Raw genomic sequence first — 57,671 nt, 5'->3', positions numbered from 1 at the left:
ATAATGCGATTATTTTTTTCATTTCAGTCCTTTATATTTACCTAGCCACTTCCTGACCAAGCGTTGCCTTTGTGGTGATTCTCCGCTGAACACTGGCTGATGTCCACTTATGTCTGTTATCTGCCACTGATATCTATTGGCTACCGCTTAAAGCTGATAAGCCGCCACTTGCCAGAAGCAAGACACTTCTCAACACGAATAACCAACCGCTCTACAAACGTAGCAAACCACTCAATCATTCATAGCACCGTTAAATTGACTATTCGACCACTCACTCCCGTAGCGGAAGTTTCTTTTCATCGACTCCTTTAATATACACCCTGACTTAATTAATACATTCAGGGATAACAAATTATGATGTGGTTTCTTACCTGTGTTGCAGCACTCATTGGTGGCTACTTTATTTACGGTACCTTTATCGAGAAGATTTTCGGTATCAATGAAAAGCGCCAAACACCCGCTCATACCAAGCAAGATGGCGTGGACTACGTTCCAATGTCAACACCAAAGGTTTACCTAGTTCAGCTGCTTAACATTGCAGGTGTAGGTCCAATCTTCGGCCCTATCATGGGTGCCCTTTACGGCCCAGCAGCAATGCTTTGGATCGTGCTAGGTTGTATCTTCGCAGGTGCAGTACACGACTACTTCTCAGGTATGTTATCTATCCGTAATGGCGGCGCTTCAGTTCCAACCATCACTGGACGTTACCTAGGCAATGGCGCAAAACACTTTATGAACATCTTTGCCATTGTTCTACTGCTTCTTGTTGGTGTGGTATTCGTATCTGCTCCTGCAGGCATGATCACTAACCTAGTGAACGACCAAACTGATTTCGCGATGTCTGCAACAACGATGGTTGTTATCATCTTTGCTTACTACATCATCGCAACGATTGTCCCTGTCGATAAAATCATTGGTCGCTTCTATCCACTGTTCGGTGCGCTGCTTATCTTTATGTCTGTTGGCTTAATCACGGCGATTGGTCTATCTGACGAACACCAAATCATGGGTGGCTTTGAGATGAGCGACATGTTCACCAACATGAACCCGAATGACCTACCACTTTGGCCTGCTCTATTCATCACCATCGCATGTGGCGCTATCTCTGGCTTCCACGCAACTCAGTCTCCTTTGATGGCGCGTTGTATGGAAAATGAGAAGAACGGTCGCTTTGTATTCTACGGCGCAATGATTGGTGAAGGCATTATCGCTCTAATCTGGTGTGCCCTTGCTCTGTCTTTCTTTGGTTCAGTTGAGTCTTTGTCTGACGCGATTGCAAACGGCGGCCCTGGTAACGTGGTATACAGCGCTTCATTTGGCCTACTGGGTGTATTTGGCGGTATCCTTGCTTTCCTTGGCGTGGTTATCCTACCAATCACTTCTGGTGACACTGCATTCCGTTCAAGCCGTCTTATCCTTGCTGAATACTTCAACATGGAACAGAAAACACTGCGTAACCGCCTACTGATGGCTTTACCACTGTTCGTTATCGGCGGCATCCTGACTCAAGTTGATTTCGGTATCATCTGGCGTTACTTCGGTTTTGCTAACCAATCAACAGCAGTAATGATGCTGTGGACAGCTTCAGCTTACCTACTTCGTCACAACAAACTGCACTGGGTAACAACAGTTCCAGCTATCTTCATGACGTCTGTGTGTATCACATTCATCTTAAACAATAGCCAACTGGGTTTTGGGCTACCTATGCAAATATCAACAATCGTAGGCGTGGTGTCATCTCTACTGATTACGGCTTACGTGATCAAGATTTCAAAAGGCAAAGGCGATATCAACCTAGCTGATGAAGAACAAGAGAAAGAAGCAAAAGGCGTAACCAAAACTGCCTAGTTCTTTCAGACTCTTGATAAAAGAGACACGTCTTCATAGAGAGACAAAAGAACAGCCAAACACACTTCACTTGCTCCGGTAATCACCCAGTGATTCGTGGAAATTAAGACTAAAGCCCGTCCTCTGTGATGGGCTTTACTGTATCTCAGCATTGAGAAGCAATCGTCACTGGATATAACCAACGAAAACACAAGCAAAGCTACCGTTACCACGCAATGAGCTTTACACTTAACAAGCGTCTCAATAGGTGAAAATATGGAACTCATTCTCTCTCTGCTGCAACAAACCTGTGTCTACTTAGTGATTGCTTACATGTTAAGTAAAACTCCATTGATTCTCCCTTTGTTGAGCATCTCTTCACGCTTAAGTCATAAAGTCAGCTGTTATGTTCTGTTTTCTCTGTTCTGTATTATGGGCACCTATTTTGGACTGCAGATTAATGACGCGATAGCCAACACTCGTGCGATGGGCGCAGTAATGGGCGGTCTGTTTGGTGGCCCTGTCGTTGGCTTTGCGGTCGGCTTTACTGGCGGTATTCATCGTTACTCATTAGGTGGATTCACAGATCTAGCTTGTGCTATTTCCACCACAGCAGAAGGTTTGATTGGTGGCCTATTGCACGTTTACTTAGTCAGAAAGAATAAAGCCAGCCAGCTGTTTAATCCGCTGGTAGTGTTCTCTGTCACCCTGTTTGCAGAGATCATTCAGATGTTAATTCTACTGGCAGTCGCGAAGCCATTTGAGCAATCTTATGCTTTAGTTTCCGATATTGCCGCGCCAATGATCATCGCCAACTCGGTCGGTGCTGCACTGTTCATGAGCATAATCCAAGACAGGAAAACCATCTTCGAGAAATATTCAGCTACTTTCTCGCGCCGCGCATTAACCATCGCCGAGCGTTCTGTGGGTATTCTGCATGGTGGCTTCAATTCCGATAACGCACAAAAAATCGTGCGTATCGTTTACGAAGAAACCAACGTCGGTGCGGTGGCGATTACCGACCGAGAAAAAATTCTCGCTTTCGTCGGCATTGGCGATGAACACCACATCCCTAACACTCCAATTTCATCGCAGAGCACCCTCACCTCGATGGAACAAAACGACATCATCTACCTTGATGGTAAAGAGAACCCATACCAATGTTCTCTATCTCAAGATTGTAAGTTGGGCTCTGCGCTAATCATTCCACTGCGTGCGGGTAACGAAGTCGTCGGTACCATTAAACTGTATGAGCCAAAGCTGAAGCTGTTTTCGACCATTAACATGTCGATGGCAGAGGGTATCGCTCAACTACTGTCGAGTCAGATCCTATTCAGCAACTATCAGCAGCAGCAAACGTTACTGACACAAGCGGAAATCAAACTGCTGCACGCTCAAGTGAATCCACACTTCTTGTTCAATGCGCTTAATACTATCAGCGCCGTTACACGTCGTGACCCAGATAAAGCACGAGAGCTTATTCAGCACCTATCTCACTTCTTTAGAAGCAACCTTAAGCAGAACATCAACACTGTGAAACTCAAAGACGAACTGGCACACGTCAATGCTTACCTGACCATAGAGAAGGCACGCTTTACCGACCGCTTAGAAGTGGAATTGGATATCGACCCGCTACTGTATGACTCTCAACTGCCGAGCTTTACCCTACAGCCACTGGTTGAAAATGCCATAAAGCATGGCATTTCAAACATGCTAGAAGGCGGCAAAGTGAAGATTTATAGTGAGGCTTTCAAGGGTGGATTTAAGCTGACCGTGGAAGACAATGCAGGCAACTATCAGAAGCCGTCTCAAGACCATGTGGGTTTAGGAATGGAAATTGTTGATAAACGACTCGCGAATTTCTTTGGACAAGACTCAGCACTAAAAATAGAATCTCAACCACAGCAATTTACTCGAATGAGCTTTATCATACCTATACTAAAATAACGGTGCTTTCGTAAATGATAGCCTCTTGGTAACCGTATTATTTAGAAGCCAAACGTGAATCAAACAGGGATAGAATCAAGATGAAGATTGTAGGATGTTAAAAGCATTAGTTGTCGATGATGAGCTTTTTGCTCGTGAAGAACTGATTGAACTACTGACTGAAACTGGAGAAGTGGAAGTCATCGGTCAAGCAAGCAACGCGATCGAAGGCCTGAAGCAGATCAACCAGCTCAAGCCTGATGTAGTGTATTTAGATATTCAAATGCCGCAAGTTACCGGGATTGAACTCCTGAGCATGCTTGATCCAGACACTATGCCTTACGTAGTATTCGTAACAGCCTATGATCAATATGCTATTCAAGCATTCGAAGATAACGCCTTTGATTACCTACTCAAGCCGGTTGAACCTTGTCGATTAAACAAGAGCGTTTGTCGCCTGAATAAGATCATCAAACAGAACCACAAAGCGCCAGAACAAGACATATCAGTCATCGCCCCCTCTCATTTAGAGCAGATTCCGTGTATTGGCCATAACCGTATAGTGATCATGGCAAGCCAAACGGTCGAGTGCGCCTATTCAGACATCAGTGGGGTACATGTTCGTAGTTCATCGCAAACAGCAACTTCACAATTAACCTTGAAGACCTTAGAAGAAAAGACCGATTTAATCCGCTGTCATCGCCAATATTTGATCAACATAAAATCGATCCAAGAGATCAAGCTATTAGAAAATGGATTAGCCGAGATAGTCACACTGACGGGCTTTGAAGTGCCAGTCAGCCGTCGCTACCTCAAGACGTTAAAAGAGCAACTCGGCCTTCAGTAAACATACTTCAGGTCAAGACATAGCATGATCAAAAAAGCCAACGCATCAACGTTGGCTGTTTACTAGTCGCTAGTGTCACGAATCAATAGAGATTAATCGACTTGCTTGATCTGCAGCTCTTTTGGCACTTCGAAGAACATGTTCTCTTCACGACCTTGAATCTCTTCAACGTCAGTCGCACCCAACTCACGAATGCGGTCCAAGATTTGGTTTACTAGCTCTTCTGGAGCCGAAGCCCCCGCCGTTACACCAATTTTCTTCTTGCCTTCAACCCATTCTGTTTGAATGTCTTCAGGGCAATCCGTAAGGTAACCGGGTGTGCCTAGCTTCTCAGCCAGCTCTTTCAAACGTGTTGAGTTCGATGAGTTCTTAGAACCAACCACAATCACTACGTCTACATCATTTGCCATATCACGCACTGCGTCTTGACGGTTTTGAGTCGCGTAACAGATGTCGTCTTTACGAGGGCCTTGGATCTGTGGGAACACGCGACGTAGCTCTTCAATCACATCCGCCGTCTCATCAACTGACAAGGTTGTTTGGCTAACGTAATGTAAATTAGTTGGGTCGTTCACTACTAGGTTTTGTACGTCCTCTGGTCTTTCAACCAAATACATTCCACCGGTTTTGCTAGCGTACTGACCCATAGTCCCTTCCACTTCAGGGTGACCTGCGTGACCAATCAGTACCACTTCCATATGTTTGCGACTCGCACGAGCAACTTCCATATGTACTTTAGTGACCAATGGACACGTCGCATCAAATACGGTGAGATCGCGCTCTTTCGCTTCTTTACGAACAGCTTGAGATACACCGTGAGCAGAAAAGATCACGATGTTATCGTCTGGCACTTCACTCAGCTCTTCGACAAAAATAGCACCACGTTGCTTAAGCCCTTCAACAACAAAGCGGTTATGCACCACTTCATGGCGAACATAGATCGGTGGCTGATACATTTCAAGTGCACGCTCTACGATGCTGATCGCACGATCAACACCGGCACAGAAGCCACGAGGGTTAGCTAACATTATTTTCATTTCATTGCTCATCATTTACCGCGGTACTAAGGTTGTTTCTCTAGAGTTCGCCGTCAGCGAGGTTCGCATTCTACAGTGAAGCGCCTAGACAGTGAAGCTCTAGGTTGTGTGTCACAGCTGTAAGGCAGTGCTATTCTAACGTTAAGAGAGTTATTCTACCGTTAAGATATTGACGTCAAACGTAATGTCTTGACCAGCTAACGGGTGATTAAAATCAACCGTTACTGAATCTCCCGCGATATCAGTGATAATCCCTGGGATTTCCATACCGTCAGGACCAGAGAATGCCATGATAGTGCCGACTTCAACATCACTATCACCAGCAAATTTTGTTTTATCCATATGGTGGATATGGTCTGGGTTCGGCATACCAAACGCATCTTGTGCTTTCAGTTCGATAGACTTTTCAGTTCCAGCTTCAAGCCCAAGTAAGCACGCTTCAAAGTTCTCACTTAGGCTACCATCACCCATGACAAACTTTGCTGGTTTACCCATGTTTTCCGTACTATCGGCAACTGAACCATCCTTCATTTTAATCGTAAAATGTAGGGTTACTGCTGAATCGTTTTTAATTGCTGCCACGTTACTTTCCTTAGACTTCTTTATTATTTGGAGGACGCATGGTGCTTTGCTTCCTTGTTGACTGAAGCATAAAAAAAAGCGCCACCGGAATCAACCGACAGCGCTTAGGGCTATTCTATTCTGTGAGTCATAGACTGACTTTAGGGCAATCTATTTCAAGGCTCTTTTACCTAAGGCTTATTCGCCTATTTGCTCTCATCTTTCTTGCGGAAGCCATCGAGGATGATCATCGCTGCACCGATACAGATTCCCATATCCGCTAAGTTGAAGGCAGGCCAATGGTAAGTGCCCCAGTAAAAGTCTAAGTAATCGACAACAAAGCCGTGTACTACTCGGTCAAATACGTTACCAACAGCACCACCAATGATGATGGCGTAAGCAATGTTGTTCCACTTTTCTGTCGCTGGTAGTTTGCTCATCCAGTACGTCAGCATGCCTGTTACTGCAAATGCGATACCGGTAAATAACCAACGTTGCCAACCACTTTGGTCGCTCAAGAAGCTAAATGCTGCACCGTAGTTATGAACATACAAAAAGTTAAAGAACGGCAGCACCTCAATACGATTTGCCCAGCCATAACCCATGTTGTCCATGACGAAAAGTTTGATGCCGATATCTGCAGCGAAAACCAGCAGAGCCAACCATAACCAACGCACACCAGATTGTTTTAACGAAACTTCACTCATTTCTATTCCTAGTATTTACTAAACCAGCACCCATTTCGTCACCCCGTTTAAAGGTAACAAGCACTCGACTTGGTTAAACACATTTCCTATAACTAAAAATAACCCCAGTTGATACTGGGGCTATGATTTTTACAAAAAGTTCAGTCTTTCTCTGAGCTGTTATGCGAACTTACGCACTTCGCCTTCACCGTCAATGTTCGACACACAACGACCACAAACTTTCTCGTGACCTTCGATAGTGCCTACATCTGGAGTGTGGTGCCAACAACGGTCACACTTCTCAGCTTCAGTCGCCGCTACTTCAACGAATAGACCTTCAACGTCTGTCGCTTGAGCTGCATCAGACTTCTCGCTCAGTGGCTTAACAACAGCTGCAGAAGTGATAAGTACGAAACGTAGCTCATCTTCTAGCTTGTTGATCGTAGCCGCGAGTGCGTCGTCAGCGTATAGAGTTACTTCAGCTTGCAGTGCTCCACCGATCGTTTTCTCTTTACGAGCATCTTCAAGAAGCTTGTTCACTGCACCACGAACAGACTGGATTTCAGTCCAGAATTCGTTGCTTAGCTCTTCGCCTTCAGCAAGACCAAATAGACCTTCGAACCACTCGCCTGTGAATACGAACTTGTCACGTTTTTCACCTGTTGGAAGAGTAGCAGGCATTTCGTTCCAGATTTCATCTGCAGTGAACGACATGATAGGTGCCATCCAACGAACTAGAGCTTCTACGATGTAGTAAAGCGCCGTTTGGCAGCTACGTTGAGCATGGCTGCCCTGCTTCGCTGTGTACTGACGATCTTTAATTACATCTAGGTAGAAAGAACCCATTTCGATAGAACAGAACTGCATTAAACGTTGAGTCACACCATGAGTGTTGTACTCGCCGTATGCTTTAACAATCTCTTCTTGTGCAGCTTGAGCACGGCCAACAGCCCAGCGATCAAGTGCAACCATCTCTTCAGCAGGTACTAGGTCCGTTTCAGGGTTGAAACCGTTCAAGTTCGCTAAGAAGAAACGAGCCGTGTTACGAATACGACGGTAAGCATCAGCTGAACGCTTCAGGATTTCATCAGAAACCGCCACTTCACCGGTATAGTCTGTGGAAGCAACCCATAGACGCAGGATATCAGCACCTAGCTTGTTGGTTACATCTTTAGGAGCAACAACATTGCCGATAGATTTAGACATCTTACGTCCTTTACCATCAACCACGAAACCGTGCGTTAGCACTTGCTTGTATGGTGCTTCGTCTTTCATCGCGATAGATGAAATTAGAGAAGACTGGAACCAGCCGCGGTGTTGGTCTGAACCTTCAAGGTAAAGATCAGCACTATGAGTACGCTCTTCGTTCGGGAAGTTGTACTCTTCACGAGAATCAACCACAGAGAAGTGCGTCACACCTGAGTCGAACCATACGTCTAGCGTATCCATTACTTTTTCGTACTTATCAGCGTCTTCTGCGCCCATAAGTTCAGCAGCGTCTACATCCCACCAAGCTTGAATGCCTTTCTCTTCAACGAGCTTCGCTACTTTTTCAATAAGTGCTGGGCTTTCTGGGTGAAGTTCTGCTGTTTCTTTATGAACGAACAGAGCAATTGGCACACCCCAAGTACGTTGACGAGAGATACACCACTCAGGGCGACCTTCAACCATGCCTTCGATACGGCTTTGACCCCATTCAGGCAACCACTCAACACTCTTGATTGACTCTAGTGCTTTAGCACGTAGGCCAGCTTGATCCATAGAGATGAACCATTGTGGTGTTGCACGGAAGATGATTGGAGTTTTGTGTCTCCAACAGTGTGGGTAGCTGTGCTCGTAAGCGTGGTGATGCAGAAGTGCACCTTTCTCTTTTAGAACGTCTAAAACAGAGTCGTTAGCTTTGAATACGTGCTGACCAGCAAATAGCTCAGTATCTGGCAGGTAAACGCCGTTTGAACCAACTGGGTTAGCGATTTCTAGGTTGTACTTCTTACCAACTACGAAATCTTCTTGACCGTGGCCAGGCGCAGTATGAACCACACCAGTACCTGAATCCGTTGTTACGTGATCGCCAAGAACTGCAGGAACAGTAAAGTCGTAGAACGGGTGGTTGAACTGAGAAAGCTCAAGATCAGCACCTGTAGCAAAACCAAGGTTATGGAAATGCTCGATACCAGCACGATCCATTACGTCTTTTGCTAGTTCAGAAGCAACAACGATACGTTGAGCTGGCTGTTCATCATTCGCTTCAACTTGGATAAGCACGTATTCAAGATCATCACGTAGACATACTGCGCGGTTAGCCGGCAGAGTCCAAGGTGTTGTCGTCCAGATAACGATAGAAATTTCGCCTTGACCCGCATGACCTTCCGCTAGAGTAAATTTCTCTAAAAGCGCCGCTTCGTCAGCTGCTGTAAATTTCACATCGATAGATGGAGAAACTTTATCTTTGTATTCAACTTCAGCTTCAGCCAGAGCAGAACCACAGTCAGTACACCAGTGGACTGGTTTGAAACCTTTAAGAAGGTGACCTTTATCTGCGATTTTGCCTAGAGAACGAATGATGTTCGCTTCTGTGCCGAAATCCATAGTGCGGTAAGGTTTGTCCCACTCGCCCATGATACCAAGACGTTTGAAGCTCTCTTTCTGACCTTCAACTTGGCCCGCCGCGTACTTACGACACTCTTCGCGGAATTCAGCAGCCGAAATCTTCTGACCAGGCTTACCTTTCTTCTTCTCAACCATTAGCTCGATTGGAAGACCGTGACAGTCCCAACCTGGGATGTACGGTGCATCAAAACCAGAAAGGGTCTTAGATTTAATAATAATGTCTTTAAGAATCTTATTCAGCGCGTGACCAATGTGAATGTCGCCGTTCGCGTATGGAGGGCCATCATGCAATACGAAAGATTTTTTACCTTTCTTTGCCTTACGGATTTCGCCGTAAAGATCTTCTTTATACCAACGCTTAAGCATTTCTGGCTCACGATTTGCCAGATTGCCACGCATTGGGAACCCTGTTTCTGGTAAGTTCAGGGTAGTTTTATAATCACTCATCGATTCTTAATTCCGTTATATTGGGCGAAGTTAGACATTATGTTAACCGGTGGAATCATCCGATTAATTCTTTAGCTGAAGCAGCCACACCCTTGCGGCTTCAGCATCCAATTCTATTTGATTCTTTAATGCGTCGAACGATTCAAATTTTATCTCGTCGCGCAGTTTGTGTAAAAGTCGTACTTCTAACTGTTTACCATATAAATTGGCTTTAAAGTCAAAAAAGTGCACTTCTAATTGCTGCCTTACGCCATTAACCGTTGGTCGTTGTCCAATGTTAGCCACGCCACCGACAGGAACACCGTCAATATCCAAAGCTTCAACAACATAGACTCCCGAAACAGGAGAAACGCAACGCTTTAATGGAATGTTAGCGGTAGGAAAACCTATGGTTCTCCCTAATTTTCGACCATGAGAAACACGACCACTAATACTGTAATCACGCCCTAACATGGTTGCACTTGCAGCCAAGTCATCAGCCGCTAATGCATTTCGTATCTCGGTGCTGCTTACTCGTAATTGGTTTAAGCAATAGCTCTGTGTGCTTACCACCTCAAAACCATATTTTTCGCCAGCTTCTTTAAGCATAGTGAAATTACCCGTACGGCCTTTGCCAAAACAAAAATCGTCACCAACCACCAAAAACTTAACACCAAGCTTATCAACCAGAAGATCTTTAATGAATGCTTCCGCAGATAAACTTGCAAAATACTGGTTAAAATTAACACACAGTAAACGACTGATATCTAGCTTACTCAGTTGCACGTATTTATCTCGCAAGCGAGTTAAACGTGCTGGCGCTCTATCTCGGGCAAACAGCTCCATAGGCTGTGGTTCAAACGTCATGACAACAGAAGGGAGCCCTAATACTGCCGCTTGTTTAGAAACCTGACTTAGAACCTCTTGATGTCCTAAATGAACACCATCGAAGTTACCTATGGTTAATACACAGCCACGATGCTGCGCTTTTATATTGTGTATACCTCGGATCAGTTCCATTATGATCAACTAAAACCTGCTATTTGCATCATTTATTGTGTGAAACCGACGGATTATATACTAATCAGTATTAATCTGTCGCTGCTTTTAAATGTTTTACTCGGACACCTAAAATCAATACAGAAACAATATAAACAAAGCCACCAAGTCCAATCAAGCCTGTTAATGCCATCGCTCTCTGACTGAATCCCCATTCAAGCCACTTTTGCATACTATCCAACTGCCACAAAATAGCCGCTACCATCACCACACCAGAGATAATCAATTTGGCACTGAACAATAAGGTTGTCTTCGTTAATTGATATACACCCGCAAGATGTAATCCACGATATAACAAGGCCATATTCACAAAAGCAGATAAGGCTGTCGCAATCGCTAAACCAACATAACCATAGAAATAAGCAAAGATCGCGTTAAACACCATGTTGGTCACCATAGCGATAATGCCGTACTTAACCGGCGTTTTGGTATCTTGGCGAGAGTAATAGCCAGGGGCTAACACTTTAATCAACATGAAGTTAAGCAAACCTGACGCGTAAGCGACCAATGACATCGACGCCTGCTGCACATCGTGTGGAGAAAACTCACCACGCATGAAGAGCACCATCAGCATAGGTTTAGCCAAAACAATCAGGCCTAACATCGCCGGAATGCCGAGAAGCAAAACCATGCGTACGCCCCAGTCCATCGTATGTGCGAATCCTTCACCTTGAGCGTCTACATGTTTACGGGATAAAGCGGGCAGAATCACAGTCGCAATCGCGATACCGAATAAACCTAGTGGAAATTCAAGTAGTCGGTCTGAGTAGTACAACCAACTGATAGAGCCCGTCGCAAGGAAACTTGCAATGAAGGTATCAAACAGTAAGTTAATTTGGCTAACAGACACGCCAAACAACGCAGGGATCATTAATGTGCGGATCTTAACCACCCCCGGATCTCTCCATCCCCACTTAGGCTTAACCAACACACCCGCTTTGATTAAGAATGGCATTTGGAAAAGGAACTGAACGAGACCTCCAAGAAACACACCAATTGCCAAGCCAATTTCAGGTTGCTCTAGGTTAGGGGAAATAAACCATGCAGCACCAATGATCATTACGTTCAAGAACACAGGCGTAAAAGAAGAGACAGCAAACTTACCTAAGGTATTGAGGATCGCACCAGACAAAGCCACAAAGGTGATAAACCATAAATAAGGAAAGGTAATTTTTAGTATAAAGCTCGCCAACTCAAATTTTGGTGCCGCAGGGCCGTCGTTAAGCCAGTCGATAAACCAACCTGCGCCAAACATCGCGGTGATGACTCCAGACCCCAGAACCCCGGCAATCGTTACGATCGAGACTAATACTCCGAGCGTACCCGAAACTTTAGCGATTAAATCTCGAGTTTTATCTTTATCACCAGCAGCGTGATATTCCGTTAATACAGGAACAAACGCTTGAGAAAATGCACCTTCTGCAAAAAGTCGACGTAAGAAATTAGGAATTTTATTAGCGAAGAAAAATACATCGGCACTTGCTCCTGCCCCCATCAAATTTGCTACTACTACATCACGTACTAGCCCCAACACACGGGAAACAAAAGTCATTGCACTGACAATCAGGCCTGACTTTAATAGTCGTTTACTCACAGAAACCTCTGACACTAGTTGATTACTTTTAAGCGGGGGGATAAATACTATCCAGTCCTAAGAAGCATAATTATTAGCATTGGTATAAAAATGCTGTTAGAATCCCCGCCATCTTAACCGCGATGACCTTTCTATACCAAAGTTTGTTTGGCTACGACTGGTTTTTGCACAAATCATTTGACAATTAAGCGCTAATGAGGGATAGTCCTCGCCCTTAAATTGTCACCGAACTAAGTTTTTGGGAGTTAGACCCTTGGCAAACAGTAAATCTGCTAAGAAGCGCGCTATCCAAGCTGAGAAACGTCGCCAGCACAATGCTAGCCGTCGTTCTATGATGCGCACTTACATGAAAAAGACTATCGCAGCTATCACAGCTGGTGATAAAGAAGCTGCAACTGCTGCTCTTGTAGAAGTTACACCACTTCTTGACCGTATGGCGACTAAAGGCCTTATTCATAAGAATAAAGCTGCACGTCATAAGTCTCGTTTCGCGGCTGCAATCAAAGCTCTTTAATAGAAATTTGATTACAACGCAAAACGAAAAAAACCGGCCTAGGCCGGTTTTTTTATATCTAAATTTTGAGTAACGCTTTGATTTAGTTTCTTGCTGAACGTTATTTTTTCTTATTGACAGCTATGGGCTTATTGAAAAATAGTTTGTTTACTAAAAATTATTTCGTTTCCCGATAGACAAATAAGCAAATAGATAAACGGCTAACAGATCAATAAAAGAGAGTGGATTTATAAAAGATCACAGATAGGCATAAACGTTCGACGTGAAATACTGACACTTCCTTGTGTCGACCTTATTCCTGATAAGAAATCACCTTCCTCACCAACAATAAGCTACTTGCAATATAGGCCATGCAGTAGGTTAATCATTGCTTTAATTTCTTCACTGCTCAATGTGTAATACACGGTTTGAGCTTCTTTGCGAGTTTCGACTAAACCATCTCTTCTCAACCAAGCAAGATGTTGAGATAAAGCCGATTGGCTCAGTTCCAACTTACCACACAACTCTCCAACCGACAGCTCAGTACCATGCAATAGGCACAAGATCTGTAAACGACGTTCGTTGGCCATGGCTTTGAGTAGAATCACAGCTTTTGCTGAGTTCTTCTCCATCTCTTTTAAGTTCATAGTTTGGCTCCCTACCACCTCTACGCCAACTACGGGCTATCAGTATTTCCGGTACATTGAGTGATCATAATAATCGATATCAATTCATTAACAAACTACCTCACTCGAACAATTTGCTAAAATCTGCGTCACATACGTTTTTTACTGCTGGATGTTGGATCATCCTCTCAGCGAATATGACATAGTACTCCTCTTTTAACTCTTCAATGTCACCCAGCAACTGCAGCGATGTGTCTTGCTCAACCTCAGACATATAGAGTGTGGGAGCTAAGAAAATAGCATCATGGTGATAACGAGCAAAAGCTTTCATCAATGCTGCATCATCAAACTCCCCCAAGATATCAGGTTTAAGTCCTTGCCTATCGAACCATTGCAGCACTTTACGACCCATTGAGGTACGGCTACCTGGGATCAACAATTTTCTTTGCTCTAATACAGCGGGGAAACTTACCTCTTTAACATTACCTGAACAGAAAAAACTCAGACTGCTTTCGCCCAACTTCTTGCTGAACAAGCCAGGGCTTTGGCTAGAGTCAACCGGACAATCAGACAAGATCATATCCAGCTTATGCTGAGAGAGCTGTTCAAGCAGCATTTCGTGGGTAGATTCAAAACAACGTAAGTGAATACTGTTGTCTGACGGAATTGTCGACATCAATATCTTGCTGACTAATCTTTTAGATAGCGCATCCGCGACACCTACATCAAACAAAATATTTGAGTGCTGGCTATAATTCACAATATCGAGCATTTCATAACTCAGACCAAACATACGATCGGCATATTTAAAGACCAGTTGACCAAGCTCAGTAGGCTCAACGCTGCGCCCATTACGCTTAGTCAGCTTGCCATCCATACGTTCTTCTAACGCTTTAATTTGACCAGTTACTGTTTGTGGCGTTAAAAATAGAGCTTCCGCCGCTTTAGTAACAGAGCCTTGCTTGCAGACCATCCAGAAATAGTAGACATGGTTATAGTTGAGGTGCGACATAAATGTGCCGTAATAGAGAGTAGATACCTTGTTATATCAAATATCCCCTTCCCACTCAATAAACTCGGAAAAACCTAAAGAAACACCAGTAAATATTTGTTTTTCCGAATAGTAAGGTTGAACAATGTAATATGAAAATGATTATTTTCCATTTTCCTTACCTGTCAAAAAACATATCCCCCATCATCAAAAACTAAAAAAACAACTAATAAACAAAGACTTAAATAAACGTTTTTTATAGGGGAAATATTTAAATAGTAAATTGACGCAAAAAAGCCTCACCGAAATCAAAATGTAATATTACTGACATATTTAATCTCTAACATCTCGCTCAGATTAAACAAACAGACCACACTCAGACTTAAACGGTCCAATGGAGAAAACATTATGAACCAAGCTACTACTGCAGCAGCGCCTATTTCGAGTACCACTCGTTGGCTACGCTGGGCTAACTTGGCATTCATGCTTTACCTACTATTACTTTCAGTTTCAATGGTTGGTACAGGCTTCAAATGGGCAACAGGCGAGCAAGCAAAGGTTCTTTTTGAATTTGCTTCACACCCAGTTGCAGGCTTAATGATTGGTTTAGTGGCAACAGCACTTATTCAGTCATCAAGTACCGTTACTTCAATTATTGTTGGCCTTGTAGCAGGTGGTTTGCCTGTTGAGCTAGCCATCCCAATGATCATGGGTGCAAACATTGGTACTACGGTAACCAATACGCTAGTGAGCCTTGGTCATGTTCGTTGTAAAGATGAGTTCAAAAGAGCATTCGCAAGCGCGACCATTCACGACTTCTTTAACCTATTAGCCGTTGCTATCTTCCTACCACTAGAGATGGCATTTGGTATTCTAGAGAAAATTTCTCACTGGTTAGTATCTCCAATGCTAGCAACAGGTGATATGAGCATGAAGGGTCTTAACTTCATAAAGCCAATCACTAAACCTGTAGTAAGCGCGATTAAAGAGCCACTATCAACATTTGGCGACACCGTTGGCGGCATCATGCTTATCGTTCTTGGTATCGCGACTATCTTCGTAGCGATCACAGTAATGGGTAAGCTAATGAAGAGCCTAATGGTTGGCCGAGCTCGTGAGATTCTAAAGAACGCAATCGGTCGTGGTCCACTTCACGGTATCGCTTCTGGCTCTATCGTTACTATCCTTGTTCAGTCTTCTTCAACGACGACAAGCTTGATGGTTCCGCTCGTAGGCTCAGGTGTTCTTAAAGTGCGTGACGTTTACCCATTCACTCTGGGCGCAAATATCGGTACCTGTATTACCGCTCTACTTGCAGCAACAGCAGTATCTGGTGAGTTCGCTGTATTTGCACTACAGATTGCTCTAGTACACTTGGTATTCAACATCATGGCAACGGTATTCATCTTCGGCATTCCGTTCCTACGTGAAATACCCGTTAAAGCAGCAGACATAATTTCAGACATGGCTGTGAAGAACAAAGCTGTAGTCGCGGGTTACCTTGTTGCAGTATTTCTTGTACTGCCTGGTACCGTGTTAGCTCTTACTGCTTAAACACCATTCCATCGCTTACAGTAAACCCCGCCACCTACTAGGTTGCGGGGTTTTTCTTTTTAGAAGCCGGAGTAACGAAAGACATCTCTTTAGATAGGAAAAGCACCACACCTACATGAATAAACTATCCGTATATCGTATATCGTATATCGTTACCGAACCATAGATACAAAAAAGGCTGCACAGAGGCAGCCTTTCAATCAAACAAAGCGGATGATATTAAACCGAGAATGGGTACTTAATCGCTTCGTGGCATTCGTAACCTTCAACCCAGAAGTCATCCATCGTTACCCACGTTTCCAAATCTTCTAAAGACTTAATCTCAGGGTTGATATGGAATGTTGGGCCAGCCAACGGCTCACGCTTTAACTGGATATCACGCATTGGTGCGAGTTGATCTTCGTAAATATGAGCATTCACAAGCTTATGGTAAGCCACGCCAGCTTTCTTACCCGTGATTTGCGCCATGATAGCTAGGAAGACATACACTTGAACCATGTTGAAGTTCAGGCCTAGCGGTACATCACAAGAGCGCTGAGTGCTGTTTAGGTACAGAGTATCACCAAGTAGAGAGAAGTGATGGCTGTACATACACGGACGCAAACAACCCATGTGGAACTCACCTGGGTTGTAGAAGTTTAAGATCTCGCCACGGTCATCAATACCGTTTGTTAGATCATCAACAATCTTCTTCAGTTGGTCGATATGACCGCCGTCAGGTTTTGCCCATGCACGTCCTTGAACGCCATAAACACGGCCCATGTCATCTTCCCCCTTGCGGTAAGGGTTATTCAGCCATGCTTCGTTCAGGTTCGAGTTTGCATCCCAGGTTTTAGTCCCTAGCTTGCGGAAGTCTTCAGCATTATCGTAACCACGGATATAGCCAAGCAGTTCAGCAACTGCCGCTTTCCAGAAACTTTTACGCGTTGTTACCAGTGGGAATTGGTTATTACCAACATCATATTCAAGGTCAGCATTGATCACAGTTAGGCAGCGCTTGCCCGTGCGTTCATTTTCAATCCAAGTACCGTCATCAACGATACGCTGACAGAGATCTAAATACTGTTTCACACCAATTCCTTACTTCGTTTGTTGTGGTAATTCATCTTTGTAGTAACCACGCTTGTATGCCCACACCATCATCAGCACACCGATGACAACCATTGGCAGTGACAAAATTTGTCCCATAGATATAAATCCACCGAACAAACCTAGGTGAGCATCAGGTTCACGTACGTATTCTACTAAGAAGCGGAATGTACCATATCCAGCTAGGAATAACCCTGATACCGACCCAAGAGGGCGCGGTTTTTTGATAAACCAGTTCAAGATGAAGAACAGCAAAACACCTTCAAGCGCCATCTCGTAAAGTTGAGATGGGTGACGAGGAAGTGGACCACCGTTAGGGAACACAATCGCCCATGGCACATCAGTCACACGGCCCCAAAGCTCGCTGTTCATGAAGTTGCCTAAACGACCCATACCTAAACCAAACGGAACCAATGGTGCAATCATGTCAGCTACACCAAAGAAGGTTCGACCGTTCTTTTTGGCATACCAAAACATCGCAGTAATAACACCAAGCAAGCCACCGTGGAAAGACATACCACCGGTCCATACTTTAAAGAGGTAAAGAGGGTCTGCAAGGAAAAGGTCAAAGTTATAGAAAAGTACGTAGCCAATACGACCACCAAGCACAACACCTAGAAAGCCAGCAAACAGCAAATCTGATACTTGCTCTCGAGTCCACCCACTATTAGGTTGATCAGCTCGGCGATTTGCTAGCCAAAGAGCAAACATAAAACCGACCAGGTACATTAAGCCATACCAGCGAACAGAAATTGGTCCTAGTTCAATAAGAACAGGATCGATATTTGGGAATTCGATAAAACCCTGAGACATATTTGGCTCTCTATCTAAATTGAATAACGGTCAGCTCAACAGCTAACAGAAAAGACACTACAGCAGCATTGTGGCTGCTATAAACATTAAAAATACCGCAAAGAATTTCTTTAGCACAGGGGTTGGCAATTGAGTGGCCAGTTTCGCACCAACTCGCGTAGTTAGCACTGAAGTACAAGATATTGCGACTAAAGCAGGCAGGTAAACATAGCCCAGACTAAACGCTGGAAGATCATCTACAGACGATCCATGCCAAATAAACCCGAGCATTCCTGAAATAGCGATAACAAAGCCGCACACCGAAGATGACCCCACCGCCTTGCGCATTTCTACACCGTGATGGTTAAGAAAAGGCACTGATAAAGATCCACCACCAATACCAGCCAAGCTTGAGACTAAACCAATACCACCACCGCATAATATAGTTTTTGCAGAGCCTGGCATCGCTTTCTGACTCGTAGAACGAATCGATAACAGCATTTGTAATGCTAATACCAATACAATCACACCAAAGACTTTCGGTAGGTATTGAGCTGGAATTACGTCGGCTACAAAAGAACCTAGAAAACCACCCACTACCACACCTGGCATCAACCATTTAACGACAAACATCTCTACATTACCCAATTTTAAGTGGTTAATCGCAGACGATCCTGACGTAACAATAATGGTCGATAATGAGGTCGCCAATGCCATTTGCATTGCAAACTCTTGAGGGATACCCGCTTTAGGAAGCAAAAACAGTAAGGCAGGAACCACCAGCAAGCCACCGCCAATGCCTAGCAACCCCGCTAAAACACCAACAACAGCCCCAAGGCCTGCTAACAAGCCTATTAGTTCATATGACACGTTAAATCCTATTTTTTACCTGCTCGAATGAAGCCTGTAAATTCACGCTCTTCGAAATAGTTGAGCATCATACTATAGATGTCACAACCATACGGTTTTGAAAGTGCCTTATTTGCCAGATCTTGCAGTTCACTAAGCTTAGATTGACGAATCAAATATTTAGTCCTTGCGACATTTGAGGTATTCATACTTAACGTCTCATATCCTAATCCAATCAAGAGCAAAGCGCCCATTGGATCACCCGCCAACTCTCCACATATACACACAGGCAATTGATATTGCTTACAAGTATCATGAATGTGTTTCAATGCCATGATCACTGCAGGGTGCATGGATTCATAGACATCAGAGACGCGGGAATTGTTCCGATCAACCGCCAATAAATATTGGGTTAAGTCATTGGTGCCCACCGAAACGAAATCAACTTTATCCGCAATAAGCGGAAGAAGGTAAAGCATTGATGGCACTTCAATCATGATACCGATACGTGGCATCCGAACTCGACTGTCGAGCTCATGTACTTCATCGTAGGCTTGCTCGATGAGTTGAACAGTATCATCCAGTTCTTGAGTGCTAGAGATCATTGGCAACAAGATACTCAAATTCTGGCTATCACAACTCGCACGTAACATCGCACGCAACTGGATAATAAATATATCGGGGTGATCGAGCGTAAAGCGAATACCACGCCAGCCAAGAAATGGGTTATCTTCTTCTATTGGGAAGTAAGGTAATGCCTTATCGCCACCAATATCCAAAGTTCGCATCACAACTTGCTTTTCAGGGTAACTCGCGAGTACAGAGCGATACTGCTTGAACTGTTCGTCTTCTGACGGGAACCTTTGCTGAAGCAAGAAAGAGATTTCGGTTCGATACAGACCAACCCCATCAACACCTTGGTTGATAGCTATGTTGGTATCAGCACTTAATCCCGCATTAAGTAGGATTTCAATTTGCTTGTTATCTTGTGTCTTCGCAGGTAAATAGAGCTCTCGGCTAACCATAGAAGAGAGCTCACTCTCCTCTAAAATAAACCCTTGGTATTCAATCAGTAGACTCTGAGTCGGCTCAATAAATATCTCACCGCTGTACCCATCAACAATGGCTTGTTTGCCATTCACTTGAGCTAGGTTGAGATTAATGCCCATTACCGAAGGAATGCCAAGCGCACGAGATAAAATCGCCGCATGCGAGTTTGCCGCCCCTTCTAAAGAAATAACAGCCAACAGCTTCTCTTTCGGTATTGAAGCTAATACTGATGCCGTCAACTCACGCACAACCAAAATAATCGGCTTATCGAACGTACGTAACTCTTGTTCTGAATTATGGAGAAAATAGAGTAACCTTTGACCAAGCTCACGAATATCTTGTGCCCTTTCTCGAAGGTAAACATCAGACATACGAGCAAAACGGTTAGAGTAACTCTCAACAACTTGTCTTAATGCCCAATCGGCCTTATCGCCTTTCTGAATTTGGTTTTTCAGATCCTTACGTAACATAGGATCATTCAGTAAGTGCGTAAACAGGTCAAAGATCGCCAGCGCATCTTTATTAATATCACTATCCAAGCGCTTGCGCATACGCTTAAAATCATTAAGGGCATTCTCAACCGCAACCGCCAACAACTCATGCTCCCTTTCGACATTAAGCGTCGACGCAGGATAAACATCGGTTAATTCAGGCTGCGTGTTATCCCACCACAAATCACCAATCGCCACACCCGATGACGCAGCGACACCTTTAGTCGCAGGCAGCTTTTGCTGCTCTAATAACCAATGACCTTGTGTTTGAGCATGCGCAACAATAACGGCAAGTTGTGCTGAGAGCGTGACGAGAAAAGACTCTTCCATTTCACTGAATAAACGAGGGGACTTCTGTTGAATAACCAAAACGCCAAGCACTTGCTTGCGATAGATGATGGGAGTGCCAAGAAAAGAGTGATAAACCTTCTCTCCCAGCTCTGGAAAAAACTTATAATCGGGGTGAGCAGAGGCTTGTGCAAGGTTGATTGGCTCAGCACTTCTTTTGACAAGGCCAACCAGGCCTTCGTCAAAACCAATGTGAATACTATTGCCTTTAAAGATCAGGCCTTGAGTTGCCATCAACTCAAGGCGCTGCATATCATTATTTGCTAAATAAACGGTGCAGCATTCAGTCTGCATCGCACTGCATGTCTCTTTAACTAAAATATCCAGAGCCATCGACACATCTTCAACTCTTGATACGTGTTCAACTATTTCCCTTAGTTGACTGAGCATGCTTAACCTCTACGCAATTTGCGTTTTCCTTTTGTTTTTCGCTCTTTAAACGGCATTGCCAAAGATGCGAATTCTTTCATCGCTCGACGATAAACATCTCGCTTAAAAGAAACAACTTGTCGAACTGGGTACCAGTAACTCACCCAACGCCAACCATCAAACTCAGGTGTACTTCCACGCTGCATATTGATACACGATTCATCGCAATCTAAGCGTAAAAGGAACCACTTCTGTTTTTGTCCAATACAGACAGGTTTCGAATCCCACCGAACCAGTCGTTTGGGTAGCTTATAGCGTAACCAATGACGACTTGTCGCGACGATTTTTACATCCTTTTTTGTAAGGCCAACCTCTTCATACAACTCGCGGTACATTGCCTGTTCCGGAGTTTCACCTTCATCTATTCCCCCTTGAGGAAATTGCCATGAATGTTGTCCGTATCGTTTAGCCCAGAAGACCTGACCATGGTTGTTACAGATTACAATACCAACATTTAATCGGTAACCATCGCCATCTATCACTGGCCAACCTCTATCTAAATTTTTAATTACACTGATTTTTCCACATATCCCCAATTGGAGCAAACTTAGTGACGTGACAAGCGCTATATTTATGAATATTAACTAAGAATATGGATAAGTTTTGCTCAAATCTTAGTTACCCACACAAGAGTGAGACATAGACCACATTTATTCACCTTTTCTGTGAATAACTATGTGAAGAATTACCAGAAATCGTTTTTTTTAATCCATAAACTCATCAGAACCATAAATAACAAAATCCAAAATAAAAAATAAAAACCTTAAATATCAGAAATATAAAACTTAAACCTGTGCATTTTGGAATTAAAAAACAGCAGAAGATCTTTCAAAAATTCAATATGGTTAAAGATCAATCACCCAGCAGTTTATCCACACTAGTAAGTGAAAGATTCATTTTAAACATCATTTAGCAAGCATTTTATCCCCCACTAAACCCTGTTTATTTATCCACTAAATTAATATTTCAATTAATTACGTTTATGTCCTGTGGATAACCATGAGTTTGATCTCTTTTATAACAAGGAGATCATTTATTAACCACTCGGCATTTGGTGATAACTTCTGATAAAATCGTTTTTTTGATCATACCTTTTATTATGAAACCAGAACCACAAACACAACAAGAGTTATTAGACAGAGCGTATGCGATTGCCGGAATGACTTTTAAAGAGCTCGCGGATGAAGCCGAGATGGTGATGCCAAACGACCTTAAGCGTGATAAAGGTTGGGTTGGACAATTACTGGAATGGCACTTAGGCGCCCCAGCAGGCAGTAAGCCAGAACAAGATTTTGCTAAATTAGGTATCGAGCTTAAAAGCATTCCAATTGGCTATTCTGGAAAGCCACTCGAAACTACCTTTGTTTGTGTCGCCCCACTGATGGGGGTGCAGGGATTAACATGGGAAACCAGTCACGTCCGAAACAAACTATCTAAAGTATTGTGGATCCCTGTAGAAGGTGAAAGGGAAATTCCATTGGCAGAAAGGCATGTTGGCTCTCCCTTACTCTGGACACCAAACGAAGCTGAAGATGAGCTTCTAAAAAGGGACTGGGAAGAACTGATGGAATTGATCGTGTTAGGTAATGTTGGACAGATAACAGCAAGGCACGGTGAAGCATTGCATCTTCGACCAAAAGCCGCTAACAGTCGAGTGTTAACTGAAGCTTACGGTGCAAGTGGCAAACCCATCAAGACCAAACCACGTGGTTTCTACCTGCGAACTCAATTCACACATAAATTGCTGACAACACACTACGCATGATCGTAATAACAAGCTCTGTTTATAAATACCTTATATACGCCCTCTAATGAGGTTTGAGTGCCAGTTCAATATCACAGTAGCTGTGACTTGGCTCATTACCAAATTCATCATACGCATTGTGTAAACGAAGATAGGCCTTTTCAAAACCAAGCCGAAGTAACTCCTCTTTTACTTGATCTAAAGATCCAAAATGAAGTGGCACACCGTCTTGTTTTACCGGTTCCAGCTTATGTTTGTACTCCACCGCTAATAGATATTCTGAGATATCAGAACAGCCAATAACGTACACTTTGGGTGTTTGATAAGAGTCTTTGTGCTCTCCATGTAACCACATGTCTAATTGATGCTTTTGCATAAACGTTCTCCCCCTGCTCTATAAAGCGTAGTTGAACTCTTTTCCTTTACTAGATAACGGCTTAAAAAAGCAAAAAAGAGAAGCAAGTGCTTCTCTTTTTTGTCCAGTTCTAGTTCAAAAGTTTGCATTTTCGACGCCATAACTATCACTGTAAGTTATCTTAGGGGTTGAACGGTGCTATCAACCCCTAAGATTACGTCGGTATTCGCGCACTTAGGACACGACGAAGGTGACGTACTCGACGTTCAATAGTGACAACTTCTGGTTCAGAAAAACCAATCGGTCGACCGTCAGCTTCAAGACCAATATCTCTTAATAAATGAGTATTGTTCCAAGGTAGCTCATATGAACTACGGCGAACTTTTCGTTGCCATTCGCGTTCTTCACGACGAAGATCGGCACGGATAAGGATTGTTGCTAATTTTAAATATACTGAGTGACGCATAATAACTCTCCAGTTGTTGGATCAACTGAGGAAAAATAGCGTGTTAGATCGTATGAGGGCTTCTCACTTAGCTGCTATTTTTCCGCAGCCAAATAAGGGTACGGATCTATTAGTTAGGTTTATCTTGGGTGTTTCGATCGGCCATGGCTGATGTGTGTGACATATCAGTCACCATGTCAGTACACGGATCAAACGATGCGCAAATATGCTGTATAAAATCGAAATGTTTCATTTGCGCCTCCAAACTAACTAAAAAATCCAAAAAGAAATGGGATAGTAAAAGCAGACAAGTCTTTGTTAAATCGTTGCTTTGACGGTTAAAGTCTAACCAAGTGAGTATATTATTCAACCGCTAATTGGTTAACATTTTTAAAACAATGTATTCGCCTGAAATATCAGTTGCATATTTATTTACATATAACATATTCACTATGATTATATAAAATCACAGCATATCTCTCTTAGGGTCGAACTAGAAAACAACGGACTATTCTTCAGAAACAAAAAAACCACGTAGATACGTGGCCTTTAATTTACGTTGACTGAATAAAATCATTTAGAACAGAGTCTAAGCAACCCCTTCAGAAATTAGGCTGTGTTTGTTCAGCAAGCGGTACATCGTCGCTCGTGATACTCCAAGCTCCTTAGCCGCCAACGAAACTTGTCCACCATAAGACTCCAATACAATCAGCAATGCATCACGCTCTGAACGCTCACGAATGCTTTTCAAGCTGCGGCGTTCATCATTTTGTTTAGGTAAATCAAGATGGTGCTCTTCAATGATCACCGCATCTGACATCAGAACAACACGCTTTATCTGATTCATCAATTCGCGAACGTTACCAGGCCAGTGGTAGCGACTCATGGAGCGCACCGCATCCTCAGAAAAGCTCTTCGCCTGAGCATTAAATTCTTTCGAGTACTCACGTAAGAAATGATTCGCCAGTACAGCAATATCACCCATACGCTCTTTCAGGCTCGGAACATGGATCCGCAGAACATTAATGTAATGATAGAGTTCTTCATTAAAGTCCCCTTCAATTAACGCTTTTTCGATATCAGAAGAGTTCGCAGCAAGAATGCGTACATCGACAGATTTTGGTCCGTTCGCGGTTTCTATCTTACCTTCTTGTAGAAAGCGCAGCAGGTTCAATTGTTGATTACGTGGCATCGCTATAACATCATTAAGTAAGATGGTTCCGCCATCGGCTTCTTCTAGCATGCATGGCGTTGTCGCTGGCTGTGTTGAAATACCAAACACCTCGGCTTCTATTCTCATTTCAGACAAGGCACGACAGTTAACCGCTAAAAATGGTTTATGCGCGCGCGACGAGTTTTGGTGAATAGAACGCGCAATCGTCTCTTTACCAGCCCCACTCTCGCCATAAATTAAGATACTGACGTCAGTCGGCCCAATGCGCTTTACTTGGTCTCTCAATCGCTTCACCGCCACAGAGTCGCCTAGCAAGCCCATATTGTTGTTAATACCGTAGTTTGGCCATACTTTCTGCTCAAGTTTGAGCATTCCTAATTGGTGGCCAATGGTACTCAATAGCTGAGCATCAGGGATTGGCGCCGTGAAAAAGTCGATACAGAAGTTAACGATAAATTGGCAGATCGTATCAGAGCTTAATTGTGATTCACGAATAAAAGCGAGCCACCTCACCTGTTTGTTATTACTCACAAGGTTAGCAATACCGTTAAGACTGAACTCATCGTGGCTAAGATCAACAATACCAATGCATGGGCCAATGTCAGCAATCAAGGCATCGGCTTTTCGTAAATCCGCACACTGAGTGCATTGCCAACCCACTTGTTCTAATACAGATAACCAAGGTTCGTATGCACCACCAACAACGATAAGAGAACCTGGTAAGGAATCCATCTTAAATTGAGTTCCCATCCTTCTTCCTTATTCTATTTTATTTAAGTCTGGCTAATACGAGTTCCATGATTCTTAATTCTACGAAGTGCCACGAGATCATATTCAGCGCCGATATGTATAGTAGTGAGAACTATCTTAGATTTTCCGTCTCAATAGTAAGACTACGCCAGAAATAATGATTATTCGAATCAAGAGTGCGGTACAGGCTAGGTTTTGAAGCCTAAAAACAGAAAAAGCCATCCGAAGATGGCTTTTTCATTGAATGGGCTGCGACGGCCTGTAAGCAAAAATTACGCTTGTGGACGCATTGCCGGGAACAAGATCACGTCACGGATTGTGTGCGTGTTTGTAAATAGCATTGCTAGACGGTCGATACCGATACCTTGACCCGCTGTTGGCGGTAGACCGTGCTCTAGTGCAGTAATGTAGTCTGCATCGTAGTACATAGCTTCGTCATCGCCTGCATCTTTCGCGTTAACTTGCGCTTTAAAACGCTCGTCTTGGTCTTGTGCATCGTTAAGCTCAGAGAAACCATTCGCGACTTCACGGCCACCGATGAAGAACTCAAAACGGTCTGTAAAGAATGGGTTGTCATCGCTACGACGTGCTAGAGGAGAGATATCCGCTGGGTAGCCAGTGATGAACGTTGGTTGAATTAGCTGAGGCTCAGCCGTTTCACCAAAGATCTCTTCAAGAAGCTGACCACATGTCCAGAACGTTTCTACGTCTACGTGTACAGATTTAGCGATAGCAACCATCTTCTCACGGTCTTGTAGATCTGCTTCTGTTAGCGCTTGAATCTCAGCGTGCTCAGGGTTGTAGTGTTTGATTGCATCGAACATGCTCATGCGAGCGTAAGTGCCACCGAACTCAACCGTTTCGTCACCGTAAGGCATAGAAGTAGAACCAAGAACATCCATTGCTGCTGTGCTTAACATCTCTTCAGTTAGATCCATTAGATCTTTGTAGTCAGAGTACGCTTGGTAGAATTCCATCATTGTGAATTCTGGATTGTGGCGTGGAGACAGACCTTCGTTACGGAAGTTGCGGTTGATCTCGAATACGCGGTCAAAACCACCAACGACTAGACGCTTAAGGTAAAGCTCTGGTGCAACACGTAGGTACATGTCGATGTCTAGTGCATTGTGGTGAGTAATAAATGGACGTGCAGTTGCGCCACCCGGGATCACATGCATCATTGGCGTTTCAACTTCTAGGTAGCCTTTAGCACTCATGAAGTTACGGATTGAAGATACAAGCTTAGAACGCACGATGAATGCATTGCGAGAATCTTCGTTCACGATTAGGTCAACGTAACGCTGACGGTAACGCATCTCTTGGTCAGTTAGACCGTGGAACTTCTCTGGTAGAGGGCGAAGTGCTTTAGTCAGCAGCTCAAACTCTTCCATGTTTACGTAAAGGTCGCCTTTACCCGATTTGTGAAGCGCCCCTTTAACACCGATGATGTCACCGATATCTAGGCCTTGGTACTTCTCTTTCAGTACTTTTTGTACGTCTTTCGCTGCGTATGCTTGGATACGACCAGAAGTTTCTTGAATCGCAAGGAATGGACCACGCTTCGCCATAACACGACCAGCGATCGCAACGATGTGGTTAAGCTCTTCTAGCTCTTCCTTAGTCTTCTCACCGAATTCCACTTGAAGATCGCCAGCTAGGTGCTCACGACGGAAATCATTTGGGTGACCATTTGCTTTGCAGTTTTGGCGGATATGATCCAGCTTGCTACGGCGCTCAGCAATGAGTTTATTTTCTTCAGGTGAAGAAGCTTCTTGTACGTTTTCGTTTTGAACAGCATCAGTCATTAGAGATGTACCTTGCTTTTAAAATTTGGACCGCTATATCTTTTGCAAATATAGGCATTTTTACAAATATACTTGGTAAGTTTACAGGCCTGATTTCAGGCTAGCTTCAATAAATTTGTCTAAGTCACCGTCAAGAACCGCTTGAGTATTACGGTTTTCGATGCCGGTGCGTAAATCTTTGATACGAGAATCATCCAGTACGTAAGAGCGGATCTGACTGCCCCAACCGATGTCTGATTTCGTTTCTTCGCTCGCCTGTTTTTCAGCATTTTGTTTTTGAATCTCAAGCTCAAAAAGCTTAGCACGTAGCTGCTTCATCGCTTGATCTTTGTTCTTATGCTGCGAACGGTCATTCTGACACTGAACCACTGTGTTGGTCGGAACGTGAGTAATACGTACCGCCGATTCCGTGGTGTTTACGTGCTGACCACCAGCGCCAGAGGCACGGTATACGTCAATACGTAGGTCAGAAGGATTAATGTCGATCGTAATGTTGTCATCAATCTCAGGATAGATAAACGCAGATGCAAATGAAGTATGACGACGACCACTTGAATCAAATGGTGACTTACGAACTAGACGGTGAACACCAGTCTCTGTGCGTAACCAACCGTAAGCATACTCACCAGAAATACGTACCGTTGCGCCTTTAAGGCCAGCAACATCACCATCCGACACTTCGATAACTTCAGTCTTGAAGCCTTTCGAATCTGCCCAACGTAAGTACATACGCAACATCATTGAAGTCCAGTCTTGAGCTTCTGTACCGCCCGAGCCTGACTGCAGATCGATGTAGCAATCTGATGCATCGTGATCACCAGAGAACATACGACGGAATTCCAGCTTCTCTAGCTTAGCTTCTAGCTCGGCCAGTTCTGGTTCAATCTCATCGAACGTTTCTTGATCTTCTTCTTCAACCGCAAGCTCTAATAGGCCATCAACATCCTCAACACCTTGGTCAAGTTGGTCGATCGTTTCTACTACCGCTTCCAATGCAGAACGTTCTTTACCTAGCGCTTGAGCACGCTCAGGTTCGTTCCATACATCCGGTTGTTCTAATTCTGCGTTTACTTCTTCTAGACGCTCTTTCTTAGCGTCATAGTCAAAGATACCCCCTCAGGATATTTGTGCGCTCAGACACATCCTGCAGACGGTTTTTTATAGGATTGATTTCAAACATTTTAGCTCATCATTTATGAGTAGAATTTAACCGAAGAATTGTACTCAAAAGTGTGACGGAGATACAGAATTTTTTAGAGCGGTGAACCAAGATTCAATAACTTAATGGGATATAAAATTGACAGGCAGAAAAAACACGTAAAATTTGTAAGGGAAGGAAAGAGAACAAGCCCTGTTTTTGAATAGAGCTTGTTGAATTTGGCGCTATATGATGAGAATTGTTGAGCCTAAAAAGAACTATTTGGCTTCGATATGATCAATCATCAGCTGCAACGATTGGTTGCCACGAAATTCGTTAATATCGAGCTTAAATGCAAGGTGAACGGTTTTCACCGAAGCATCGGGCCAGCGACGTAAATCAACATTGAAAGCAATACCATCGATCATTACGTTGGTTGGGTGGCCTTTGTACAACGGTTCTAGCATCAATTTAAGGTGCTTCTCACCCACCAGCTTTTGGTACAGCACTTTAAACTCGCCATCAAAGATTGGCTCAGGGAACGCTTGTCCCCACGGGCCACCAGCACGCAGTGTTTCAGCGGTGTGCATAGAAAACTCTTCAGGTAACAACTCACCATCAGACAAGATAATACCTTTAAGGGCTGTTTCTCCAAGCTCATTCTTCACGACATCGTTAAACAGCTGACTGAAGCGTTCAAAGTCCTTTTCCATGATGGTTAAGCCAGCCGCCATTGCGTGGCCACCAAACTTAAGAATCAAGCCTGGGTTTTGAGTGTCGATACGGTCCAAAGCATCACGCATGTGCAATCCCGGAATTGAACGACAAGAGCCTTTAATACTCCCTTCGCCGCCATCTGCAAACGCAATCACAGGGCGGTGGTATTTGTCTTTGATACGCGAAGCCAAGATACCAATCACACCTTGGTGCCAATCACGTTGGAACAGGGCTAAACCAGAAGGCAGGTCGTCTTTACCAAATTCAAGGCGCTCACAAAAAGCCATCGCTTCTTGCTTCATACCCTCTTCGATCTCTTTACGGGTTTGGTTCAAGCCATCTAACTCACTCGCCATTCGGCGCGCCGCATGGATGTTGTTGCTCATTAGCAGCTCAACACCAAAAGACATATCATCCAACCGGCCAGCTGCGTTAATACGAGGGCCGAGTGCAAAACCAAAATCAGAGGCGACTAATCGCTTAGCGTCTCGCTTGGCAATTTCGATCAAGGCTTGAATGCCCGGACGAGCTTTACCCGCACGAATACGTTGCAAACCTTGATGGACCAAGATTCGGTTGTTCTCATCGAGTGGCACCACGTCGGCTACGGTGCCTAGCGCCACAAGGTCAATCAACTCCATCAGCTTAGGCTCGGTCATGCCACGCTCTGCAAACCAATTCAGCTTACGCATGTGAACACACAGCGCCATCATCAGGTAAAAAGCGACGCCAACACCCGCTAGGGCTTTCGAAGGAAAAGCACAACTCTCAAGGTTTGGGTTAACCATCGCATCGACCATTGGCAGTTCATTACCCGGCAAGTGGTGATCGGTAACCAGAACTTCTAGTCCTTTCTCTTTGGCAAAACGCACACCTTCAATCGAAGAGACACCGTTATCGACCGTCATGATCACTTCAGCGCCAAGCTCGATTGCCTGTTCGACAACCTCAGGGCTCAAGCCATAACCATCTTCAAAACGGTTTGGTACCAGATAATCGACGTTAGAGCTGCCCAACATACGAAGAGCAAGCACTGATAACGCAGAACTCGTCGCGCCATCGGCATCAAAGTCACCGACAATGATGATGCGTTTTTGCTGCTGAATAGCGTTGAACAACAGCTCAACCGCAGCATCAATGCCGCCCAGTTTTTGATAAGAGTGCAAGCCTTTCGCTGCTGTCTCTAGTTGGTCGGCACTGTCGATTCCGCGACTCACATAAATGCGCTTTAACAAGTCAGGTAAGTGAGCAGGTAAGACTGAAATGTCGACCTCAGGGCGGCGTTGGATCTCTATCATATAAAAATGGGCCCGATATCAATCAGGCCACTCCTTAAATCAAAAACATGGAAGATAAATTGGCGATACAAAAAACGAGATTATTGATCTAAACGCTGAAGAAGTTGTGCTGGCGGTAAGTAACCACTCACCAACTCACCGCTTTCTAATACGATAGCTGGCGTACCATTGATACCAAGCTCACGGCCTAGTTGGTATTGTTTCACGATGATCTGCTTTTGCTCTGCTAGATCTTTACCAGATGCTGGCATTTGACGGTTTACTTTAGCGTCATGCATCGCTGTTTTTGGATCATCTGAAGCCCAAATTGCTGCCATTTGATCGGCAACTTGTCCTGTCGCACCTTGGCGTGGGTAAGCCATGTAACGAACAGTGATACCCAGATCGTTGTAGCCCTGCATTTGGCTGTGTAGACGAACACAGTAGCCACACGTAATATCAGTAAACACAGTCACAACGTGCTTTTCGTTATCCGCTTTATATTCGATAACCGTATCCGACATCGCCGCGACTTTTTCAGCATTCAGCGGCGCTTGACGCTCAGCCAAAACATCGCTGAACTTACCGTTGTCATCCAAAGAGTAAAGTGTGCCGGCTAGAAAGTGATCGCCCTCTGGAGAAGAGAAGATAACGCCGCTATTGGTTTGAACTTCTAACAGGCCATCGATATCCGAAGGAACAATCTTATCGACCTTAATACCGATTTTTTCAAAGCGCTTCGTTAACGCAGCAGTATCAATAGCTTGAGCTGAAGCAGCTTCTACGGCTGTTGATGTTGGTTCTACTTTCGCTTCTGATGCATTACATGCAGTAATCATAAGAGGAAGCGCTAATAGAGGAAGACGGCGTAATACGCTCATTAAGTTCACCTTAAAAATAAATGGATTTAAGCACGTGGATGATGCTGAGCGTGAATTTGCTTCAGCCTTTCGGTCGCCACGTGAGTATAAATTTGGGTTGTCGATAAGTCACTATGCCCAAGCAATATCTGTACGACCCTGAGATCGGCACCATAGTTCAGTAAATGCGTCGCAAAAGCGTGTCTTAACACGTGCGGTGACAACAATTCAGTATCGATACCCGCGATAACCGAATAATGCTTAATACGATACCAGAACGTTTGTCGGGTCATTTGCTTAGCACGCTTACTCGGAAAAACGACGTCGGAGCTCTTTTCACCAAGCAGCTGAGAGCGACCTTGTTCAATAAACGTCTCGATCCAATCCACTGCATTTTCGCCCATTGGCACCAAGCGCTCTTTACCGCCCTTACCAATAACACGTACCACGCCTTGTCTTAGGCTGATGTTTTCCATCGTCAAGCTAACAAGTTCCGTCACACGTAAACCAGTGGCATAGAGTAACTCAAGCATGGCTTTATCGCGAAGCTCGATAGGATCGTTCGGATCCGGCGCATCGAGTAAGGCATCCACTTGTTCTTCGCTCAAATCTTTTGGTAAGCGCTGTGGCAGCTTAGGACTAATCAACAAGGCGCTTGGGTCATCAGCTCTGATTTTCTCGCGGTGTAAGTATTGAAACAGGCGACGAATTGCCGACAACATACGTGCACGAGAAGTCTGCTTAAAATCAGCGTCGGCTAACCAGCCTTGATAATCCTGCAATCCTGAAAGGCTAATAAAATCGAGGCGGTAGTTGTTCTTTTCCATCCAGGCCAGTAGTTTGGACAAATCAGTACGATATGAAACAAGCGTATTCTCAGATAACCCTCGCTCCATCCACATAGCATCTAAAAACTGCTCAACGAGACCGTGGTCTGCGTTCTGCCCTTGAGGCGACTGCATAGTGTTACTCACAATGTTGGAAACTGTTTTGAGAGTATGCCAGAGCAAATATGAATGCCATAAAAATTACGACTTGGGCGGATAATCGCTGCAATCGAAGTCGATTTATGGTTAGAATTCGCCATCTGAAATTAAAATCGAACGTTTGCTATGAAAATTGGATTATTTTACGGCTCAACCACCTGCTACACAGAAATGGCAGCAGAAAAGATTCGCGGCATTATTGGTGAAGACCTAGTTGATATCCATAACGTGAAAGAAAGCTCACTTTCATTGATGGCTGACTACGACCTTCTGCTGCTCGGTATTTCAACGTGGGACTTCGGTGAAATTCAAGAAGATTGGAATGAACTGTGGGACGACATAGCAACAACGCCAGTTAAAGGCAAAGTTGTGGCACTGTTTGGTTTGGGTGACCAAGAAGGTTACGGCGAATGGTTCTTAGATGCGATGGGGCTCTTGCATGACGAACTGAAAACCGCCGGTGCAGAGTTTGTAGGCTTCTGGCCAAACGATGACAGCTACGAGTTCGAAGCGTCTAAAGCGTTAACAGAAGACCAATCACAATTCGTAGGCTTAGCTCTCGATGAAGATTCACAGTACGAACTGAGCGACGAACGTATCGCAACTTGGGTAGAACAAGTTCTGGTTGAGTACAGCGAAAAACTATAAGCACACATACGCTCTCAAACACCTGTTCATGTAAGATGAAGCAGAATACAAAAAGGCCTCATTACTTCGCAGTAATGAGGCCTTTTCTATGTCATGTCGATAATCTCAACGGAAAGATTAAACCGTTTCTTCTGCCATTTCTTGTTCTGTTGACTTGCCAACGAAGAACATACAGATGATTGCCGCTGTCGTTGGTAGCAACCAACCCATACCGATATCGAACAATGGCATGATGTCTAGTGCTGATACATCGATACCCGCAACCTTAGCACCATCGATAAGAGCGAACAGCAGTGACACTAATACCACTACGCGGTAAGCCACTTTTGGATTAGGGAAGCGACTACGCAGGAACGTCAGCGCTACCAAGGCAATGGCTACTGGGTAAAGTGCAAATAGCACAGGTACCGATAGGGAAATCAGTTGAGAAAGACCCACATTCGCTACCGTTGCACAAGCCACACCATTAATGATCACCCAAGTCTTATAAGGCAGAGGCGTTAGCGAGCTGAAGTAATCAGAACATGCTGATACAAGACCAATCGCTGTTGTTAGACACGCCAATAGTACGATCACAGAAAGCACTAGCTGACCAGAAGGACCAAACAACGATTGAACATAAAGGCTTAAGATAGCGCCGCCATTGTCTACACCCGCAGCGACTGTTGCACTTGTGGCACCCAAGAAAAACAAAGAGATATAAACAAAGGCTAGGCCAGCAGCCGCGATGCAACCTGCGCTAATTAAATACTTAGTTGTTGCCGTACGATCAGTAATACCTTTGCTACGAATAGCCTCAACAATCAACATACCAAACATCAAAGAAGCAAAAGTATCCATGGTGTTGTAGCCTTCAAGGAACCCTTTGGTTAGTGGCTGCGTAATGTACTCACCATGAGCAGCAAGAATATCACCCTGAGGGTTAACAAACACAGCAACGGCTAGTATAACCAAACCAACGAATAACGCTGGTGTTAGTACCTTGCCAATCACGTCAATTAGTTTCCCTTGCGACCATGAGAAGAAGATCGTAACGACAAAAAATGCAATAGAAAAGAGAGTAAGGTGAGCTTGAGATGCATCTATGAAGAACGGTTTCACCGCCATCTCATAGGCAACAAGGCCGGTACGAGGTGCAGCAAATGCTGGGCCAATAATAATAAAGATCAGCACAGCCATGATAGTCGCAGCTTGCTTAGGAAGATCTTTTGTTAAGTGCCCCCAAGAACCACCCGCCACTGCAACAGCGACGATAGTGATTAACGGTAGACCAACGGCAGTCAGCAGAAAACCAGACATCGCTGGAAGGAAGTGATCACCGGCTAATTGGCCAGCTAGAGGTGGGAAGATGATGTTACCCGCACCCAAGAAAAACGCAAAAAGCATAAAGCCCAATGCTAATACATCTGTTAGTTTAAGACTCTGTTTCACAGATAACCCTTAATTATATTTATGAATTTGTGTTGTGCTTACATGAATGTTACAGCCTGAGGCTGTCAATCAATCTATAAAATAGTCGCGCATAATGACGAAACACTTGGCTAGCTGCAAGTCACCATAAAAAAACACCATATAAATTTGCATATTCAAACAAAAAGCAGTGGATTCCACTGGATATAGAAAAATAGACATAATTATAAACTAACCATAAATTTTAACAACATTCAATCATACAGAACATTTACTTATACAATTGACTAACATCAGAGCCAATCACTTAAAATATATCGATAGCCAGAACATTCATGAAAGATAAAATAGTAGAAACCAAAAACTTCAATTTTAAACAATTCTCTATTTACGGTGGACAAAGCGGTATGCCTGTCAGCACCGATGGCGTATTACTCGGAGCATGGGTTAACCTTGCGAAAAAAACATCCGTACTCGATATAGGGACAGGGACAGGGTTATTGGCTTTAATGGTTGCACAACGTTTCCCAGAGGCCTCAATCTCAGCCATTGATATTGATCAGCACGCGATCCATGCCGCGGCCATCAATATTGAACAGTCGCCTTGGCAAGATCGTATTTGCCTTCATCACGGCAGTATTTTAACGACAGATTTTCCGCAACAGTTCGATGCCATCATATGTAACCCACCCTACTTCAACTCTGGAGCACAGGCACAACAAATCCAAAGGGCCACGGCTAGACACAGTGACAGCTTGGATCATCTTCAACTGGCCAATCGTTGTTTCGATATAACGACAGAGTCAGCAACCGCCAGCTTTATCCTGCCAACACCAGAAGGGGAAGGCTTCATCAAACTTGCCCAACAATGTGGCTGGCACTTAGCAAAACGTCTTGATGTGAAAACAACAGACAAAAAACCCGCGAGCCGAATCTTGTTTGAGTTATCTAAAGATCCTGTTTGCGAGCAAGATTTGCAGCGTGAATCGCTGACAATTCATCATCAAGGTGGTTATAGCGCAGCATTTATTGCACTTACTAAAGATTTTTATCTCAAGATGTAGCAAATACCATGTGATCCTAATCACTAATGCTTCTATAATGTCCGACTACTCTTTTTTATCGTCTGCTTTTTGAGGCAGAAACATTTATTGCTTGTGGAGAAACAACAGTGATCAGAACCTTTGCAGAACTCGATCTAAACCAAGAGCTGCTAAAAGCAATTGACGAAATGGGCTACGAACGCCCAACACAGATACAAGCTGAAGCGATCCCACAAGCGTTAGATGGAAAAGACGTTTTGGCTTCTGCGCCAACAGGCACTGGTAAAACAGCATCATTTGTTCTGCCAGCGCTACAGTACTTACAGGATTTCCCTCGTAAAAAAGCGGGTCCTGCCCGTATGCTTATCCTGACACCAACTCGTGAACTGGCAATGCAAATCACTGAGCAAGCTCGTGAGCTAGCAAAGTATACGGCACTAAACATCTTCACCATCACCGGTGGTGTAATGTACCAAGAGCACGCTGATATCCTTGGCACAACGCAAGACATCGTAGTTGCAACTCCAGGTCGCCTGATGGAATACATCGAAGCAGAGCGCTTTGACTGTCGTGCTATCGAATGGCTAATCTTAGATGAAGCCGACCGCATGTTAGATATGGGCTTTGGTCCTGTTGTTGACCGTCTGTCTGCAGAGTGTCGCTGGCGTAAACAAACTTTACTTTTCTCAGCAACATTAGAAGGTAAAGGTGTTGAAGGCTTCACTGAAGATCTACTGAAGAACCCAGCGGAGATCGATGCGAAATCATCACTTCGTGAGCGTAAGAAGATCACTCAGTGGTATCACCGTGCTGACACAGCAGAACACAAACTTGAATTGCTAAAACACATCATTACCAAGGAAGCTGAACGCAGCATCGTGTTCTTGAAGACGCGTGATCGCCTAGGTGATCTACGAGCTCAACTTGAAAGTGCGCAAATCCCATGTGCATGGATCCAAGGCGAAATGCCTCAAGACCGTCGTAACAATGCGATTGCTCGTTTCCGTGACGGTTCTGTCAACGTACTGCTAGCGACTGACGTTGCTGCTCGTGGTATCGACCTTCCCGACGTAAGCCACGTAATCAATTACGATATGCCTCGCACGGCTGACGTCTACCTTCACCGTATTGGCCGTACCGCTCGTGCTGGTAAGAAAGGCAACGCGGTTTCTATCATCGAAGCGCACGATCAACTGATGATTGAACGTGTGGCTCGTTACACTGACGAAGCAATCAAGGAACGCTTTGTTGAAGGCATGCGTCCAACACATAAGAAAGCAGCCGTAACGAAGAAAAAGAAACCAAAGAAAGAAGATAAGAAAGCGGTAGAGAAACAGAAGATCGCGAAGAAGAAGAAAATCGCTAAGAAAAAGAAAGCGGTAAAAAACAAGTAATCTGAGCATTTATTAACTTCTAAATGATTCAACAAAAAGCCCCATGCAGTTCGCTGCATGGGGCTTTTCTCTATCTGGATGGTATCTCGCCGTACAGCGTGACTGCCTTTAATCAATAACGTCTAGTTTTGCTCTTCACGCTTAAATACAAGCTCTTTCGTGTTCGACTCTTCTTCAACGAAATAGTAACCCGCGGTATCGAACTTGGTCAGCGCTTCTACTGAATCCACTTTATTCTCGATAATGTAGCGAGCCATCATGCCACGTGCTTTCTTTGCGTAAAAACTGATCACCTTGTATTGGCCGTTCTTGCAATCTTTGAATACCGGTGTAATCACTTGGCCATCTAGGTTCTTCGGCTTCACGGCTTTAAAGTATTCGTTCGACGCTAGGTTGATCAACACATTGTCGCCTTGAGCATTCAGCGCCTCATTCAGCTTGTCTGTGATGATATTTCCCCAGAACTGGTACAAGTTAGTACCACGAGCATTCGCTAAGCGTGTGCCCATCTCTAGGCGGTATGGCTGCATCAAATCGAGCGGCTTAAGCAAGCCATATAACCCAGAAAGCATGCGCAGGTGGTTTTGTGCGTAGTCAAAATCTTCATCCGATAGCGTTTCAGCGTCTAGGCCAGTGTATACATCACCCTTAAAGGCTAGGATTGCTTGGCGTGCGTTATCTTGGGTAAAGGTCTCACTCCACTGCTCAAAACGCGCTACGTTCAACCCTGCGATTTTATCGCTGACTTTCATCAATGCTGAAATATCTGCTGGCGTCAGCTTACGGCACTCTTCAATCAACTCGGCAGAGTGTTCAACAAACTCTGGCTGGCTGAAGCGCTCCGTCGCTAATGGTGATTCGTAATCAAGTGTTTTGGCTGGAGAAACGACAACTAACATAACTTTACCCTAATCGGTTATCTAACTGGATGCTGCTAGAGTATAGAAAAAACATCAACTTGTCTTTATGACTCTTCCTATTACTTCGATAGAGAGAATTAGCTTTGATAGACAAAATGAGACAAATGGCAGATAAAGAAAAAGGCTAAGGTCGAAACCTTAGCCTTTCTAATCATTTTAGGGTGAGCGGTTTAGTGCCCCAACAATATTATTTCTTGTTGTTATCCCAAATACCGTCTTCCAGTTGAGATTTAAGCTCAGGGAAATCATTCGAATCGAATGTCGGTACTTTACCCGCGTCGAGTTGGCGGTTGTAGTCTTTCGCTAGCTTAATCACGATGCCTGACAACAGGATAATCGCCACCAAGTTAACAATCGCCATTAGGCCCATCGATACGTCAGCCAGTGCCCATACCGTTGGCAGTGTCGCGAGAGAACCGAACATAACCATACCTAATACAACAATACGGAACAGCACTAGGCCTTTCTTGTTGTTGTGCTCTAGGAAGATAAGGTTCGTTTCAGCGTACGAGTAGTTTGCAATGATTGAAGTGAAAGCGAAGAAGAAAATCGCTACCGCCACAAAGACACCGCCCCATTCGCCAACTTGCGCCGTTAGTGCACGTTGCGTTAGCTCGATACCCGTAACTTCACCGTGTGGTACATACTCACCAGACATTAAGATAATTGATACGGTTGCGGAACAAATAACAATAGTATCCATAAACACACCTAGCATTTGCACATAACCTTGTGATGCAGGGTGCGGTGGGTAAGGCGTAGCAGAAGCTGCTGCGTTTGGCGCAGAACCCATACCGGCTTCGTTCGAAAACAAACCACGTTTGATGCCGTTAATCATTGCTTGTGCGATTGCGTAACCTAGGCCACCCGCCGCAGCTTCTTGCAGACCGAATGCACTCTTGAAGATAAGAGCCAGTACTTCAGGCAGTTTCTCGATGTTCGCGAACATCACGTACATTGCGATCAATAGGTAAGCCAATGCCATGATTGGAACAATGATTTCTGCAGTACGCGCAATCTTACGGATACCACCGAAGATAACGAATGCCGAGATAATTACGATACCAACACCAACGTAACTACGCTCAAGGTCGAATGCCGTGTTCATTGCGCTTGCAATCGCGTTTGCTTGAACCGCGTTGAATACAAGACCAAATGCAATGATTAGGAAGATAGAGAATAGAACCCCCATCCAACGCATGCCTAGGCCTTTCTCCATGTAGTATGCAGGTCCGCCGCGGTAGTTACCGTCGTTATCACGCGTTTTGTATAGCTGTGCAAGTGTACTTTCCGCAAACGATGTTGCCATACCTAGCATTGCGATTAGCCACATCCAGAAGATAGCACCAGGGCCACCAGCGGTGAGCGCTACAGCAACACCCGCCATATTACCCGTACCAACACGAGCAGCGAGACTAGTACAAAGAGCTTGGAAAGAAGAGATACCAGCACTGTCTGCTTTACGGCTGTTTCTTAGTACAGAGAACATGTGGCCGAAATGGCGGAATTGAATGAAGCCTAGTCGTATCGTGAAGTAGATCCCCACACCAACCAGTAAGTAAACTAAGATAGATCCCCAAAGGAGATCGTTCATCAAATTGATTAAGTCTGTCACGTGAACCTCGTAATTGAGTTTAAGCACTGATCTTGCTTCCGAGCCTTCCTCTAGATCACCTATGCCAGTGTCAATAGTTGTGTCGGCATTAGTTTTTGATTTATTTGCTGCGATCTAGATTGTAAATGTCGCTTCATGCATCCATTTTACGTATCAGTGTATTTTTTGACGGGCGGATAATGCAGCGAGACGGGCTAAAAATCAATATGAAATTAAACCCATACAAGAATGACATTTCACTAATAATACACCTTTCGTTAACACAAACCTCAACAATTTCGCCAAACAAAAGTCACATTATCGGGACATAATATCAACAAAAACCACAGCTCAATCAAAACGAGAACAGCATCCTATAAAAATGCGCGAGCCTAGGTTTTACAAGGTATAGTGAAGATCTGCGTTTTTTTCTCGGGCAACGAGATACCCATCCTACACAATACTGTACGCAGCTGAATGCATTGTGGTTAGAGTGTTATTCCTTTCGCACAATGAATTAACATTCCTCCCCCCTTAATTTAATCGTTTACCTAAGTTTGTTTGCTTGTTTTTTGTACAAAAAAGTCACCACAATGTGTGAGCATACATAAAAAATCAAAACAAAATCTTCATATACTTGAAACAAATGAGAAATAAATCAAGGTTATTGTAAGCCTAAATATGATATTCAATGGTTCGTAGGAACGAGTCCCACGGAAGGAGATATGACTTATGGATAGCTTTCACTTCGATGATGTATCAGAACTAGAAATGCGTCGAGCAACTCAAAAAACACGCTCTAAACCGCTCAAGCGTAAATGGCGCGAAATTGAAGAAATAAATGACAGACGTCGACTCCAAAAAGAACTAATGGATATGAATTTAGGACTCGATTTTAGCCTTGACGATATAAAGCTTTAGCCAGTACAAAAAGCTTTGAGCAGTACAAGTGGATAGCACAATAGGCATCTTAACGGTGCCTTTTTATTGTTTAGAGCAGCGCCTTTTTTAATAGCGCTGCTTTTTTATAGCAAACTCAGCAATCAAATATTAGGGCTCGCTTGCGCTATAAGCACTCTTGCTCATTTTGACGAACTCGGTCAGCTAACTGGCGATATTGATCTGCAATCGTATCACCGAATACAGGGTCATTTTCAGGTTGAGACCATTGTGATTCCACCTCTTGCCAGTCTTTCACCGTAAATAGTGTGATGATCATGGGCAAAACGTATTTCTCTTCATACTCCATATGCTTACGTTGGGTATGAACAAACTCCTCAAGCTGTTCAATAAAGACTTCTTGAGGTACGACGGCATCTTGAAGAATCATATCCACCACACCTAAAAAGTCAGCGGTTTTCTCGGCAAGCAATTGATGTTCTAGTTCAAGATCTTCAATGGCTTGATCATTACCATACTTATTGAGGTAATAACGATAGATGATATCTTCTTTAGGGTGATGCACCTTATCAGAATGATTCATCAAATAATGAACCACTTCAGCGATAAGGCTGTAGTTGATTTCACGCTCTTGCTTGAGTAACTCAAGTTTATTTTTGAGAATCGCGAGCAAGCGAGCCATATAGCCATGCTCCCGTCTTATCCTTTCAATCATCATAATATCGACTCCATTACACCTACTATTTCTCAGTGTATACGAAGATGCCAATTTATGGTTTGACTCTGCTCGAAAAATAATCAATCTATACTTCAGTAGGTAATCGCCAATCGATAGGGTTTTGATCAATCGAGCAAAGTATCTTATTAGTCATTGAAAAATGCTTACAGCCAAAGAAGCCGCGGCGTGCTGATAATGGGGATGGATGCGGAGCTGTCAATACATGATGCCTTTCCGAATCAATAGCTTGGCCTTTCTTCTGGGCATGCGCGCCCCACAGTAAGAAGATGATTGGCTCAGAACGCTGGTTCAGCTCAGTAATGATGGCACCGGTAAACGTTTCCCAACCGCACTTAGCATGTGAGTGTGCTTTTGCCTCTTCTACGGTAAGGACTGTGTTCAGCATCAACACCCCTTGCGATGCCCAAGAATCGAGATAACCATGATTAGGGATCTCAAATCCCTCTATATCTTGTGCAAGCTCTTTGTAAATATTGCGCAGAGAAGGAGGAATTTTCACACCAGGAAGCACTGAGAATGCTAAGCCATGAGCTTGGTTGGCACCGTGGTAAGGGTCTTGACCTAAAATAACCACTCGCACGGACTCGAAAGGCGTCATATCAAAAGCATTGAATACCTGCTCTTGTGGCGGGTAGATGGTTTTCCCACTATTACGTTGCTGCTCAACAAACGCGAGGACACTCTGAAAGTACTCTTTGTCACGTTCATCATTAATAATGGATTCCCAAGTCTTTGGTGCGCTCATCGTTTACTTCCCAATCATCAAGGTTTCTAGGGGCTTTCGCCAGACAAAAAAATAGCTGTATCGGCTAACTGTCCTAAATAAGGCTCTAGTTATACCTCATACAGCTATCAATAAACATGATGTGTAGGGTTCACTTGTTGATGAATCATAATAATCAGTTCAAGTTGTGTTTACTCGATTAACCACTTTTCTGCTGCGTACGGTGGTGGCCGTGGTTATGCACGTGACGGTTTGGTGTTGGTAAACGACTTGCGACAGCAAAAATTGAAGTTTGGGTGATTGAATACATAAAGGCACCTCCTCTAAGACTTCGTGAACTACATATTCACTTTAAGACTATGAAAAAAAGGTGCCAATTTTTAGAAATAGACGGAAATAAATTTACCCCTCTATTATTACGCTTCTTCGATCGCTAGCGTTGCTGAGCGATGAAACATTCTAAGTTGTTGAATTTCCTCTTTCCAGATCGTCGAATCAATGGTTTCCAAGATAAGAGGGATACCATTAAAGCGAGAATCAGAGGCAATATACTCAAAACAATCCCAGCCAATTTTGCCTTTTCCTAAAGAATGGTGTCTATCGACTCGGCTCGCGAACTCAGCTTTTGAATCATTGATGTGCATTGCTCTTAGATAGTGCATGCCCACAATGCGGTCGAACTCTGCAAAAGTATGGTCACACGCAGCTTTTGTTCGTAGGTCATAACCAGCAGTAAAGGTATGGCAAGTGTCTAAACACACACCAACACGCGACTTATCTTCTACTTGATCGATGATCTCCGCTAGGTGCTCAAATTTCCAACCAAGATTACTGCCCTGTCCAGACGTATTCTCGATCACTGCGACCACATCTGGCACAGCTTGATGAGCTAAGTTGATCGATTCGGCGATCTTAGCCAAACATTCGCTTTCTGAGATTTTCTTTAAATGACTACCCGGGTGAAAATTCAGTAGCGTTAGTCCAAGTTGATTACAACGCTCCATTTCATCAATAAAAGCAGCACGTGACTTCTCGAGTTTCTCTTCTTCAGGCGCCCCTAGGTTAATCAGATAGGAGTCATGAGGAAGAATATGTTCAGCAGCAAAGCCCAACATTTTGCAATTGGCTTTGAAGGCACTAATAGTTTTGGCTTCTAGTGGCTTCGCGGCCCACTGTCTCTGGTTTTTAGTAAACAGTGCAAACGCATTAGCACCGATCTCTTGCGCACGCATTGGGGCTAGATCAACACCGCCCGCAGCCGACACATGAGCACCAATAAACTTAATATTGGTTTCAGTTTTAGTTTTGGAGGATGAATTTTTGTTTGTCATTAAATCACTTTACACTTTCAGAATGCATCATAAATCAGGGCTCATATCGGTTGTAGTTCAATAAAAACACAATATATGTAGTAAATTTACACCAAGAAGAGCTGTTAAATATTTTTTATACTTTAAAATATTTTGTAATCACTTTGTTTTCAAAGGTTTTATTGATTTACCTCAATATAATACCCTCCATAAAAGAGTGGTTTTTGGTTGTTTTTTGACTTAAATCAATATACACCTTACAAATATTAGGTATATATTAGCCAACTCAACAAAAATCGAAAGTTAACACCATAATCAAACCACATTTAGTGGACTAGGAGATAGTTATGATCCAAGGTATTCAAATTACGAAAGCAGCAAACGATGACCTATTAAACTCAATCTGGCTACTAGATAGTGAGAAGAATGAAGCTCGTTGTGTTGCTGCTACTGCAGGTTTCGAAGCTGACCAAGTTGTCTCAGCGGCAGACCTAGGCGAGTACGAAAGCCGTGAAGTTGCAATCGAAGCAGCGCCACGCATTGAAGGTGGCCAACATTGCTAACATTGGAAAGCTTAACTACTAAAAAGTATGACTAAATCGCATCAAACCCTTTCTCAACAAAGGATTTGATAGTCATAAAGAGAAAATCAACTCATATTTTTTATTAGTCATGTTTTTTAAGAAGTCAGCACTTAGAGCCATGCTTTAAGTCATAAAAATTAAATCAAATATTAAAAGGTAATCCATATGATTCAAGGTATTCAAATTACTAAAGCGGCTAACGATTCTCTACTTAACTCAATCTGGCTGCTAGACACTGAAAAGAACGAAGCTCGTTGTGTTGCAGCGACATCTGGTTACGAGGCAGACCAAGTTGTAGCGGCATCTGTTCTCGGTGAATACGAGTCACGTGAAGTTGCAATTGAAACAGCTCCTCGCATAGAAGGTGGACAACATTTGAACGTCAATGTGTTGAAACGTGAGACTCTAGAAGATGCAGTAGCTAACCCTGAGAACTACCCTCAGCTAACAATCCGCGTATCTGGTTACGCTGTTCGCTTCAACTCTCTAACTCCAGAGCAGCAACGTGACGTTATTGCACGTACTTTTACTGAATCTCTATAAGAGCTAAGTAGAATGAGAAAGGCGCTTTATGCGCCTTTTTTTGTCGCTATACTTTGCTTAGCTGAACCACATGAGTCAATAAGACTTAATAATTAGCAAATAAAAAACTAATTCCTACTAAAACCCAGCAATGACCACATTGCCTCTGTACGAAGTTGATCTTCTTCCCTTTAGAAAGCCACCAAACACCAAATCAAAATTAATTTTTGATACTTCAATATTTAAAATGGACGCAGCCATCAAAAGAGTAAGTTGATGAATCAAAGTTGCATATTGTTTTCACTATACTTTCCCTACACTCTTCATATTCGCTTGCTGTGAAATTCGCTTAGGTGTCGGGCCCTTCGGTAAGCATGGAATGGTAAATGCCTCGTTGATGTTACCTGCTGATGGCACTGGTATCTTGTTCCCATCTTCGTCTTTTCTGAAGCGAGCTACTCGGCGAACACTGACTTTGTTTCCCACAACAGGTATACCTAAATGCATATTCCAGCCTTTGAATATTGCTGACAATTTACAAAGCAATGAGTAAGAGCTGGATTCAGTAACTAGCGATTGAAGGTAATTGCGAACTTGGTATTCGATATCGTCTTCTGACTCAAGCCCTAGTGATGAAATTATCCGCATGAGGTAGGTTTCTGGATCTAAAGGCAATGTTTCATTTTGTGGGTAATCTTTCAGCTTTTGTTTTATTAGGCAGTGAGCAAATGCGTAGATTGCCTCTGATGCTTGGCTTTCAAGTTTATGCCGTTTTACTGCTTGTGCTACAAAGTCGACAGACAGCGCAAGTTCTTCATTTTCTTCTACGTAAGCTAGAATTTCAGCGGGTTGGAAAGAAGTCCCTTGAGTCCCTCTGAACGCATAAGGGTTAGAGGTAATCTCGAAGGCTTTCGAGAGCATCGCTACGCGAGATAGCACGTTGGCGTTTACCTTAACGCCTGCCATCTCCAGAACCTGCGATCTTGAGCGCATGTTCCCTACATCTATATGAGCAAAAGACAATTCATCGGTAACTCCATAGGTTATCGGTGCAATGAAGCCTACACCTGCTTCATATGATGCTTCCAGGCGATGATGACCATTTAGTATCTCTCCATCATCAGAGATGATGATGGGCTCACCTGTTAAGCACCATTGACCATTTCTCATATCTTCAGCGTATTTTTTTACCTTCGCCTTACTAAGCTTTCGATTTTTATTTTTTGTGTTTATAGCCCCTCTTTGGGAAAACTTCAGCATATCTCTAGCGAGCTGAGGAGTAATGTAGATAACGAGGTGCTTTAACGTTGTTTTGACTGCTCTAATTCCTGAGTAATAACGAGCTTTGGATTTGAATATATCGTCGATTTGCTTTGAGGCTAGAACCGTAGTTGCTGTCTTTAATAGTTGTTTAGAACTAGCTAGGTAACTGGTACTTTCTTTTTCTTCATATCGTTCGACTAAGCTATCAACGATGGATGATTCTAAAGCTTCATCTGATATCTCATTTAAGTTATCTGCATGCTTATTTGTCATATGGCGATTCTCTGTATTACGGCTTGAAGTGTGATATGGGGAGCTATGTACTCACCAATACTTAAATCTCATTATTGATCCGACATAGCTGTCGAATCAAATTTTAATTTTGATTTAGACTTCGCTTGGTGTATAAACGGATGAAAAGACTTGAAACTTTCAGAAAAAAAAATCAGTGGAATGTTGATGTCATCAAGAGGTCGGAGTTTGAAAACGCTGATCACAACGATGCCAATAGTAGAAATTAGTACTTATTTCTCTATTGATAGGCTTCTACCTGAGTTGAAATGGGTTGCAGACGCGGCTGTTAACTCGACAAATGTTGAAAAGGTTTTGGCAATCCAGACTGACCTTGAGAGGCTCGTATCTAATGATTCTATCAGTGCGCCATTAACACTAACGTTTGCAGTTATGGGGAAGCCTAACTTTAAAGGTTCTTCTAATCTAAACTCATCGCTGAGATATAACTCTTCAGACACTTACATAGTTGGGAATGTCTTGGGGGCTGTCGCTATTTGCAAGATTTTGGGGCTTAGAACGTTTTTATTTAGTTCAAGGCTTAGCGTCAAAGAAGCGAACGCCAAGAGTGAGCTTAGGCAACGGTTAGCGATGGAAAGCGTAGAAGTTCGAGTGGTCTTTGATGATCAACGAGGACTTAGTAGTGCTGATATCATTGAATTATTTAAACAAAGTCGTACTTTCGATTCTTCAATGAGTTTACCTCATATTGCGGATTCTCAAGGTGTAATATCTGATAAAAGCTATCCACTGAGCCCCTTTATTGAGGAGCTGATAACTAGAACTGGCATGGAGTTATATGGCGGTGTTAACTTTAACGCAAAGCATGTAAAAGTCTCAGAGCGTTATATTGCTACAGAGTACGTTCTGTTTAAGATGATCGTCGGGGCTGTCGCTGGTGTTGGAACGCAAGAATACAGCAAAATGTCGAAAGATATTACTCTAAACTCTGGGGAAAAAATCACCTCTGTACTCTTGGACGGCTACATCGATTTTATTGCCGCTTTCTTGCAAGCTTGGCTGGCCCCCCTGAGAGAGGACTTTACTGGTAATCGCTCCGGTTATCATTTATCACCACAGGTTTGGCAGGCTTTAGGGTTAACAATACATCAACTAGTGTCTGATGGTGCTTCATGTGAAGACCTAAAAATCGCTGGTGAGGTGTTAGGTCAATTAAACTACAGAAAAAACGCTAAACATTGGTCTAATTGCTCCGTTATGGAGTTAGATTCAAAGGGGCGAATTTATAAGAATTCAGCAGCGTCGACTCGTCAGTTTAGAGTTGGGTTATTTGAGTATTTTTGTGCTGTACTGAATGTTAAGAAATAGCGGTTGATCTAGTATCTCATATGTACAAATCACAATTTATTCGTGATTGTTTATTTAACTGTTTCCAGACCTGATTTTTTCACAAACTGTCTAGCTTAGGGGTTAAAGTACTAATGAAAATTTTATATTTTGATACCTTTAGCCTTTTCTATTCACAGCAGTACATGGAAAACAACCCCAGTGTTTCAGAAGCTTACGAAGGGTGGCGCAATAAATCTCCCACCAATTTACTAAAAGCTGTTAGACCTGACCTTGCAGGAATAGATAAACTTCGTAGAGCTGCTATTGAATCTGGGTTTAAACTTTACCCTTTAGGCACTAGATATACCCGTTCTTTATTTATTGTAAATAGGCTCTTTGATGAAAGGGAACTAGCACCAGATAAAATCTTGAGTATACGAATGGGAGACAATGATCCAATTAGAAGAATGTTAGCTCACTCTCAAGAACTAGAAGCAACTTGGTATGTGTGTGGTGATGCTGCTTCTGAGATTTTATCAGCTTCCCCTAAGCGCTACTTAACATCAATTTTTGGTTTAGGGGTTACAGATGAGTTGATAGCCAAAATCTATGCATTGAAAGCTGTTTAGTGTACTAACTCATATTCGGTTTGCTGGTATAAGTCTGTTTGTATTGTCACTAATAAATTACTTAAATTGTTGGTTCTACTAATACTTCTCTAACTTTCATACTTATATAGTACTTTTTAAGTGAAAGTAGCTGATTGCGGATACAGTGAGAAAGTATCCTGATCTAAAATGGTTTATGGGATGTGTTGCTGACTCTCTTAATGAGTTAACTATTTAAGATGTGAGCTATTACTATGTTAATGACTGTTCAGATTGGGAAGTACTAAAGTACTGTGCTCACCAAAGTACTATCTTGAATATTGAACATACTACAATGTTTGTGTGTGACGTCTTCATATTACTATTGAACGAGTATCGAGGAAGAAAAATAATTTAAGCACACAATTAACTGTGAGTTGGACAAAAGCGCGTTAGAGTTGACGATCAAAGTCGACTGCTTCGGATAAGATGAATTTATAATAATTACTGAGTGAGCTTTCTGAATGCATCTTCTATCTTCTGATTGTTAATTTTATTTTTTCGCCGACCTTGCGCTTGGTTAGCTTTTTCAATTTCAAATTCTTTCAATTTGAAATATTCGTATGTGTACTTACCCTTATCACTATTAGTAGGGAAGAGGTACTTAACTAGGCGAACACGTCCTTTTTGAACACAGTTTCTCTCTAAATGCCTATGCACTTTATCCAGATTTGGATGTATGAACTTGTAATAACGACTTTTAAATATATTACTCGGCAAATTCACTATATCATCAACCAAAAAACTTAGATCCTCATTCTTAATATGCATATTGCATTTTTTACAAGATACACTTAGATTCTTCATCGTAAACATATGCTTTACACGGGCACTTTTAGGGAGAATATGTTCAATATCCAGTACCATATTAAATTCTTCTTTAGTATCACGTTGGCAATAGCAACATAAATCGTAAGTATCTATCCTTTTATGATCTTTAATCTTACGTTTTATTCTATCAAGTTTTTTATCCTTCCAGCCATTATGACCTGCTGCCGATGCAGCTTGCATTTTTTTAATTTCATCAGCTGTAAAAGTTAGCTTAGCCACTATGCACCTCTTAATTTTTTAATTATTGCATAAACGCCATCTACGAACTCTTCCTGTTTTATGTCATAGGATCTGCTCTTGTACTGTTTAAGTTTTTCAAACGCTTCGCTTTTAGATATAACACCCCATTCCACATTGTTAATGATGTCTATACATCGCTCAGATAGAGCATTGTTCTCAGGAGTTACAATACCAAACTGATCTATGTATGCATCTTCAATATTTTTTGTGTCTGATCGTATTTTCCTAAACTCATTACCATCATGACGAAACACTTCAACGAACTTTTCATTAACTGCACCAGCAATAAGCATTGGTGAATGAGTTGCGATATGGCACTCAAAGTCTTGATAAGGGAATAGATTTTTAACATTTCCTATATATTGACGCTGCCAATCAGGATGCAGGCTATTTTCAGGTTCATCAATCAAAATGATAGTGTTCTGCTCTAAATTCGCCGCAATAAAAAATGTTGTAGATATTAAAGATAGTTGTCCAGAACTCATTTTCTCAATAGGAAGAATCAGCTCTTTATTGTGTATATATAATTCTGTTGAACGTAATAACTTGTAATGTTTTAGCAACTTTTCGTGTTTGATTAAGTCTGCAAGAACTTCACCAGATAGACCGTGCTCAAAACGACTGTAGTTGCTAATCCATTGTATTTCTTCACGATATCCATCATAAAATTGGCGGAGCTGATAACATAAAGTTGTTACAAGTTCTTTCTCTCTAACATTTTTAAATTCGATACTATCTATGCTATCATCAAAATTCCCTTCAAAACCTTTAACTTTCAACCCAATTTGTGGTTTGAGGTTCGTATATTCTAGAATACTGAGTAAAGTATTTAATCGTAAAAATCCATTTTTATCATTTAATTTTGCTATTGATGACTTGACGGCCTGTTTTGCTAATGATCGACCTAATCTAGGCCCCATGTAGTAATAAGGTTTATCAGTGCGTCGTCTGGGGAATTTGTCATTCAAAGATGTTGCAATAGCAATCACTGGTTGCCCAGCATAAATCGATTTTTGTGCGATTTCTGCAAGTTTACGACTCTTACCTGCACCATTTTCACCTACATATATATTAATATTTTGCATAAAGTAAATATATAAACAATACAAAAGATGACTATTATACCTAATTTGATAATTTAGGATTAGATCTTATGCACAATTCTTTCGATAGTCGGCCTATCAGGTAGACTGAAAGAGTAAAAAGCTACCGACTTGATAAACACGTTGCTTGCATTTTCCTAAGCTCACATATCTCAAATTTACATTAAAAGTCAATGAATGAATAATTACGTTAACTTACAATGGGAAAAATACGTTAGTGATCCTACTAAATTAGCATTTAAAGTATTGCAAAACCTCTAATTGAATGACCATATTAATTATACCTCTGCAGATGAACTTCTATAATCGCCCATAAGAACAACCACCACCCCAAAAGGCGGTGGTTTAGGGGTTACAATAAAACCTCCGAAAGGATCTTTATTCTGAGGTTTTCGCTAACTCAGCAAGTCGATTTTCGTGCGCAGAGTTAACATTGTCAGTACTTTTTCCCTGTTGTACTGTATCAATGACGATAGCCTCTCTTGGCTTATTAACTTGCTTGTCAGATTTTGGCTTGTTTTCAGTATTAGTAAGAGCTTCGGTTGTCTTTTGTGTATCAGCAACGATGGAGTCAAAAAACGGTAAAGGACTTTTTAGGCTGTACATTCCCCAAACAAAGAATAATAACGCTAGTAGGACTATTGCTGTTGACACATAAACTCGTCGTTCTTTCGCTTTAGATTCAACCAGAGATAGTGAATTACATTCCCTTATTCCATTAAGCTCTCCATCACCTATATAGTAGGTATATCTATCAACCATTTCATTCAACTGAGTTCGCGCCAGCTCAGCGTTTGATACTATTTCTTTGCGTATCCAATGAATATTTAATAATCCTCCCAGAATGAAAATGGTAGATAAAGCGGCAATTTCAAAGTTAAACACGTTCTCTACTTTTCCTTTGTCTATACCTGTAAAAACAATAATCGTGAAAAAGTAAGAGAGTGTAAGTATTAGTACGTTTCTTGCCGAAGAGATACTGTCAGAAATCTTATCGCCAATTTTAGCTGTTGTTTCGTAAAGAAAGTCAGATAGTTTTGATGTTACTTCTACATATTGCTCAAAATTGTCAGTTATATAGACCTTATAGTTCGACTCCAAAATATCAAACACATAGCGTTTAAACGAGTCCCGAACATACTGATGCTGCGCGATTACGTGATTTATAATGCTAACTCGCGTTGGATGTCGTTCGTCGCAGTAACCCCACAAGTACATGTCGTAAATCACTTGCCCATAGCTATGATAAAACTCAATTTCTTCGTTCGCTAAGTCTAGTGTTTTGTCTCCATCGAATACGAAACTTAGCCTATCTAACGCACATTTTCGACACAACACAGCAAGTGATGCCAAAGTTCGAAGCTTAAGTATGTAGTCAAATAACAAACTGTCACTGAAAAACTTGGTATTGAGGTCACTCAAATATTCTACGTAGCAACTTTCGATATCAATTACGTCATTTAGTGCACGTGTCTTGTTCGATAAGATATGGCTGTCACCACATGTGAACAAAATATCTGATATATCTTTGTCAAAATTTACGTGCCTGATACTGTCATAACTGTTCTTCAAAGTGGCTAGAATGAACTTAAATTGAAGCGTCATTTTTTTCGACGCCAGATACGCTATGAAGTGTTCACTTGAGTAGATTTGCAAAACACGATTTGGGTTATCTTTTGTTGCAACAAGCTTTACTGATACGTTGGATCTATCGAGTTCAATTTGAAAGATCTCCGTAGTGCACGCCTCGACATTCGCAAGTGAATAAGCATCAAGGGTAAAAGAATCTTCTTCTTCGCCAACATGAAAGACTGTCACATTACAGTTGGCTGAGTGATTTTTTGCACCCAGCACAATATCGGAAAAGCTAATAAAGTGACGAACCCAATCTTGTTCATCTAATGTTAACGTACAAGAAAAAGTATTCTCATCTTCAAAATATTGAACGGGCATCTTAATCGAGTTCTTTTCTATTGAATCGTCCGCGCGGAGAGTTGTTTTCAATCATTATGTAGTCTTTATCATTATGAGTGACTTCATAGATGATATCGTTAGTACTGCCTTGAATAATCAGGGTAACACCCGCATTCACGGTAATGGTCTCTTTGATCTTCTTCTTAATATACGTTTTGTCAATTTCAAATGAACCGTCAAACTCTCTCGTGTTTTTCGCTTCACGTAGATTCGAAACAAAGTCTTCAACCGTAAATCCTTCGGTCAAAGGGGTGTATGCGTCAATAGTCTCATCGATGAACTCATCAAAATTGAAAACTTCCTTAGTGTTGAAGTAAGAATTGACACAGTCTTTTAAGCCAAAATAGTCGGCTTCAGATACTTTTTTTACTTTACTACGAAGCAAGCGACCAACTAAGTCAAAAACTTCCTTAGTATTGGTTTCGTTGTTGCGCTGCGGTGTTGCATCTAAGAAATCGGTATGCCAAAAAAACGAAATAGCACCATTTTTGTCCGTTAAGTAAATAGCATCTTGAAAAGATTCATCCTGATTGATGTTCACCAAACAAGATTTCAAAATCGCTTTATCTTCAGGTAGGCCTGATTTAAGTTTATATGTTTTCTCTTCAAAATACTTTTTAAAGTCAAGTTTCGTAAGCAGGTAGCAATGCCGTTGGTCTGTTTTTAGTTTTGCGATGATAAATGAACCATCCGATGTTTTGAAACGAGATTTTTCCTCTGCTTCATAAAGGTGATCGGCAATATTGGTTGAGTGTAAATCAGGATCACCCAAGAGCGAGCTAAGTTCTGACTCCACATAAGCTTCCTCATTAAAAGTGTAAGCTCGAGAAGAGTTACTATTCATCGTCTCCTGAGAAAGTTTGATAAGAAACGATAGTAAGTCGGCGTTTTGAGATAAATCGATATCACTTTTTTTATAGCCTACCCCATGCTCCAAGTCGTATATACGCAACGTCTCAATTGGGTTTTCTTGGGGTGTTTCTGACTCGGTAGTTGATACCACAATATCTTCACTCATAAATCAATGTCCTAATAGCTTTTGTTAGAATTTAACAGAATGTGATATCTAAAACATCGCAAATCTATGCACTTAGTGATATAGCTATTGTTTTTATATGGGGGTCGTAAGTTTCATCTAGATGACTTTCAACCTGAATTGCTTGACGGGATACTATCTGCAAACGCTGACTAGATTCACAGCTAGCACTACTATCTAAATGGATAACTTTTAGTAGGGTAAATGAACTTCAACAAGAGCGTGAATGAGTGTTTACTCTACCTTAAATCGGGGCAAAGATGAGCCAGAGTTCGGTTGGCAGGCGTTGTGCCAATTGTAAGTAATCTATAGATAAAATTCATAGCTTCTGCTCCTTCACGCTAGAACGTGGAAGTTGTTACGTTGAAACAGCTTGAGATATAGAGTTTTCCGGCCAAAAACAGATGACTAAATGGGTAGCTAAATTATTAGATCGCTCATTTGGGTAAGAATTGGTAAATCATTTACCAATTCTTACCCAAATGCAGATCTAGAAGAACTCATTAGTTTAGTGAAGAGTGTCTACCCTATGTTTTATTGGGGCACTGTCGCTCTAGAAAGTGCCGAGTGAAACGGTTCTGGACAAATCCGAGTTATGACGCTTAGGGTATTCTGATTTTTCGGATTACTTCTAGTATCGACAATCATGCAAACTACCTTTAATAGCAGGTCAAATTCTCGCATCCACTATATGCACCTCTAAATCAAGTAACTCTCTTAAAAAACGTAACTGTCTAATCTTAAGCTAAAAATTATTTATAACGAGATCGTGAACTAGTTGTTTGCATATGCTGACTGTATAATACGTATTCAATATCATATAGAAGGCTATCTGCAAATGAACAAAGTAACTCCGCCACCTATGCCTAGTATCAACAAAGGAGAGACTGCTGTACGTTATCCAAATAATGCATATTGGCAGCCACTAGATGAAGCGACTTATTTAAGAACGAAACATCTTCAAGAACTAAGTGAGGACGACAAGACCGCCCTGAAAAACAACAAAAGCGGACTTTCTAGCCACCTTCAGAAATCACTTCAATTACCGAATTTAGCATTCTTTGCTGGTAGTGGTACGTCTCTCGGAAAACCAAAGGGACCTAGAATGTGGGACCTTTGGACGAAATCTATGTTTGTTGATGGCATTGATAATGAATTGGGTGAGAACAAAAAGCAATTGACAACCGAAGCTGAAAAAATATGTGAAAAGGTCAGATATAACGAACTGAATGAACCGAATATCGAGCATTTCTTATCAGCCTGCGATGCATATCAGGTTGTGTTTAATGACTGCGATGTCCAAGATTTCATAAGCCAAGTTAAATCTAACGTACTAAGCCAATGTTCTGACTTTTTAGAGTTACCTGATAGTGATATATCAGCATATACCGAATTACTTAGAAAACTAGCTAAGCGTCGTATCCGTGACCCACGATTAAAGATCTTCACTACCAATTACGATATGTGTTTTGAAAATGCTTCTGCTGAACTTGGTATGATGGTGGTTGATGGTTTTTCATACACTAGAAAGAGAAGGTTTGATGGTCGATATTTCAACTACGATGTAGTTGACCGAAACAAAGACGAACAGAACTTCATACAAGGAGTAATCCAACTATTCAAACTGCATGGTTCAGTAAGTTGGGAACGTAAAAATAACAATATCTTTGAATCACTAAAACCGTCTCCTGAAACAGCTTGCCTCGTTTATCCAGCAAAGGGAAAATACCAGCAAGCTTTCATCCAGCCACACCTCGAACTACTGTCTAGATTCCTAGAATATCTGCGCCTACCGAACAGTTGCCTCGTTGTTAGCGGTTTCGGTTTCAATGATGACCATTTATCCGAACCTATTCTTGCCGCAGTTAAATCTAATCCAAGCTTCAAGCTTATCGTCTCTGACTTTGCTGCTTGTGACCATATTCACTCTGATAATAATTATTGGAATCAATTGTCACAACTTGCTTTGAATGGAGCAGACGTAACGTTCATAAACTCGACATTCGACGACATGGTTAGTCTGATACCTAATCTAGTCGCTCTAAACCCAGCTGAACAACTCGCAGAATCAATTTTTGCCTTCAACAAAGGACAAAAAGTAGATGAATGAAACCACCATGAAAATTCTTGATGCTTCTTTATGTATAGGTTTGGTCTCAGGCGTTAGCTCTAGTGGGATATCGGTAAATTTATCTCATGCTGGTTTAAAATCAGCCTCCTATCATCAAGGCGGTAGGTACGGGAGAGGAGAAGTAGGCGAGATAGTCCTCATTGAAGGACAAACAACACTTACTATTGCAAAGATCGTTGACATAAGGCTTCCAGAAAAAGAAAGAACAACATTACAACCTCAACCAAATAGGCCAGACTCTATTGACGCTATAGCTTATCTTCAGATTTTAGGATCTGTAGATATTAGAACACTAGGGGTTACGGCAGGTGTTACTAGCTATCCACGCATTGGTGATACCGTCTATTCAGCCACTTCTGAGTTTTTATCTGTACTCCCACAGCTAACTGATTGTGATTACCTGAGCCTAAGCGAAGAAAGAATTTCTATCGATATTGGGAGTGTATCTGACTCAAGTTTAGATAGTGTTAGAATCACACCTGAGAAATTATTTGGCAGGCATTGTGCAATCTTAGGCTCAACTGGTGGTGGTAAAAGTTGGACTACAGCCAGACTCATTCAAGAATGCGCCAAATTTAAAAATGCAAAGCTCATAGTGCTTGATGCTACTGGAGAATATAGAAGTCTCCCAAATAGCTACACCACTCACATGCATCTAGGAGAGCCGATTAATAAGCATATTGATTCGAAGCCGTTTTTAATCCCTCCTACAGATTTCGAAGAATCAGACTTTCTTACTCTTTTCGAACCATCAGGTAAAGTTCAAGGACCGAAGCTTAGAGCCGCTATTAGAAGTTTACGGTTAGCGAGTTTAGCTCCAGAAGTGGCAGATAATGGAGTTATTAGGAAAATTGGAGCCTCAAAAGACCGTTACAGAGCGGCGCTGCAAAAAAACAATAATGCGGTTCTTGTGGATAAACCATCTCAACCTTTTGATGTTCATAAATTAGTTGGTCAGATAAGGCAGGAATGCCACTATGTTAACGGCAATGATGGATGGGGGAATGAAAATCAAAACGAAGTTTCTTACTGTTCTTCCCTTTTTACTCGTATATTAGGAGTAATACATTCCAAGTCTTTTAATTCCGTATTCAGCAAAGAAAAGCACCCATCTTTAGAAAGTACGATCAACACGTTTTTAGAATCTGATAAAAAAGTCCTGAGATTATGTATGAGTAGCACTAGCTATGAATTCAATGCAAGACAGATTTTAGCGAACGTAATCGGTAGAAAGATGCTTTCTTTTGCTCGACAGTTAAAGTTTAGCAAAAGACCTATCCTAGTAGTGGTCGATGAAGCTCACAATTTTTTAGGTAAACGAGTTGGATTCGATGAATATAGTATCAAGTTGGATTCTTTTGAAATTGTTGCGAAGGAAGGGCGAAAGTACGGGTTGAATATCTGCCTTACTACCCAGAGACCTAGAGATATCACTGAGGGAGTTCTTAGTCAGATGGGTACACTGCTAGTTCATAGGCTTACAAATAGTAATGACCGAGAGATTATAGAAAGAGCATGTGGTGAAGTTGATAAATCCATTATTTCTTTCTTACCAAATCTTAAACAAGGTGAATTGACAGTCGTTGGGGTGGACTTCCCTATTCCTTTGACAGTTCAAGTACATAAACCTTCACCAAAACCACTCTCAGATAGCCCTAGCTATCAAAAGCTTTGGTGATGTGACCCTCGAAGATATGCACTGGAATAATTGTCTATGAATGATAGGAGTCAAAGTGAACAAACTCGAAATTGCACCTCACATGCTTTACCGTGCCGCAAAGTCTTACGTTCAAGCCGAAGACGATTTTGACTACATCCAAGCAATTTTACTTGCTGGATCTGCAATGTACATTTGTGAGCCTTTGTTGAAGGAACAAGGGAAGAAGTCGCAAGCAATATTGAGAGCAGAGCGAGTAACCAAACTACGTGAAGCAAAGTCTAAGATGGTTAACAATAAGCTGGAAATTGAGTGGGGCGCAAAACCAATAACAAATAAAGAGAAGAGAGAAATTCGGAAGTTTGTCAGAGAGGAAGATAGAAAAGTATACAATTCCCTAAAACATGCGGGATTCTTTTCTCAAGGTAATGTTGTTAAGAAAGCAAGTGACGATCTTGATATGGTCGATGTTTTGGGTGATAACCTTGATTTTCGTAGCGCAGCAGAAGAAATAATCATCGACGCAATACAAGATTATAAGACTCTAGATTTTAACGGAGGCTTTAAACCGTACGATTTACCAATCGAGATCCGTCGTGTGATCAATTGTATCTTTTTAGAGGATGCCTTCGAAGAAGCATAAAGGGATGGGGATGACCATCGAAGTAATGGTTAGACTTATAAATCTGACTGCGAGGTGTCGTTCCTTAATGAACTGCTTTCCATGCTCGACACATAGAAATACTTAACATGACAATCATTCGAATAACTTTTGGTAGGGCAAGTCACCGTGAACAGAATGTGAATGAGCTTTTAATCTAAACAACTTTGGGGCGTGCGACGTGAAGTCGTATGAAGCGCTGTTCACCGCTAAACGAGTGAAT

General features: G+C 42.5%; 50 protein-coding genes and 1 pseudogene (1 of these 51 running past the window's edge). 17 read left to right on the top strand and 34 right to left on the bottom strand.

Going from position 1 to position 57,671, the window contains the following annotated elements; genetic code table 11:
• A protein-coding gene (locus ACED48_RS15830) for a DUF2799 domain-containing protein (RefSeq protein WP_017056136.1) crosses the window boundary here: on the bottom strand, positions 1-22 show its 5' end (the start). Its footprint begins 329 nt before the window's first position; the window shows 22 of its 351 coding nt (coding positions 1-22); it begins with the start codon at positions 20-22; the stop codon falls past the left edge of the window.
• 332 nt (positions 23-354) lie between these two features.
• On the opposite strand from ACED48_RS15830, the gene ACED48_RS15825 reads away from it, so the two are divergent.
• From ACED48_RS15825 to btsR, 3 genes are all read left to right on the top strand, one after another.
• Positions 355-1,848, top strand: a complete 1,494-nt coding sequence (locus tag ACED48_RS15825) for a carbon starvation protein A (protein WP_017056135.1) — start codon at positions 355-357, stop codon at positions 1,846-1,848.
• Between the two features lie 255 nt (positions 1,849-2,103).
• Positions 2,104-3,774: a sensor histidine kinase gene (locus tag ACED48_RS15820; RefSeq protein ID WP_017056134.1), complete on the top strand. Its 1,671-nt coding sequence runs from the start codon at positions 2,104-2,106 to the stop codon at positions 3,772-3,774.
• A 94-nt stretch (positions 3,775-3,868) separates the two neighbouring features.
• Positions 3,869-4,600 carry a two-component system response regulator BtsR gene (gene btsR / locus ACED48_RS15815; protein WP_017056133.1) on the top strand — a complete coding sequence of 244 codons (732 nt, stop codon included), beginning with the start codon at positions 3,869-3,871 and terminating at the stop codon, positions 4,598-4,600.
• Between the two features lie 92 nt (positions 4,601-4,692).
• Here the strand turns inward: btsR and ispH are convergent, their stop codons facing one another.
• The 6 genes from ispH to murJ all read right to left on the bottom strand — a co-directional run bounded on the left by ispH (position 4,693) and on the right by murJ (position 12,573).
• Positions 4,693-5,649, bottom strand: a complete 957-nt coding sequence (gene ispH / locus ACED48_RS15810) for a 4-hydroxy-3-methylbut-2-enyl diphosphate reductase (protein WP_029626952.1) — start codon at positions 5,647-5,649, stop codon at positions 4,693-4,695.
• A 138-nt stretch (positions 5,650-5,787) separates the two neighbouring features.
• A complete protein-coding gene (gene fkpB / locus ACED48_RS15805) occupies positions 5,788-6,219 on the bottom strand; it encodes an FKBP-type peptidyl-prolyl cis-trans isomerase (protein WP_017056131.1) in 432 nt (143 codons plus the stop codon).
• 185 nt (positions 6,220-6,404) lie between these two features.
• Positions 6,405-6,905 (bottom strand): signal peptidase II, encoded by a 501-nt coding sequence (gene lspA / locus ACED48_RS15800; RefSeq protein ID WP_017056130.1) that lies wholly within the window; start codon positions 6,903-6,905, stop codon positions 6,405-6,407.
• A gap of 159 nt (positions 6,906-7,064) precedes the next feature.
• Positions 7,065-9,941 carry an isoleucine--tRNA ligase gene (gene ileS / locus ACED48_RS15795; RefSeq protein WP_017056129.1) on the bottom strand — a complete coding sequence of 959 codons (2,877 nt, stop codon included), beginning with the start codon at positions 9,939-9,941 and terminating at the stop codon, positions 7,065-7,067.
• A 63-nt stretch (positions 9,942-10,004) separates the two neighbouring features.
• Positions 10,005-10,940 carry a bifunctional riboflavin kinase/FAD synthetase gene (ribF, locus tag ACED48_RS15790; RefSeq protein WP_017056128.1) on the bottom strand — a complete coding sequence of 312 codons (936 nt, stop codon included), beginning with the start codon at positions 10,938-10,940 and terminating at the stop codon, positions 10,005-10,007.
• Between the two features lie 70 nt (positions 10,941-11,010).
• Positions 11,011-12,573: a murein biosynthesis integral membrane protein MurJ gene (gene murJ, locus ACED48_RS15785; protein ID WP_032547897.1), complete on the bottom strand. Its 1,563-nt coding sequence runs from the start codon at positions 12,571-12,573 to the stop codon at positions 11,011-11,013.
• Between the two features lie 253 nt (positions 12,574-12,826).
• On the opposite strand from murJ, the gene rpsT reads away from it, so the two are divergent.
• The gene (rpsT, locus tag ACED48_RS15780) at positions 12,827-13,087 is read left to right on the top strand and encodes a 30S ribosomal protein S20 (protein WP_017056126.1); all 261 of its coding nucleotides are present in this window, start codon (positions 12,827-12,829) and stop codon (positions 13,085-13,087) included.
• Between the two features lie 332 nt (positions 13,088-13,419).
• Here rpsT and ACED48_RS15775 read toward each other — a convergent pair whose 3' ends face one another.
• Positions 13,420-13,713, bottom strand: a complete 294-nt coding sequence (locus tag ACED48_RS15775) for a metalloregulator ArsR/SmtB family transcription factor (RefSeq protein ID WP_017056125.1) — start codon at positions 13,711-13,713, stop codon at positions 13,420-13,422.
• A 100-nt stretch (positions 13,714-13,813) separates the two neighbouring features.
• Positions 13,814-14,704 (bottom strand): transcriptional activator NhaR, encoded by an 891-nt coding sequence (nhaR, locus tag ACED48_RS15770; RefSeq protein ID WP_017056124.1) that lies wholly within the window; start codon positions 14,702-14,704, stop codon positions 13,814-13,816.
• Between the two features lie 387 nt (positions 14,705-15,091).
• Between nhaR and ACED48_RS15765 the strand changes: the two genes are divergently transcribed.
• Positions 15,092-16,237, top strand: a complete 1,146-nt coding sequence (locus tag ACED48_RS15765; protein ID WP_017056123.1) for a Na/Pi symporter — start codon at positions 15,092-15,094, stop codon at positions 16,235-16,237.
• 219 nt (positions 16,238-16,456) lie between these two features.
• On the opposite strand, the gene ACED48_RS15760 is transcribed toward ACED48_RS15765, so the two are convergent.
• From ACED48_RS15760 to rppH, 5 genes are read right to left on the bottom strand one after another with little or no spacing between them, the layout of a single operon-like run.
• Entirely contained in the window at positions 16,457-17,308 is an 852-nt protein-coding gene (locus tag ACED48_RS15760; protein ID WP_017056122.1) for a thymidylate synthase, read from the bottom strand.
• Positions 17,309-17,317: 9 nt separating this feature from the next.
• The gene (lgt, locus tag ACED48_RS15755; RefSeq protein ID WP_017056121.1) at positions 17,318-18,139 is read right to left on the bottom strand and encodes a prolipoprotein diacylglyceryl transferase; all 822 of its coding nucleotides are present in this window, start codon (positions 18,137-18,139) and stop codon (positions 17,318-17,320) included.
• A 57-nt stretch (positions 18,140-18,196) separates the two neighbouring features.
• On the bottom strand, positions 18,197-18,988 hold the full coding sequence (locus ACED48_RS15750) for a sulfite exporter TauE/SafE family protein (RefSeq protein WP_017056120.1): 792 nt from the start codon (positions 18,986-18,988) through the stop codon (positions 18,197-18,199).
• A gap of 8 nt (positions 18,989-18,996) precedes the next feature.
• Positions 18,997-21,246 (bottom strand): phosphoenolpyruvate--protein phosphotransferase, encoded by a 2,250-nt coding sequence (gene ptsP / locus ACED48_RS15745; RefSeq protein WP_017056119.1) that lies wholly within the window; start codon positions 21,244-21,246, stop codon positions 18,997-18,999.
• Positions 21,247-21,248: 2 nt separating this feature from the next.
• The gene (gene rppH, locus ACED48_RS15740; RefSeq protein WP_017056118.1) at positions 21,249-21,767 is read right to left on the bottom strand and encodes an RNA pyrophosphohydrolase; all 519 of its coding nucleotides are present in this window, start codon (positions 21,765-21,767) and stop codon (positions 21,249-21,251) included.
• Positions 21,768-22,384: 617 nt separating this feature from the next.
• On the opposite strand from rppH, the gene mutH reads away from it, so the two are divergent.
• Entirely contained in the window at positions 22,385-23,050 is a 666-nt protein-coding gene (gene mutH, locus ACED48_RS15735) for a DNA mismatch repair endonuclease MutH (RefSeq protein ID WP_046223927.1), read from the top strand.
• A 43-nt stretch (positions 23,051-23,093) separates the two neighbouring features.
• On the opposite strand, the gene ACED48_RS15730 is transcribed toward mutH, so the two are convergent.
• The 9 genes from ACED48_RS15730 to xerD all read right to left on the bottom strand — a co-directional run bounded on the left by ACED48_RS15730 (position 23,094) and on the right by xerD (position 32,512).
• Positions 23,094-23,405 (bottom strand): DUF6482 family protein, encoded by a 312-nt coding sequence (locus ACED48_RS15730; RefSeq protein WP_017056116.1) that lies wholly within the window; start codon positions 23,403-23,405, stop codon positions 23,094-23,096.
• A 193-nt stretch (positions 23,406-23,598) separates the two neighbouring features.
• The gene (locus ACED48_RS15725; protein ID WP_017056115.1) at positions 23,599-23,850 is read right to left on the bottom strand and encodes a hypothetical protein; all 252 of its coding nucleotides are present in this window, start codon (positions 23,848-23,850) and stop codon (positions 23,599-23,601) included.
• Between the two features lie 109 nt (positions 23,851-23,959).
• Positions 23,960-24,082: a hypothetical protein gene (locus tag ACED48_RS15720; protein WP_258954150.1), complete on the bottom strand. Its 123-nt coding sequence runs from the start codon at positions 24,080-24,082 to the stop codon at positions 23,960-23,962.
• 336 nt (positions 24,083-24,418) lie between these two features.
• A complete protein-coding gene (vpsR, locus tag ACED48_RS15715; RefSeq protein WP_017056114.1) occupies positions 24,419-25,753 on the bottom strand; it encodes a cyclic-di-GMP-binding transcriptional regulator VpsR in 1,335 nt (444 codons plus the stop codon).
• A 272-nt stretch (positions 25,754-26,025) separates the two neighbouring features.
• The gene (lysS, locus tag ACED48_RS15710; protein WP_017056113.1) at positions 26,026-27,558 is read right to left on the bottom strand and encodes a lysine--tRNA ligase; all 1,533 of its coding nucleotides are present in this window, start codon (positions 27,556-27,558) and stop codon (positions 26,026-26,028) included.
• A gap of 81 nt (positions 27,559-27,639) precedes the next feature.
• Positions 27,640-28,738 (bottom strand): peptide chain release factor 2 gene (gene prfB, locus ACED48_RS15705; protein ID WP_100208942.1). Its coding sequence is split into 2 segments (ribosomal slippage): positions 27,640-28,662 and positions 28,664-28,738, totalling 1,098 coding nucleotides; the frame shifts between segments, so codons are not numbered across the junction.
• Between the two features lie 236 nt (positions 28,739-28,974).
• Positions 28,975-30,711, bottom strand: a complete 1,737-nt coding sequence (gene recJ, locus ACED48_RS15700; protein WP_017056112.1) for a single-stranded-DNA-specific exonuclease RecJ — start codon at positions 30,709-30,711, stop codon at positions 28,975-28,977.
• A gap of 80 nt (positions 30,712-30,791) precedes the next feature.
• Positions 30,792-31,571: a bifunctional protein-disulfide isomerase/oxidoreductase DsbC gene (gene dsbC / locus ACED48_RS15695; RefSeq protein WP_017056111.1), complete on the bottom strand. Its 780-nt coding sequence runs from the start codon at positions 31,569-31,571 to the stop codon at positions 30,792-30,794.
• 26 nt (positions 31,572-31,597) lie between these two features.
• Positions 31,598-32,512, bottom strand: a complete 915-nt coding sequence (xerD, locus tag ACED48_RS15690; RefSeq protein WP_017056110.1) for a site-specific tyrosine recombinase XerD — start codon at positions 32,510-32,512, stop codon at positions 31,598-31,600.
• Positions 32,513-32,662: 150 nt separating this feature from the next.
• On the opposite strand from xerD, the gene fldB reads away from it, so the two are divergent.
• Positions 32,663-33,184, top strand: coding sequence for a flavodoxin FldB (fldB, locus tag ACED48_RS15685; RefSeq protein ID WP_017056109.1), 522 nt, complete (start codon positions 32,663-32,665; stop codon positions 33,182-33,184).
• 117 nt (positions 33,185-33,301) lie between these two features.
• On the opposite strand, the gene brnQ is transcribed toward fldB, so the two are convergent.
• Positions 33,302-34,615, bottom strand: a complete 1,314-nt coding sequence (gene brnQ / locus ACED48_RS15680; protein ID WP_017056108.1) for a branched-chain amino acid transport system II carrier protein — start codon at positions 34,613-34,615, stop codon at positions 33,302-33,304.
• A gap of 314 nt (positions 34,616-34,929) precedes the next feature.
• Between brnQ and ACED48_RS15675 the strand changes: the two genes are divergently transcribed.
• On the top strand, positions 34,930-35,658 hold the full coding sequence (locus ACED48_RS15675) for a tRNA1(Val) (adenine(37)-N6)-methyltransferase (RefSeq protein ID WP_017056107.1): 729 nt from the start codon (positions 34,930-34,932) through the stop codon (positions 35,656-35,658).
• Positions 35,659-35,765: 107 nt separating this feature from the next.
• Positions 35,766-37,031, top strand: coding sequence for an ATP-dependent RNA helicase SrmB (gene srmB, locus ACED48_RS15670; protein WP_017056106.1), 1,266 nt, complete (start codon positions 35,766-35,768; stop codon positions 37,029-37,031).
• Positions 37,032-37,153: 122 nt separating this feature from the next.
• Here the strand turns inward: srmB and yaaA are convergent, their stop codons facing one another.
• Positions 37,154-37,930 carry a peroxide stress protein YaaA gene (gene yaaA / locus ACED48_RS15665; RefSeq protein WP_017056105.1) on the bottom strand — a complete coding sequence of 259 codons (777 nt, stop codon included), beginning with the start codon at positions 37,928-37,930 and terminating at the stop codon, positions 37,154-37,156.
• Between the two features lie 208 nt (positions 37,931-38,138).
• Positions 38,139-39,566, bottom strand: a complete 1,428-nt coding sequence (locus ACED48_RS15660; protein WP_032547896.1) for a sodium:alanine symporter family protein — start codon at positions 39,564-39,566, stop codon at positions 38,139-38,141.
• 711 nt (positions 39,567-40,277) lie between these two features.
• Here ACED48_RS15660 and ACED48_RS15655 point away from each other — a divergent pair.
• Positions 40,278-40,466, top strand: a complete 189-nt coding sequence (locus tag ACED48_RS15655) for a DUF3545 family protein (protein WP_017056103.1) — start codon at positions 40,278-40,280, stop codon at positions 40,464-40,466.
• 145 nt (positions 40,467-40,611) lie between these two features.
• On the opposite strand, the gene ACED48_RS15650 is transcribed toward ACED48_RS15655, so the two are convergent.
• The 3 genes from ACED48_RS15650 to nfo all read right to left on the bottom strand — a co-directional run bounded on the left by ACED48_RS15650 (position 40,612) and on the right by nfo (position 43,239).
• The gene (locus ACED48_RS15650; protein ID WP_029626949.1) at positions 40,612-41,163 is read right to left on the bottom strand and encodes a hemerythrin domain-containing protein; all 552 of its coding nucleotides are present in this window, start codon (positions 41,161-41,163) and stop codon (positions 40,612-40,614) included.
• A gap of 85 nt (positions 41,164-41,248) precedes the next feature.
• Positions 41,249-41,929 carry a uracil-DNA glycosylase gene (gene ung, locus ACED48_RS15645; RefSeq protein ID WP_017056101.1) on the bottom strand — a complete coding sequence of 227 codons (681 nt, stop codon included), beginning with the start codon at positions 41,927-41,929 and terminating at the stop codon, positions 41,249-41,251.
• Between the two features lie 395 nt (positions 41,930-42,324).
• Positions 42,325-43,239: a deoxyribonuclease IV gene (gene nfo, locus ACED48_RS15640; RefSeq protein WP_017056100.1), complete on the bottom strand. Its 915-nt coding sequence runs from the start codon at positions 43,237-43,239 to the stop codon at positions 42,325-42,327.
• A 326-nt stretch (positions 43,240-43,565) separates the two neighbouring features.
• Here nfo and ACED48_RS15635 point away from each other — a divergent pair.
• A pseudogene (locus tag ACED48_RS15635) lies at positions 43,566-43,775 on the top strand (autonomous glycyl radical cofactor GrcA); the annotation flags it as partial.
• A 192-nt stretch (positions 43,776-43,967) separates the two neighbouring features.
• Positions 43,968-44,345 carry an autonomous glycyl radical cofactor GrcA gene (grcA, locus tag ACED48_RS15630; protein WP_017056098.1) on the top strand — a complete coding sequence of 126 codons (378 nt, stop codon included), beginning with the start codon at positions 43,968-43,970 and terminating at the stop codon, positions 44,343-44,345.
• Between the two features lie 282 nt (positions 44,346-44,627).
• Here the strand turns inward: grcA and ACED48_RS15625 are convergent, their stop codons facing one another.
• Complete coding sequence (locus ACED48_RS15625) at positions 44,628-45,860, bottom strand: chromosome partitioning protein ParB (protein WP_017056097.1); 1,233 nt, start codon at positions 45,858-45,860, stop codon at positions 44,628-44,630.
• A gap of 150 nt (positions 45,861-46,010) precedes the next feature.
• Between ACED48_RS15625 and ACED48_RS15620 the strand changes: the two genes are divergently transcribed.
• Entirely contained in the window at positions 46,011-47,207 is a 1,197-nt protein-coding gene (locus tag ACED48_RS15620) for a hypothetical protein (RefSeq protein ID WP_029626947.1), read from the top strand.
• 113 nt (positions 47,208-47,320) lie between these two features.
• A complete protein-coding gene (locus ACED48_RS15615; protein WP_017056095.1) occupies positions 47,321-47,797 on the top strand; it encodes a hypothetical protein in 477 nt (158 codons plus the stop codon).
• A gap of 462 nt (positions 47,798-48,259) precedes the next feature.
• Here ACED48_RS15615 and ACED48_RS15610 read toward each other — a convergent pair whose 3' ends face one another.
• From ACED48_RS15610 to ACED48_RS15595, 4 genes are all read right to left on the bottom strand, one after another.
• Positions 48,260-48,865, bottom strand: coding sequence for a hypothetical protein (locus ACED48_RS15610; RefSeq protein ID WP_017056094.1), 606 nt, complete (start codon positions 48,863-48,865; stop codon positions 48,260-48,262).
• Positions 48,865-49,971 carry an AAA family ATPase gene (locus ACED48_RS15605; RefSeq protein ID WP_017056093.1) on the bottom strand — a complete coding sequence of 369 codons (1,107 nt, stop codon included), beginning with the start codon at positions 49,969-49,971 and terminating at the stop codon, positions 48,865-48,867. Before ACED48_RS15605 ends, ACED48_RS15610 begins: the two co-directional genes overlap by 1 nt.
• 396 nt (positions 49,972-50,367) lie before the next feature.
• Complete coding sequence (locus tag ACED48_RS15600) at positions 50,368-51,942, bottom strand: hypothetical protein (RefSeq protein WP_017056092.1); 1,575 nt, start codon at positions 51,940-51,942, stop codon at positions 50,368-50,370.
• 1 nt (position 51,943) lies between these two features.
• A complete protein-coding gene (locus tag ACED48_RS15595; RefSeq protein ID WP_017056091.1) occupies positions 51,944-52,981 on the bottom strand; it encodes a nucleoid-associated protein in 1,038 nt (345 codons plus the stop codon).
• An 856-nt stretch (positions 52,982-53,837) separates the two neighbouring features.
• Between ACED48_RS15595 and ACED48_RS15590 the strand changes: the two genes are divergently transcribed.
• The 3 genes from ACED48_RS15590 to ACED48_RS15580 are packed head-to-tail and all read left to right on the top strand — an operon-like array spanning position 53,838 to position 57,430.
• Positions 53,838-55,109, top strand: a complete 1,272-nt coding sequence (locus ACED48_RS15590) for an SIR2 family protein (protein ID WP_017056090.1) — start codon at positions 53,838-53,840, stop codon at positions 55,107-55,109.
• Positions 55,102-56,808 (top strand): ATP-binding protein, encoded by a 1,707-nt coding sequence (locus ACED48_RS15585; protein ID WP_017056089.1) that lies wholly within the window; start codon positions 55,102-55,104, stop codon positions 56,806-56,808. Before ACED48_RS15590 ends, ACED48_RS15585 begins: the two co-directional genes overlap by 8 nt.
• 55 nt (positions 56,809-56,863) lie before the next feature.
• Positions 56,864-57,430, top strand: a complete 567-nt coding sequence (locus tag ACED48_RS15580; RefSeq protein ID WP_017056088.1) for a hypothetical protein — start codon at positions 56,864-56,866, stop codon at positions 57,428-57,430.
• Positions 57,431-57,671 lie beyond the last annotated feature (241 nt).

It is taken from the genome of Vibrio sp. 5S239 (genome assembly GCF_041439575.1).
GTDB classification, from domain to species: Bacteria; Pseudomonadota; Gammaproteobacteria; order Enterobacterales; family Vibrionaceae; genus Vibrio; species Vibrio kanaloae.
Note: the sequence above shows the minus strand (reverse complement) of the source record. Positions and strands in the feature narration are given on the sequence as shown.

What these genes read in the sequence shown, in the direction of transcription:
- ACED48_RS15820 (WP_017056134.1), top strand. Translation starts at nt 2,104, where the DNA reads ATGGAACTCATTCTCTCTCTGCTGCAACAAACCTGTGTCTACTTAGTG.
- ACED48_RS15775 (WP_017056125.1), bottom strand. Translation starts at nt 13,713, where the DNA reads ATGAACTTAAAAGAGATGGAGAAGAACTCAGCAAAAGCTGTGATTCTA.
- ACED48_RS15625 (WP_017056097.1), bottom strand. Translation starts at nt 45,860, where the DNA reads ATGACAAATAAGCATGCAGATAACTTAAATGAGATATCAGATGAAGCT.
- fldB (WP_017056109.1), top strand. Translation starts at nt 32,663, where the DNA reads ATGAAAATTGGATTATTTTACGGCTCAACCACCTGCTACACAGAAATG.
- ispH (WP_029626952.1), bottom strand. Translation starts at nt 5,649, where the DNA reads ATGAGCAATGAAATGAAAATAATGTTAGCTAACCCTCGTGGCTTCTGT.
- lysS (WP_017056113.1), bottom strand. Translation starts at nt 27,558, where the DNA reads ATGACTGATGCTGTTCAAAACGAAAACGTACAAGAAGCTTCTTCACCT.
- lspA (WP_017056130.1), bottom strand. Translation starts at nt 6,905, where the DNA reads ATGAGTGAAGTTTCGTTAAAACAATCTGGTGTGCGTTGGTTATGGTTG.
- btsR (WP_017056133.1), top strand. Translation starts at nt 3,869, where the DNA reads ATGTTAAAAGCATTAGTTGTCGATGATGAGCTTTTTGCTCGTGAAGAA.
- yaaA (WP_017056105.1), bottom strand. Translation starts at nt 37,930, where the DNA reads ATGTTAGTTGTCGTTTCTCCAGCCAAAACACTTGATTACGAATCACCA.
- ACED48_RS15590 (WP_017056090.1), top strand. Translation starts at nt 53,838, where the DNA reads ATGAACAAAGTAACTCCGCCACCTATGCCTAGTATCAACAAAGGAGAG.
- ACED48_RS15825 (WP_017056135.1), top strand. Translation starts at nt 355, where the DNA reads ATGATGTGGTTTCTTACCTGTGTTGCAGCACTCATTGGTGGCTACTTT.
- lgt (WP_017056121.1), bottom strand. Translation starts at nt 18,139, where the DNA reads ATGTCTCAGGGTTTTATCGAATTCCCAAATATCGATCCTGTTCTTATT.
- ACED48_RS15730 (WP_017056116.1), bottom strand. Translation starts at nt 23,405, where the DNA reads ATGCAAAAGCATCAATTAGACATGTGGTTACATGGAGAGCACAAAGAC.
- ACED48_RS15725 (WP_017056115.1), bottom strand. Translation starts at nt 23,850, where the DNA reads ATGCGTCACTCAGTATATTTAAAATTAGCAACAATCCTTATCCGTGCC.
- ACED48_RS15585 (WP_017056089.1), top strand. Translation starts at nt 55,102, where the DNA reads ATGAATGAAACCACCATGAAAATTCTTGATGCTTCTTTATGTATAGGT.
- recJ (WP_017056112.1), bottom strand. Translation starts at nt 30,711, where the DNA reads ATGATAGAGATCCAACGCCGCCCTGAGGTCGACATTTCAGTCTTACCT.
- grcA (WP_017056098.1), top strand. Translation starts at nt 43,968, where the DNA reads ATGATTCAAGGTATTCAAATTACTAAAGCGGCTAACGATTCTCTACTT.
- ACED48_RS15675 (WP_017056107.1), top strand. Translation starts at nt 34,930, where the DNA reads ATGAAAGATAAAATAGTAGAAACCAAAAACTTCAATTTTAAACAATTC.
- ptsP (WP_017056119.1), bottom strand. Translation starts at nt 21,246, where the DNA reads ATGCTCAGTCAACTAAGGGAAATAGTTGAACACGTATCAAGAGTTGAA.
- ileS (WP_017056129.1), bottom strand. Translation starts at nt 9,941, where the DNA reads ATGAGTGATTATAAAACTACCCTGAACTTACCAGAAACAGGGTTCCCA.
- ACED48_RS15615 (WP_017056095.1), top strand. Translation starts at nt 47,321, where the DNA reads ATGAAAATTTTATATTTTGATACCTTTAGCCTTTTCTATTCACAGCAG.
- ung (WP_017056101.1), bottom strand. Translation starts at nt 41,929, where the DNA reads ATGAGCGCACCAAAGACTTGGGAATCCATTATTAATGATGAACGTGAC.
- vpsR (WP_017056114.1), bottom strand. Translation starts at nt 25,753, where the DNA reads ATGGGAACTCAATTTAAGATGGATTCCTTACCAGGTTCTCTTATCGTT.
- nhaR (WP_017056124.1), bottom strand. Translation starts at nt 14,704, where the DNA reads ATGTCGCACCTCAACTATAACCATGTCTACTATTTCTGGATGGTCTGC.
- ACED48_RS15595 (WP_017056091.1), bottom strand. Translation starts at nt 52,981, where the DNA reads ATGAGTGAAGATATTGTGGTATCAACTACCGAGTCAGAAACACCCCAA.
- dsbC (WP_017056111.1), bottom strand. Translation starts at nt 31,571, where the DNA reads ATGAGCGTATTACGCCGTCTTCCTCTATTAGCGCTTCCTCTTATGATT.
- ACED48_RS15650 (WP_029626949.1), bottom strand. Translation starts at nt 41,163, where the DNA reads ATGATGATTGAAAGGATAAGACGGGAGCATGGCTATATGGCTCGCTTG.
- nfo (WP_017056100.1), bottom strand. Translation starts at nt 43,239, where the DNA reads ATGACAAACAAAAATTCATCCTCCAAAACTAAAACTGAAACCAATATT.
- ACED48_RS15655 (WP_017056103.1), top strand. Translation starts at nt 40,278, where the DNA reads ATGGATAGCTTTCACTTCGATGATGTATCAGAACTAGAAATGCGTCGA.
- ACED48_RS15600 (WP_017056092.1), bottom strand. Translation starts at nt 51,942, where the DNA reads ATGCCCGTTCAATATTTTGAAGATGAGAATACTTTTTCTTGTACGTTA.
- ACED48_RS15720 (WP_258954150.1), bottom strand. Translation starts at nt 24,082, where the DNA reads ATGAAACATTTCGATTTTATACAGCATATTTGCGCATCGTTTGATCCG.
- ACED48_RS15765 (WP_017056123.1), top strand. Translation starts at nt 15,092, where the DNA reads ATGAACCAAGCTACTACTGCAGCAGCGCCTATTTCGAGTACCACTCGT.
- xerD (WP_017056110.1), bottom strand. Translation starts at nt 32,512, where the DNA reads ATGCAGTCGCCTCAAGGGCAGAACGCAGACCACGGTCTCGTTGAGCAG.
- ACED48_RS15605 (WP_017056093.1), bottom strand. Translation starts at nt 49,971, where the DNA reads ATGCAAAATATTAATATATATGTAGGTGAAAATGGTGCAGGTAAGAGT.
- mutH (WP_046223927.1), top strand. Translation starts at nt 22,385, where the DNA reads ATGAAACCAGAACCACAAACACAACAAGAGTTATTAGACAGAGCGTAT.
- ribF (WP_017056128.1), bottom strand. Translation starts at nt 10,940, where the DNA reads ATGGAACTGATCCGAGGTATACACAATATAAAAGCGCAGCATCGTGGC.